The organism is Mucilaginibacter rubeus, from assembly GCF_003286415.2.
In the GTDB taxonomy this organism is placed as follows: Bacteria; Bacteroidota; Bacteroidia; order Sphingobacteriales; family Sphingobacteriaceae; genus Mucilaginibacter; species Mucilaginibacter rubeus_A.
This window is the reverse complement of sequence record NZ_CP043450.1, coordinates 2883573-2941243: the sequence shown is the minus strand read 5'-3', so window position 1 is coordinate 2941243 and position 57671 is coordinate 2883573. Positions and strand designations below refer to the sequence as shown.

The 57671-nt window shown below is 42.7% G+C and carries 42 protein-coding genes and 2 riboswitches (2 of these 44 cut by a window edge); of the genes, 33 read left to right on the top strand and 9 right to left on the bottom strand.

Annotated elements, in window-relative coordinates:
- The 5 genes in view from DEO27_RS11775 to DEO27_RS11760 are tightly spaced (at most 10 nt apart) and all read left to right on the top strand, a layout consistent with a single transcriptional unit that may run on beyond the window.
- On the top strand, positions 1-1747 hold the 3' portion of the coding sequence (locus tag DEO27_RS11775; RefSeq protein ID WP_112566024.1) for a glycoside hydrolase family 127 protein. It extends 230 nt beyond the left edge of the window; 1747 of the gene's 1977 nt are visible here — the last part of the coding sequence; its start codon lies off the left edge, out of view; its stop codon occupies positions 1745-1747.
- A 4-nt stretch (positions 1748-1751) separates the two neighbouring features.
- Entirely contained in the window at positions 1752-3578 is a 1827-nt protein-coding gene (locus DEO27_RS11770) for a hypothetical protein (protein ID WP_146749947.1), read from the top strand.
- The gene (locus tag DEO27_RS11765; protein WP_112566030.1) at positions 3575-3958 is read left to right on the top strand and encodes an SxtJ family membrane protein; all 384 of its coding nucleotides are present in this window, start codon (positions 3575-3577) and stop codon (positions 3956-3958) included. The genes DEO27_RS11770 and DEO27_RS11765 overlap by 4 nt, the downstream gene beginning before the upstream one ends.
- 10 nt (positions 3959-3968) lie before the next feature.
- Positions 3969-4118, top strand: a complete 150-nt coding sequence (locus DEO27_RS31725) for a DUF5989 family protein (RefSeq protein WP_223818227.1) — start codon at positions 3969-3971, stop codon at positions 4116-4118.
- Between the two features lie 4 nt (positions 4119-4122).
- Positions 4123-5910 carry a carbamoyltransferase gene (locus DEO27_RS11760; RefSeq protein WP_112566033.1) on the top strand — a complete coding sequence of 596 codons (1788 nt, stop codon included), beginning with the start codon at positions 4123-4125 and terminating at the stop codon, positions 5908-5910.
- Positions 5911-5935: 25 nt separating this feature from the next.
- Here the strand turns inward: DEO27_RS11760 and DEO27_RS11755 are convergent, their stop codons facing one another.
- The 3 genes from DEO27_RS11755 to DEO27_RS11745 form a co-directional block, all read right to left on the bottom strand.
- Entirely contained in the window at positions 5936-7624 is a 1689-nt protein-coding gene (locus DEO27_RS11755; protein WP_112566036.1) for a hypothetical protein, read from the bottom strand.
- A gap of 7 nt (positions 7625-7631) precedes the next feature.
- Positions 7632-10379: a glycosyltransferase family 2 protein gene (locus tag DEO27_RS11750; RefSeq protein WP_223818226.1), complete on the bottom strand. Its 2748-nt coding sequence runs from the start codon at positions 10377-10379 to the stop codon at positions 7632-7634.
- A gap of 146 nt (positions 10380-10525) precedes the next feature.
- Positions 10526-11845, bottom strand: a complete 1320-nt coding sequence (locus DEO27_RS11745; RefSeq protein WP_112566041.1) for a glycoside hydrolase family 2 TIM barrel-domain containing protein — start codon at positions 11843-11845, stop codon at positions 10526-10528.
- A gap of 392 nt (positions 11846-12237) precedes the next feature.
- Here DEO27_RS11745 and adhP point away from each other — a divergent pair, with 392 nt between their 5' ends.
- Positions 12238-13272, top strand: a complete 1035-nt coding sequence (adhP, locus tag DEO27_RS11740; RefSeq protein ID WP_112566044.1) for an alcohol dehydrogenase AdhP — start codon at positions 12238-12240, stop codon at positions 13270-13272.
- 135 nt (positions 13273-13407) lie between these two features.
- Here the strand turns inward: adhP and DEO27_RS11735 are convergent, their stop codons facing one another.
- Genes DEO27_RS11735 through DEO27_RS11720 form a run of 4 tightly spaced genes read right to left on the bottom strand, consistent with a single transcriptional unit; the run spans position 13408 to position 18387 of the window.
- Entirely contained in the window at positions 13408-14709 is a 1302-nt protein-coding gene (locus DEO27_RS11735) for a cation:proton antiporter (protein ID WP_112566047.1), read from the bottom strand.
- Positions 14710-14720: 11 nt separating this feature from the next.
- Entirely contained in the window at positions 14721-15539 is an 819-nt protein-coding gene (locus DEO27_RS11730) for a serine O-acetyltransferase (RefSeq protein ID WP_112566050.1), read from the bottom strand.
- Positions 15540-15557: 18 nt separating this feature from the next.
- Positions 15558-17483 (bottom strand): family 2A encapsulin nanocompartment cargo protein cysteine desulfurase, encoded by a 1926-nt coding sequence (locus DEO27_RS11725; RefSeq protein ID WP_112566053.1) that lies wholly within the window; start codon positions 17481-17483, stop codon positions 15558-15560.
- Positions 17467-18387: a family 2A encapsulin nanocompartment shell protein gene (locus DEO27_RS11720; RefSeq protein WP_112566056.1), complete on the bottom strand. Its 921-nt coding sequence runs from the start codon at positions 18385-18387 to the stop codon at positions 17467-17469. Before DEO27_RS11720 ends, DEO27_RS11725 begins: the two co-directional genes overlap by 17 nt.
- A 145-nt stretch (positions 18388-18532) precedes the next feature.
- Positions 18533-18655: riboswitch (SAM riboswitch) on the top strand.
- Positions 18656-18751: 96 nt separating this feature from the next.
- On the opposite strand from DEO27_RS11720, the gene DEO27_RS11715 reads away from it, so the two are divergent.
- The 23 genes from DEO27_RS11715 to DEO27_RS11605 all read left to right on the top strand — a co-directional run bounded on the left by DEO27_RS11715 (position 18752) and on the right by DEO27_RS11605 (position 53582).
- A complete protein-coding gene (locus DEO27_RS11715; protein WP_112566059.1) occupies positions 18752-19198 on the top strand; it encodes a protein-disulfide reductase DsbD domain-containing protein in 447 nt (148 codons plus the stop codon).
- A gap of 435 nt (positions 19199-19633) precedes the next feature.
- Positions 19634-19746: riboswitch (SAM riboswitch) on the top strand.
- Positions 19747-19956: 210 nt separating this feature from the next.
- Entirely contained in the window at positions 19957-21270 is a 1314-nt protein-coding gene (locus tag DEO27_RS11710) for a peroxiredoxin family protein (RefSeq protein ID WP_112566061.1), read from the top strand.
- Positions 21271-21299: 29 nt separating this feature from the next.
- On the top strand, positions 21300-22625 hold the full coding sequence (locus tag DEO27_RS11705; protein WP_112566064.1) for a peroxiredoxin family protein: 1326 nt from the start codon (positions 21300-21302) through the stop codon (positions 22623-22625).
- Positions 22626-22705: 80 nt separating this feature from the next.
- Positions 22706-23374: a YceI family protein gene (locus DEO27_RS11700; RefSeq protein ID WP_112566067.1), complete on the top strand. Its 669-nt coding sequence runs from the start codon at positions 22706-22708 to the stop codon at positions 23372-23374.
- A 194-nt stretch (positions 23375-23568) separates the two neighbouring features.
- Positions 23569-24531, top strand: a complete 963-nt coding sequence (locus DEO27_RS11695) for a cytochrome-c peroxidase (protein ID WP_223818225.1) — start codon at positions 23569-23571, stop codon at positions 24529-24531.
- Between the two features lie 104 nt (positions 24532-24635).
- Complete coding sequence (locus DEO27_RS11690; protein WP_112566070.1) at positions 24636-27404, top strand: TonB-dependent receptor; 2769 nt, start codon at positions 24636-24638, stop codon at positions 27402-27404.
- Between the two features lie 10 nt (positions 27405-27414).
- The gene (locus tag DEO27_RS11685) at positions 27415-28257 is read left to right on the top strand and encodes a DUF4397 domain-containing protein (protein ID WP_112566073.1); all 843 of its coding nucleotides are present in this window, start codon (positions 27415-27417) and stop codon (positions 28255-28257) included.
- A gap of 103 nt (positions 28258-28360) precedes the next feature.
- On the top strand, positions 28361-29101 hold the full coding sequence (locus DEO27_RS11680; protein ID WP_112566076.1) for a superoxide dismutase: 741 nt from the start codon (positions 28361-28363) through the stop codon (positions 29099-29101).
- Between the two features lies 1 nt (position 29102).
- On the top strand, positions 29103-30455 hold the full coding sequence (locus DEO27_RS11675; protein ID WP_112566079.1) for a hypothetical protein: 1353 nt from the start codon (positions 29103-29105) through the stop codon (positions 30453-30455).
- 311 nt (positions 30456-30766) lie between these two features.
- Entirely contained in the window at positions 30767-31240 is a 474-nt protein-coding gene (locus tag DEO27_RS11670; RefSeq protein WP_112566082.1) for a GNAT family N-acetyltransferase, read from the top strand.
- Positions 31241-31449: 209 nt separating this feature from the next.
- Positions 31450-32811, top strand: coding sequence for a hypothetical protein (locus DEO27_RS11665; protein WP_112566085.1), 1362 nt, complete (start codon positions 31450-31452; stop codon positions 32809-32811).
- An 18-nt stretch (positions 32812-32829) separates the two neighbouring features.
- Positions 32830-34077 carry a glutamyl-tRNA reductase gene (gene hemA / locus DEO27_RS11660; RefSeq protein ID WP_112566088.1) on the top strand — a complete coding sequence of 416 codons (1248 nt, stop codon included), beginning with the start codon at positions 32830-32832 and terminating at the stop codon, positions 34075-34077.
- 583 nt (positions 34078-34660) lie between these two features.
- A complete protein-coding gene (locus DEO27_RS11655) occupies positions 34661-37849 on the top strand; it encodes a SusC/RagA family TonB-linked outer membrane protein (protein ID WP_112566091.1) in 3189 nt (1062 codons plus the stop codon).
- A gap of 69 nt (positions 37850-37918) precedes the next feature.
- A complete protein-coding gene (locus DEO27_RS11650) occupies positions 37919-39421 on the top strand; it encodes a RagB/SusD family nutrient uptake outer membrane protein (RefSeq protein WP_112566094.1) in 1503 nt (500 codons plus the stop codon).
- A gap of 28 nt (positions 39422-39449) precedes the next feature.
- A complete protein-coding gene (locus DEO27_RS11645; RefSeq protein WP_112566097.1) occupies positions 39450-40106 on the top strand; it encodes a hypothetical protein in 657 nt (218 codons plus the stop codon).
- Positions 40107-40139: 33 nt separating this feature from the next.
- On the top strand, positions 40140-41120 hold the full coding sequence (locus DEO27_RS11640; protein ID WP_112566100.1) for a hypothetical protein: 981 nt from the start codon (positions 40140-40142) through the stop codon (positions 41118-41120).
- Positions 41121-41447: 327 nt separating this feature from the next.
- Positions 41448-42431, top strand: a complete 984-nt coding sequence (locus DEO27_RS11635) for an AraC family transcriptional regulator (RefSeq protein WP_112566103.1) — start codon at positions 41448-41450, stop codon at positions 42429-42431.
- A 239-nt stretch (positions 42432-42670) separates the two neighbouring features.
- Entirely contained in the window at positions 42671-43240 is a 570-nt protein-coding gene (locus tag DEO27_RS11630) for an RNA polymerase sigma-70 factor (RefSeq protein ID WP_112566106.1), read from the top strand.
- 64 nt (positions 43241-43304) lie between these two features.
- The gene (locus DEO27_RS11625) at positions 43305-44444 is read left to right on the top strand and encodes a FecR family protein (protein ID WP_112566109.1); all 1140 of its coding nucleotides are present in this window, start codon (positions 43305-43307) and stop codon (positions 44442-44444) included.
- 214 nt (positions 44445-44658) lie between these two features.
- The gene (locus tag DEO27_RS11620; RefSeq protein ID WP_112566112.1) at positions 44659-48006 is read left to right on the top strand and encodes a TonB-dependent receptor; all 3348 of its coding nucleotides are present in this window, start codon (positions 44659-44661) and stop codon (positions 48004-48006) included.
- 10 nt (positions 48007-48016) lie between these two features.
- Positions 48017-49603 (top strand): RagB/SusD family nutrient uptake outer membrane protein, encoded by a 1587-nt coding sequence (locus DEO27_RS11615; RefSeq protein WP_112566935.1) that lies wholly within the window; start codon positions 48017-48019, stop codon positions 49601-49603.
- Positions 49604-49682: 79 nt separating this feature from the next.
- Positions 49683-51485: a glycoside hydrolase family 35 protein gene (locus DEO27_RS11610; RefSeq protein ID WP_190295387.1), complete on the top strand. Its 1803-nt coding sequence runs from the start codon at positions 49683-49685 to the stop codon at positions 51483-51485.
- Positions 51486-51590: 105 nt separating this feature from the next.
- Positions 51591-53582 (top strand): beta-N-acetylhexosaminidase family protein, encoded by a 1992-nt coding sequence (locus DEO27_RS11605; protein WP_112566118.1) that lies wholly within the window; start codon positions 51591-51593, stop codon positions 53580-53582.
- 337 nt (positions 53583-53919) lie between these two features.
- Here the strand turns inward: DEO27_RS11605 and DEO27_RS11600 are convergent, their stop codons facing one another.
- A complete protein-coding gene (locus DEO27_RS11600) occupies positions 53920-54123 on the bottom strand; it encodes a hypothetical protein (RefSeq protein ID WP_112566121.1) in 204 nt (67 codons plus the stop codon).
- 162 nt (positions 54124-54285) lie between these two features.
- Here DEO27_RS11600 and DEO27_RS11595 point away from each other — a divergent pair, with 162 nt between their 5' ends.
- The 4 genes from DEO27_RS11595 to DEO27_RS11580 are packed head-to-tail and all read left to right on the top strand — an operon-like array spanning position 54286 to position 57227.
- Positions 54286-55218: an FAD:protein FMN transferase gene (locus tag DEO27_RS11595; RefSeq protein ID WP_112566124.1), complete on the top strand. Its 933-nt coding sequence runs from the start codon at positions 54286-54288 to the stop codon at positions 55216-55218.
- A 25-nt stretch (positions 55219-55243) separates the two neighbouring features.
- Entirely contained in the window at positions 55244-55465 is a 222-nt protein-coding gene (locus tag DEO27_RS11590) for a DUF4266 domain-containing protein (RefSeq protein ID WP_112566127.1), read from the top strand.
- Between the two features lie 11 nt (positions 55466-55476).
- The gene (locus DEO27_RS11585) at positions 55477-56793 is read left to right on the top strand and encodes a DUF3570 domain-containing protein (protein ID WP_112566130.1); all 1317 of its coding nucleotides are present in this window, start codon (positions 55477-55479) and stop codon (positions 56791-56793) included.
- An 8-nt stretch (positions 56794-56801) separates the two neighbouring features.
- Positions 56802-57227: a thioredoxin family protein gene (locus tag DEO27_RS11580; RefSeq protein WP_112566133.1), complete on the top strand. Its 426-nt coding sequence runs from the start codon at positions 56802-56804 to the stop codon at positions 57225-57227.
- On the opposite strand, the gene DEO27_RS11575 is transcribed toward DEO27_RS11580, so the two are convergent.
- Positions 57228-57671 carry the 3' portion of a sensor histidine kinase gene (locus tag DEO27_RS11575; protein WP_112566137.1) on the bottom strand. 807 nt of this gene lie beyond the right edge of the window, so only the last 444 of its 1251 coding nucleotides appear in the window; the start codon falls outside the window, past its right edge; it ends in the stop codon at positions 57228-57230. It abuts the gene before it with no gap.

Below are 57671 nucleotides of genomic sequence, written 5' to 3'. Positions count from 1 at the left end.
TTGCACCAAGTTCCCTTTTGATGATACCGATATTTATAAAACGATTGAAGGGGCATCTTACTCCATGGCAGTTCATCCGGATGCCAAACTTGATGCTTATGTTGATTCGCTGATCACTATTGTTGGCAAAGCCCAGGAGCCGGACGGATACCTGTATACAGCCCGTACTATTGATCCGCTGCATCCGCATGCCTGGTCGGGCCCGGAGCGCTGGGTAAAGGAGAACGAATTGAGCCATGAGCTGTATAACTCTGGTCATATGTTTGAAGCGGCCGCGGCTCATTACGTGGCTACCAATAAACGCAACTTTTTAGATATCGCCCTTAAAAACGCCGATCTGCTGGTTAAAACCTTCGGCCCCGGTAAAAGGCACGTAGCGCCGGGACATGAAATTGTGGAGATGGGACTGGTACGCTTGTACCGTATCACCGGAAAAAAAGAATACCTGGACCTGGCTAAGTTTTTTATTGACGAAAGAGGGCATCGCACCTACGACAAAACCAGTACCGACGAATGGAAAAACGGAATGTACTGGCAGGATAACGAACCCGTTATAGCACAAGAAGATGCCGAAGGGCATGCTGTAAGGGCAATGTACCTGTACTCGGGCATGGCCGATGTAGCCGCTTTAACCGGCGACAAGGAATACATTACAGCCATTGATAAAATATGGAACAATATGATTGGTAAAAAGATCTATGTACAGGGTGGCATTGGTGCTGTTCCCGGTGGCGAGCGTTTTGGTGCAGATTATGAGCTGCCAAACACTACAGCCTATAACGAAACCTGCGCCGCAATAGGTGATGTTTTCTGGAACCAGAGGATGTTCCTGCTGCACGGTGAATCAAAATATATTGATGTGCTGGAAAAGGTTTTATACAACGGGTTAATTTCGGGCGTTGGGTTGGATGGTAAAACATTCTTCTACACCAATGCTATGCAGGTAACCAATGGCGTTTCGCACCATGAACTTGAGCCCGAACGTTCCGGCTGGTTTGAATGTTCATGCTGCCCAACCAATATGGCGCGTTTTCTACCTTCATTATCGGGTTATATGTATGCCCAAAAAGGAAATAGTGTTTTTGTTAACCTGTTTATCGCGGGCACGGCAAATATAGAGGTAGGCGGTAAAAAAGTAAATATCGCGCAAAGCAACAGCTACCCCTGGAATGGAGCTTTATCTTTTGCTGTGGCTCCGGAAGCACCAACCAATTTTGCGCTACGCATCCGGATCCCGGGTTGGGTAAGGGCAGAGGCTATCCCTTCTGATCTGTATGCTTTTCAGAATAAATCAGCAGCGAAGATCAGTCTTAAATTAAATGGCAAAGTAGTTCCTTACAAAGTTGAAAACGGTTATGCTGTAATTAGCAGGCAATGGAAAAAAGGTGATAACATCGAGCTAAACTTGCCAATGGAGGTTAAAAAAGTTGTTGCCAACAAGGCATTGGTTGATGATAAAGGCAAAACGGCCTTACAGCGTGGACCGATCATGTATTGTGCCGAATGGAAAGATAATGGCGGCACAGTAAGCAATCTGGAAATCCCGGCAAACGCCGCGTTTAAACCTGTTGCCGAACCAGGTTTACTGAACGGTGTAACTGTTTTAAAAGGACAGGCTTTAAGCAAAACCAATGGTGAAGCTGTTAAGAAAGTAGAACTCACCGCGATACCATATTATTCGTGGGCTAATCGTGGTAAAGGCGAAATGACTGTTTGGTTCCCGGAAGTAAATGCCGCCGCAAAATAAACACATGAAGCCTCAGCAATTGTCACGGAAAAAATTAAGGTGGTTCAGAGTAATAGCTTTAAGCATCCCTGTACTGATTTTATTACTTGCCGAAGTATTGCTGAGGCTTTTTAATTACGGACACGATACCAGTTTATTTATCAGATACCCCGACGATAATAGCTATTGGGTGATTAACAAATACGCGTCTGAAAAGTATTTCACCGACACCGCCAACGCTACCAAAGGCAACATTGAACCCTTCAAGGTTGTAAAAGCAAAAAACACATTCAGGATTTTTGTGCTTGGCGAATCCACGACGGCTGGCTATCCGTACCTGCATAACGGCTCATTTCACCGTTGGCTGCAATACCGCTTAATGCATACGTACCCAGATGTTAATTTCGAGGTGATCAACGTATCCTTAACCGCGGTAAACTCTTATACTGTGTTGGATTTTGGCAAGCAGGTAGTTAATTATCAGCCCAATGCTGTATTAGTTTATACCGGTCACAATGAATATTACGGTGCCTTGGGGATCGGTTCAACCAGTCATATCGCCAATAACAGGTTTTTAGTGCAAACTGTACTATCGCTTAAGGACTTGAGGTTGGTGCAGCTGGCCAACAATATCATAGACAGTTTTAAACCGGTATCATCCAAGCCCGACCAGCGTGATAACCTGATGGAACGAATGGCTAAACAGCAGTCTATCTCTTATCACTCTGAAGCATATAGGGCGGGAGTAACACAGTTTAAGGATAATATGACGGAACTTTGCCGGTTTATGCAGGACAAAAAAATCCCTGTTTTTTTAAGCACATTGGTTAGTAATGAAAAAGATCTGAAGCCCTTTATCAGCGATACTTCTGATACATCGGCCAATATGCTATATGCACAGGCCAATGATTCTTACCAGGCGGCTAAATGCCAACAGGCTAAACAGGAATTTATCAGGGCTAAAGAATTGGATCTCTTGCGCTTTCGCGCGCCGGAGGCTATGAATGGTATCATTATCGGTCTTGCCAAACAGTTCAGTAATATTCATTTGGTAAATGCCCGGGCCGTTTTTGAACAACATTCGCCAAATGGTATCCTGGGCAACGAAACCCTGCTTGAGCATGTGCATCCCAATTTATATGGCTATGCGTTGCTTTCGGACGCCTTTTATCAGTCATTGGAAAATGCTAAACTCATTAAAGCCCAGGCCGATCATGAAATGAGTTTAACAGAGTTACTTAGCCGGATGCCGATTACCAGCGTTGATTCATTATATGGTGCTTATACCATCATGATGCTGAAGGCCGGCTGGCCTTTCAATGAGCCAATCCGTGCAGGCTTTAAAAGAGGAGATGATATCTCCGCACAACTGGCCGGAGCTTTATCCGTAAACCGTATCAGTTGGTTGGATGCTATGGATCAGTTATTTAAATACAGTATGAAAACCGGTGATAAAAAAAAGGCGCTGAAAGCTGTTGAAGCCGTAATGCTGGAGAAACCTCAAAATGCAACCTATCCCATTTACGCGGGAAGGTTAAGTTTTGAGCTGGGCGACAGCGACGGTGCTGCTTTTTACTTTAAAAAAGCCTATCAGCTTGACCCTTCCTTTGCCAACACGCAAACCATGTACCTGGTGTTTTTGAAAAGCGACCAGCCCGCTAAGGCCACACCGTATATCGATTCGGCCATAAGGCAGCATCCCTCGGATATCGAACTTGTGAATTTAAAAGCTATAGTAGGAGAGATCATCAGGCTAAAAAACACAACCGACAAAAAAGCCTACATGCAAATAGCAGCCGACTACCATGCCGTTGGCGCGGATGAAGCTGCTGTAAAATATAAACAACAATGAATAGCAAGGAAGTAAACCGGAAATTCGGCCTCGTTGTAGGCGGCGTATGTTTATTGATATCGATATGGCGATATATAACCCATCATCACTTGATAATCTGGTTATCTGCAATAGGAATTTTGCTTGTATTTTTAGCGCTAATTATTCCGCTGCTTTTAAATCCCTTACGATTGCTTTGGGACATCATTGGCAACTTTTTGGGATCGATCAATACCACTATCATTTTGTTTGTTTTGTATTTCCTGGTGATCACGTCAATTGGCCTGATGATGCGCTTGTTCAAAAAAAGCAAACTCGAGTTGAGGTTCGATCCGCAGGCTCTCAGCTACTGGAAACCGGTAAAGTCGGAAGATCATCAATCTATGAAACATCAATTTTAATCATACAGCAATGGAAGTTATAGCCGAATTTTTTATGTTCCTGAAATCGAGAAAGCGTTTGTGGTTATGGCCGCTGTTTATCCTGCTTTTTTTGTTAAGCCTGTTGCTTGTTTTGGCACAGGGCTCCGTGCTCGCGCCTTTTATTTATTCCTTGTTTTAGGTCGATGTATATTTTGGGGGTTTCGGCTTATTTTCATGACAGCGCGGCCTGTTTACTCCGGGATGAACATATTGTTGCTGCAGCGCAGGAGGAGCGTTTCACCCGCAAAAAAAATGACGAAGGCTTCCCGGTTAATGCTGTAAAATACTGTTTGTTGGAAGCCAGAATCTCTTTGAATGAGGTTGATCACATCGTTTTTTACGAAAAACCATTCCTGAAATTTGAACGGCTTTTGGAAACCTATTTGGCTTTCGCTCCGTCGGGTTTTATTTCGTTTATGAAGGCGATGCCTGTATGGCTTAAGGATAAGCTATTTCTGAAAGGGAATATCATTAAACAGCTGAAAATAATTGACGGTAATTGGGATACAAAAAAAGCCAGCTTGCTGTTCTCTTCGCATCACCAATCGCATGCTGCTTCAGCATTTTATCCATCGCCATTTAATAAAGCAGTTATCCTTACTGCCGATGGTGTAGGGGAGTGGACAACTACATCTGTAGCTATTGGTGAGGGTAATAAAATAGAACAGCTTAAGGAGATCAGTTTCCCGCATTCCATAGGTCTGTTGTATTCGGCATTTACCTATTATCTTGGTTTTAAGGTTAATTGCGATGAATATAAAGTGATGGGCCTGGCGCCTTATGGCAAACCTGTTTATGTGGATCTGATATTTAAGCATATTGTGGACTTAAAAACCGATGATTCATTCCGGTTGGATATGCGGTATTTTAATTATTGCCAGGGGCTCACCATGACCTCTACATGTTTTAATGAATTATTTAGCCATGCAGCCCGTAAGCCCCAATCAACTATTACCCCCTTTCATATGGATGTGGCCGCATCCATACAAACAGCAGCCGAACGGATTATGCTTACCTTAACTAAAGCATTACACCAGGAATACCAGATTGATGACCTTTGTATGGCTGGCGGCGTAGCGCTCAACTGCGTAGTTAACGGTAAAATATTAAAGCAATCGGGCTTTAAGCGCTTGTGGATCCAACCGGCTGCGGGTGATGCGGGCGGAGCTTTAGGAGCAGCTTATGCCGTATATTATGAACATTTAGGTAATGGGCGTGAAGATACTCAAGGTGAAGACAAAATGCAGAACGCTTTGCTTGGGCCCTCATTTAGCTCCGCTGCTATAAGTAAATGTTTAATTGATAACCACTTTCGGTTTAACGAATTAGAAACCTCCGATCTGCATGGTAAAATCGCGCAGCACCTTAGTGAAGGTAAAGTAGTAGGTTATTTTAAGGGTCGGGCCGAATTCGGCCCGCGGGCATTAGGCGCAAGAAGCATACTGGCAGATCCACGGAGAGCTGATATGCAAACCGTTTTAAATCAAAAGATCAAGTTCCGGGAATCATTCCGGCCATTTGCGCCTGCGGTATTAGAAGAACACGCCGCTGCCTACTTTGGTTTGGAAACCCAAAGCCCTTATATGCTATTGGTTAGCGCAATCAACCAGGAATTACGCATTGCTTCAACCAGCGAAGACCAGCTAAGCGCATTTGATCAGTTAAAGATTAAAAGATCAATAATTCCGGCGGTAACGCATGTTGATTATACTGCCAGGGTACAAACCGTCAACGCAGATCGTCATCCCGATTTTTATAAGCTTATCAAAGCTTTTTACGATTTAACTGGTTGTCCGTGCGTAATTAATACTTCATTTAACAGGATGGATGAACCTATTGTGAACACGCCACAAGAGGCCATTGACTGTTTTCTTCAAACCGATATGGATGTTTTGATAATTGAAAATTTCCTCGTAGAAAAGAGAGTATAAGCTATAAAACCCGAACCTTCCCGGTCTACCTTTTAAGAAGCTTGCAAAATTTAATCATAGATTGTTTGCTGATACTCCAATCCGGAGCTTTAATATTGCCCCAGGCTTTGGGATTGTCATATAGGTTAAAATAGCAAACGCCAAATACGTGCGGATTGGCATTTATTGTTTTTGCTGCATCAATAAGCCATTTGTCCTGAAAGTTTTCTGGCCCTTTTACACCAAATTCAGTTATAAATAGTGGTTTATCAAGAAATCTCATCCTGAAATATTTTCTGTTGAATATGGTACTAAGGGCTTCCTGTTTCTCCGGGTCGGTAATGTTTTTGTCCGGCAAACCATAAATGGCTATACTTATAAAATCCACAACATCGCTGCCTGGCCAAAAATCAGCAGAGCCGCGATCACCGGCAGGGCCCCATACTTTTTTAACGTTTTTACCCGGCCCACCATTAAACTGCATAAAATATCTAAAGGCGTTGATATAAGTAACAGGTTCCTGACTTTGCCACGCGTAACGGTGTATCGGGATTTCCATTTCGTGCATCCATCGCAGGTAAACGGTGGTATCGGTTGCAGAAATTATGGCAAATAGTTTTTTGATCTGTTCGTTATAGCGCCCTTTCAATATGCTCTCCAAAACAGCGGTGTCAGGTTTACCGGTTATATCCCGCCATGGCTCCATGGTTACAATTACCTCGTGGTGGCGATTAATAGCCTCTGTGAATTTTTTCTCAAAATCGCCCCGTTCCAGTTCGCCCCAATCGGTAAAAATATGCTCTACGTTAATCTCAGGTTGGTTAACCAGCCGTTTGTTAGGGTCAAACACACCGATCTTTAATGAAGTTCGATTGGGTTTTGCTTTAATGCTGTCTGTATAATTGCTTTTACTATAAATAGTATTGCTGTAAGTTGTAACTAAATTCTTTTGTTCATTTAGCCAACTGTACTGTAAATCCGTTTTGCCCTTATCACTACCCATGATCAATACTGGTTTGCCAATAAACCTCAGGCGATGCAGCTTGTGCTTTAACATTGCAACAGTTGTTTGGTCTTGCGGATAAAAGTGAGTCGTGAGTTCAGACCAGCTGCCAAGTGTTATGCTTGCATAATCAACTGTTTTATTTCCCGGCCAATATTCAGTATCACCGGGATATCCTGACGGCCCCCAAACGATTTGTACATTGGGAGCATAGGTTTTTATCTTTCTTGAAAAATAGTTGAATGAACTAATATAGTCATTAGGAGATTTAAATTGCCAAGGATAAACGCCGGCAGGTACTTCCATATCGGGGTTCCAGCGAATAAATACTTGATGGCTGCTCTTTGCAACTATGGCAGCCAATTTATTGAACTGCTTATTAAATCGGCCTTTAAGTACTTCCGTTAAAACATTGTTTGTGTAATCAGAGCCTTTAAGCCAGGTTTCTAAAGTGATCAATACATCTCCCTTAGTTAATGCTGTTTCTAAATCTCCATAGTTTGACCATAACGCCGTGTTTGTTAATACGCCTCTGTAACATGAAATAGTTTTAACAGGTTGGGACTTGTTTAAGTTGGTTGGATCAAATACAGCTAATACCTGCTCATTGGTGGGGTAGTAACGATTCATCAAATAACTCTTAAAAGAAAAGCGCATGTTTAGTAGCAAGATACCTGCCAATAATATACCCAGGCCAACTGCTATATAAACTTTAGAGGATGTTTTTTTCACTTAACAATTAATTTTGAAGAGGTGTATTTAAAGTGGTATAGTCATCAGTCATGTTATCGCCTTTGGCAGCAACGAGATATATTCTGTACCTGTCGTCGTTTTGTGGAATTGTAACATTTATACTTGGTCCATCACCCAATTTTTTCATATCGGTGGCATTGCCCCAGTTGTCTGTTTTGATCAGGTACCATTCAAATTTTAAGTCGTTTTTCAAATAGCCTGCTATATTCCATTTGTTGTATGCATAAATCAGGGCGTTGTAAGACAACGAGGTGCCAGGAGTTGTTGTTAAGGCCGGTTTTAATATTTTAATATGAGGCAAGTTGTAGCTGGCTACGGAGCCATTCCAGCGTTTGCTTATATTATACAGATATGGCTTATTTCGGCCCCAAATATCTTTTAAACCATCAAGTGTAATAGCTACGCCACTTTGCTGATCCTGCCAGTTGGCATAAAAAGCCCCGCCGGAAGGTTCTTTGCCCGCAAGCGCCATGGGATCGGCACTGCTAAAGAAAAAAGGAGCTTTAAGATCTGATTTTACAAATTTTAATACATGCTTGTTATTAATGATCAATCCAAATGCATCAATTTGAGGCATCTGCTCATGTAATAAACTCATAGTAGTGCCAAGTGAAGGGGACGACAGTAGATCCATTGTTAATGACCTGGTAGGGTCTGCCTGTTTGATTGCCTTTACCAGGAGCTTTAAAAAACTGATATAATGCTCTTGGGCTTGCTGCAATTCTGCCTCTTTATAATATTGAGTCAGTTGCTGGTAACTATTGTTGCCCAGGTTCCATGCACTAATTTGAGGATTTGATTTGTTCTTGTTTATTATATTAAGAATAATAGCGGTTTGATCCCTTAAATAGCTGGTGTCATTTAAAAAGTTTGTCGGATCCGGCATCCAAAAACTGTAGTGTATTTTTAAGTTTTTTTTATCCGCAGCATCAAAAATAGAGCGGTCGTAGATATTAGGCCCATATATTTTGATAGTATTTACTCCTGCTTTGCGCATCTCATCAAAGTCGTCCATAATGATCTTTTTTGTGAGCGGAGTTATGTTTTTGTACCAGTAGTTCCCTTTTGAGTAGATCACACCTTTAACGGACGTGAAAAATGAAGGGTTTGCCAATATTTGTTCCTGATCTTTTACCTCATCTTCCGCGCTGGTTAATGTATCGGTTAAAGGATCTTTTTGAGCAGTATGAAAAGATACGAGAGAAGGACCTTTACTCATGCTGCCCGAATCATCATCTGAATTCCGGGAGGCATATATGCTTAAACAGACTGCTAACACTGTAAGAATAAGGCTCAATTTTCTTACGCCGCCATATATTCTTCTTCGCAGCAACCAAAAATGCTTTTTAACATGCTGCACTTGCGAAACCATACTAAATAGGGTAGCGTGCTTACCTACGTATCCCTGGAACTTTAGCTCCGAACTTGCTATCAGCATAAAAATCATGAACATGCAATTGAGACTGACTATACCGGCCATGAAAAGCGTAAACGGACTCCAGTCGTCATGAAGGCCGTAAGCGATGGCGGCAATGGAAACTGCCAATACCACGATATTAGGAAGATTGTACCTTAAGTTTTTTTCATCCTTAATATCCTTGGGGGTCGCAATATAAGGAACATCCTTTCTAATAAGGGTGTAGATAAAACCTAAAATGAACACCCACCATGTACCAATAAGTAATAATCCTCCAACTACGTGAAATCCCCGCTCGTTGTCTTCCATTACCCACTGTTGCACAAAATGCCTGATAAGGACAACGGCGGTTATAAAAGGGATGCTAATAACCAAAAACTCCGAAAAATCCATTCTTAATGGAAATACATCCATAAAAAGGGATATAACGGGAATCAGGAAATTAATAAGAAATACAAAGCCCGATAAGTAAAACAAAGGTAAAAGACCGTAGTGTAGCTTTTGCCGCCAGGTGAATTTAGTAAATAGCTGAACATAAGAAGTAACCAGGAGCTCAAAAACACCCCTCGACCATTTTAATTGCTGCTTATAATAGGCAGATAATGTAGCCGGAACAAGGCCTCTCGTCAATACTGCCGGTACATAAATGGATTTCCACTTGCGTGCGTGCAGTTGCATTGCAGTATGCATATCTTCTGCCAGCCCGGCGGCGTGGCCACCAATCGACTCCAACGCCGTTCGCCTGAAAGTACAATTGGCGCCTATGGCCTGAACGGTTCCATAGCTGTTCATGCACATCATCATTGGGCCATAAAACTGGTAGGTTTGTTGTGCCGCGCCTTTCGCTATCCATCCGATGCCCTGGTTGTAGTAAGCCTGTACAATTTGCACATACCCAATTTCAGGATTGTCAAAATGTGCAACTATCGGATCGAGAAAATCGGGTGTAGGCACGTGATCCGGGTCAAGGACAACACACAGTTCGCCTGACGATTGAGCCAATGCATTGTTGATATTACCGGCTTTTGCATTTATCTTTTTAGTTCGGGTAATATGGTGAACTCCAAGTTTCTGGCACACTGATTTTAAATACGGATCATCGGCCTCATCACACAGGTATGCCTGATGCGGATAATGTATAGCCTGAATAGCAGTAAGCGTTTCAACAATCATTTCATATGGCTCACCCGCGCAAAAGGTAGTAAATATATCTACCGAATATTGTTTTGTTAATGGTGGGGTGGTGGGAACGCTTATTGACCAGTAATGATACCACTCATATAATATTTTGAAAAACGTATATATAAAGGTCGACATTAACAGCCAGTAAAGGGGCTGATAGCCGATAACCGATTTTTTGAACAGGCTGTATGTGAAAAAAAGCATGCAGAACACGCCGATGAGAATCATCAATCTCAAATAAAGCAGCTGTAACTTGCTGGGCGGTTTAATTAAATTGTTCTTCATGGATTTTTTAATACATAAAAAGGTGTACTGGAAGTAGCGAAAGCTCCCTTTTGATTATATACATAAACCAATATGCGATAAGGCCCTTCTTTATCGGGTACCTTAAAGCTTAAATCGGATCCATGCTGATTGACGATTAAATTCTGAATTTCCTTTGGCTTCTTTTCATTAAAAGTACCATTGGGTTTAAACCAGTCCTCGTGAAATATTTTCCATTTAAATGTTAAGCCGGTTGTATCTGCGTTTTCAAAATATACTTTGCTGTTAACGGTTATAGCAGGTTGAAACAAGATATTGTCTCTGGCACCCTTTCCATCTAACAACATATATTTAAGTGAAGGGGCGCTGTTTGTTGTTTTTTTGCCGGTCCAGATGTAACGCATAACCTGAACGGCTCCGGTTTCGGCGCCGTTTTCGTCAAACATACTGAACCAGGTAGGAGTTAGCTCCTGTTTTTGTCCCCAATAAAATACCATTGAGCCCAAAAACCCCGGATCATTTACCGGCATGTACTTTTGGTAATTAGTAAGGTATTGTTCTGCTTTTTTTGTACTTGTGCTTTCGATATAGGCACCCCATGCATTTCTGTTTTCTGCAAGCCAGGGCCCTTCAATGCCCCATTCTGTAATTAAGAACGGTCCGCTCCAAAACCACTTGAATTTTACAAGATCTTCTTTCAATGTTTGAATAGAGCCGAAAATGTTGAATGAAATAAAGTCGATTTTTGTGCGCAGCTTGATGTTAACGATGTTTTTCTTTTGAAAACTCATGATTGTCGTCGTCACCGGATGATTAGGGTCCTTTTGGTGAATCATATCGACGATACCATTGAACGTTGCATAAAACTTGTTGTATTTCGGCTTGTTAGGAAATGCAAGTTCGTTACCGAGGCACCAGCTCAATAATGCAGGGTGATCTTTGAAGCGCTCAACTAAACCGGCAATTTTATCTGCATAAACATTAGCATTAGGGGTATTATAAAAATTTTCAAGGCTTTCGCTTGAAGGTATTGGCAAACCCACTACTACTGCTAAATGATTGGCTTGAGCCGAATCCAGGACACTGGCTAAGTGTAATGTGTCCCAAACCCTGATGGTATTGCCCCCCGCCGCTGCCAACTGTTTCAGGTTTGTAAAGCCCGAGGCCCCTTTTACGAAAAACGGTTCGCCATTACGGTATAATAGGTATTTCCCATTTATATTTTGAATGCAAACCGTAACTTTTTTGGCATTAACCTGAGGCGACTGAAAGCATGATGACAGTAAAAAACAAAATATGGAAAGGAGAAGGATTTGCGTAAAGAATGTAGATTTCATAAATGATAATTCGGCAGCACTTGAAAACGGATAAAAGCTCCGTGTTTGTCTATTTAAACCGCATAATGCGGATTCCCGGGCTGCATTAGTTTTTTCATATTAAATCCAGGTGAAATTTCATTGTATCCTGTATACGCTGAATATTGACAATAGTTGGATTATAGAATAGAGAACCGGGATATTTTTAGCCAGTTACGTTCAAAATATAAAAAATACACTTTGAGCTTGCATTAACTTCTCAACAAGTGCATATGGTGTTGGCATTCCTCATACAGGCCGTAGCCAGATCATTAGTTCGTTTTTCAGGTGATTAATGTCATTTTATATAGTGCTAAAGGCTATATTTTATAAGCGACTAAAATGATATTTTTGAGATAACAAATCCTTTTATCATGATACCAAAAACAATGAAGGCAGCGGTTCTGCATGCTTTTGGCCAACCACTGGCCATAGAACAGGTTCCTGTAAAAGAACCCGGAAATGATCAGATATTAGTTAAAGTGATTACTTGCGGTGTATGTCATACAGATTTGCATGCCTGCGAAGGCGACTGGCCGGTAAAACCCAAATTACCGCTTATCCCCGGCCATGAGGCAATAGGTTATGTTGCCGCGCTGGGGGCAAATGTCAAAAATTTGAAAGAGGGTGACATTGTTGGTGTGCCCTGGTTATTTAGTGCCTGCGGTTGTTGCGAATATTGTTTTACCGGTTGGGAAACGCTTTGCGAAAGCCAGAAAAACGGGGGCTACAGCGTTGATGGTGGGTATGCAGAATATGTAGTTGCTGACGCCCGTTACGTAGCACGATTTCCTGCCAATATTAATTTTCTTGAAGTTGCACCTGTAATTTGTGCCGGTGTTACCGTTTACAAAGGTATAAAGGAAACTGATACCAAACCGGGAGACTGGATCGCGATTTCGGGGATCGGCGGTTTGGGGCATATGGCCGTACAATATGCAAAGGCTATGGGGTTACATGTGGCTGCAATTGACGTTGCTAATGATAAATTGCAGCTCGCACAAGAACTTGGGGCTGATATCGTTGTGAATGCGCTCGAAGAAGATCCTGGTGCTTATATAAAAAAACATACCGGGGGCATGCACGGGGTACTGGTAACTGCAGTATCACCCATTGCCTTTAACCAGGCATTAACTGCATTACGACGTAAGGGGACTATATCATTAACCGGCCTGCCGCCTGGTAACTTTGACCTTTCCATATTTAACACCGTGCTTAATCGTTATACCATCCGCGGTTCAATTGTTGGTACCAGGATAGATATGCAGGAAGCTATAGCCTTTGCGATAGAAGGAAAAGTTAAAGCTACCGTCAGGGCCGAAAAACTCGAAAATATTAACGAGGTTTTTAACGAAATGAAACGAGGCGAAATAAACGGAAGGATAGTTCTGGAAATAGCAAAACCTTAGGTTTCTTTTCGAGTTATTGATAGTTTAATTGTAGTAAACGATACCGTAATTGATGATGGGCTGCCTCTATAGGGAGGCCGCCCATTTTGCTTTGACAATTGTACTGTATATTCATGCAATTAATTCTTCTTGAAGTCACAACAAATCCTGGATAGTTTTAGCATGTATGGGTTGCGCTAAAGCCTCCTGAGCCGACTGCTTTTTTTGTTCTTTCAGAAAATAATGTTTCATGATCGGTCCCGAGATGATCATGGTGGCTACGGTCATTACTACCAAGCCCTCAAACACTGGCCCGCTGATGATTTTGGCCTGTAAAGCCAGCAATCCTAAAACTATTTCCTGCGAACCCCTGGCATTCATCCCAAAGGCTACAGCTATCGATTCGTTTTTACTCATGCCGCTCATCGCACTTCCAATTCCGGCACCTACTAATTTAGCCAGGCAGGCTATAACCAGAATGATCACTACAACTTCCATGTCGAAATTGGCTATGAAGTTTAGCCTTAAACCAACTGAAGCAAAAAATAATGGAGCCAATACATTAATGGTAAACTGGTGTAAAACGTGCTTATGTTTCTCGGTAAAATATGGGGAATCATTAATGCCGATACCTACCAAAAAGGCGCCGAAGATGCCACGTACACCAAGCCCTTCGGTAACGCATGCGCTGATCAAGCACAAGCAAACAGACATAGTAAGCACCCGCCCTGGTTTCTCGCCTTTGCCGGCCAAGGCTAATAGTTTATGAATAAGCCAACGCCCGCCGGTAAGCATGAAAACCGCGTAAAGTACAACTATGCTCACTGCCCAAAATGAAGCGTCGCCTTTGCCTACGTTCATCAGTTGAATGATTACCGAAAACAAGATCCAACCCAGAAAATCATCCACCATAGCCGATGTAAGCACAATATTGCCTATCCGCGTGTTGAGCAGGTCCAGATCGAGCAATATTTTGGTGATCACCGATAGCGCGGTGATAGAAAGCGCTGTGCCAAAAAATAGTGAAGTTACCAGTTGGTTATTAAAGCCATTGGCAAAATGACTCTGATATAAAAACCAAACAGAGCCAAAGCCGATGGCAAACGGGAATAAGATACCGGTAAGGCTGATACTGATAGCCTGCTTTCCGTTCTGTCTGATCTGCTTCAGATCTACCTCAAAGCCTGCAATGAACATCAGTAAAATAATACCTATGTTGGCAATGCCGTCAAATGCCTGGAAGGCATGAGGCGTTGATAGAAACACACCATTAAAAAGACCGGGAGCCAAGGCCCCAACTACGGTAGGGCCTACAATAATCCCGGCGAAAATCTCGCCAATGATGGCAGGTAGTTTGTACCTGCGGCATAGCTCACCCAATAGCCTTGCAGGTATCAGGATGATAAGCAGGATAAGCAAAAAGTGTATTATCTCTGATGAGCTAAGTTTAGAAACCATATTGAAAAAATTTATTGTAGGTTTTCCTTTACCTCAATTCGTAATTGATGGGTATTGAAAACATGGGAAAAGGGCTGAACACTTTTTGTTAAAAACACACTGCCTCCAATTACGCTATGATGACCGAGAACAGTACGTCCACCTAAAATGGTACTGCGGGCATAAATCACTACGTTATCCTCAACTGTTGGGTGCCTTTTGGTTTCGGATAATTCTTTGCTTACTTGTGCCGCCCCTAATGTTACACCTTGATAAATCGTAACATACTTTCCAATAATGCTTGTTGCACCAATTACTATACCTGTGCCATGATCTATGCAGAACGGTACTCCAATTTCTGCTTTGGGATGGATATCTACACCGGTTTGGCCATGCGCGTGCTCAGATAATATCCTGGGTAAAATAGGGATGTTTAGCCGTGTAAGCTGATGCGCTATGCGATAAACAGCTATAGCGTAAAAGCCAGGGTATGAAACAATAACCTCATGTACACTGGTCGCTGCCGGGTCTTTTTCATAGATCATGGAGGCATCCTTCCGCAGACGGTCGTAAATTTCGTTCAATGAATCGTAAAACGAAGCTACGGCAGCCTCAATATCAAGATCCTTTGGATCGAGGTAGCTAAGTAATATGTTTTCAAGATCTATCTGGTTCTTTTTCAGGTGCCCGCCGTATATCGATAGTTTGTTGGCATGGTTGTTCGGGAATAGAAACTCAAACAGATCAGACAGCCAGCCAACGCACTGTCTGATCTTTGGAGTAGCTTCCCACTCGGCTTTATGAGTTTCATAAAGCAACTGTATAAAACTGTCAAGCTTATCGTCTTTCATTGTGGTGGTTTTGGTGGTTTATCTTTTAAGACTGTGAAGAGTATTTACCAACAGGTCAATTTCGGCACAAGTATTATAGAATGCCAGTGAGGGCCGCACTGTGGCTTCAACACCAAAGCGCCTTAAGATAGGCTGGGCGCAATGGTGACCTGAACGTACGGCGATGCCTTGTTCATTTAAAGCATGACCAACTTCTTCGGTTTTGTAGCCCACAAGCACAAATGATAATACGCTGGCTTTTTCTTTTGCGGTACCAATCAACCGGATCCCTTTTACTTCTTTTAGCAGATGAGTAGCATATTCAAGCAGGTAATGTTCATACTGGGCGATAGCAGGCATGCCCAGCCGGGTAACATAGTCAATAGCCGCACCAAGACCAACCGCGTCTGCAATGTTACCGGTTCCGGCCTCGAAGCGTCCGGGTGCATCATGGTATTGGGTGTATTCAAAAGTAACATCCTTGATCATGTTACCTCCGCCTTGCCAGGGTTGGGTTTGATTGAGCAGCTCTTCTTTGCCGTAAAGCACACCTATACCTGTAGGGCCGAACACTTTATGTCCCGAAAATACAAACCAATCGGCATTTAAAGCCTGTACATCAACCGGCATGTGCGATACAGACTGTGCGCCGTCAACCAATACTTTGGCCCCGGCCAGATGTGCGAGATGAACAATTTGAGCGGCTGGCGTGACCGTACCTAAGGCATTTGATACCTGTGTAAATGAAACCAGTTTGGTTTTAGGGCCAAGTATTTTTACATATTCGTCAAGGATGATCTGGCCATCGTCATCAACGGGGATCACTTTAATTTTTACACCCTTTTTAGCCGCCAGCTGCTGCCACGGAACTATATTAGCGTGGTGTTCAAGCTGGCTAACAACAATTTCATCACCTGCAACCAAATTTTGCTCTCCCCACGTTTTGGCTACAAGGTTGATGGCTTCGGTTGCGCCACGTACAAAAATGATCTCGTTAATTGATCCCGCGTTCAGGAAGGTTTGCACTTTTTTGCGTGCGCCCTCGTAAGCATCCGTTGCCCTTGCCGCCAGTTCATGGGCGGCGCGGTGGATATTTGAATTTTCGTGCTCGTAAAAATAGGTAATGCGCTCAATCACCTGCCGGGGCTTTTGGGTAGTGGCTGCATTGTCAAGCCATACCAATTGTTTCCCGTTCACCTGTTCTTGTAAAATCGGAAAATCGCGCCTTACAATGTTTACATCAAACGGCGGACTGATAATGCTACTGATACCAACCTGCTTAACCCTTTTCTCGTCGGATTTTACTGCCGGTAATCCATGGCTATCCGATAAAAAATAAAAAGGGATTTCGGTAGCGGAAGGTGCACCGTTAAATGGTAGCACTTTTGAAGGTCCTGACGTACTAATATTGCTTAATATCTTCTTCAGGTCCGCTTCAAAACCCTGGTCTTGTTGATAAGGCAAGTGGAGCAGATTTTGGGGAGCGGTTGAAAGCTGCTCAACCTCGAAATTTTGCTTTAAAGCCACATTAGGTATCAGATCTGTTTTTACCAAATATGAGTCGTAACCAAAGCTGGGTTTTGAGGGCAATTGCGCTCCAAAAGTGTTAACCGGGCTATGCCGGACAGGCTCCGAAGCATTAGTATGTGCGCTTAAATTAGGATCCGCGAAACTGGTTTGCGGATCCTTCAGGTTAATGGCATTATTCTGATTAATAGCCGATGGCGAAACACCGCCACCGCCAATAGTACTTGATGGTATTGACGTAGCTGGTACGTTGGCCTGGTGTTGCGGCCCCAATAAATCAGCATCACCTATACTGCCCGGCAATGGAAATACTTCCGGCGTTTGCTGAGCTGGCAATTGATTTACAATGCCGCCCGGCCCGGCCTTAAAAAACTGGTTGGCCAGTTGTTCCAGTTCCTGCAGACTGGGCAGGTTATCCGGATTAATATTTGTACTCATAATAGTTACCTAAATCAACATCTTCCAAAACAGCTATAGCATCATCAACTAAAACAGCTAATGAGCAGTAAAGCGATACCAGGTATGAAGCAATGGCCTTATTGTTAATGCCCATAAAGCGCACCGATAATCCTGGTGACTGTTCGCCCGGCAAACCAGGCTGAAACAGACCTACCACGCCCTGGCGGCTTTCGCCTGTACGCAAAAGGATGATCTTTGATTTGTTATTTACTATAGGTAGTTTATCGGATGGGATAAGCGGGATCCCTCGCCAGGTAATAAATTGTGACCCAAATAAGGATACTGTTGGCGGCGGCACACCACGGCGGGTACATTCGCGGCCGAAAGCGGCTATCGCTAATGGATGCAGCAGGAAAAATCCGGGTTCTTTCCAAACTTTAGTGATCAGTTCGTCAAAGTCATCCGGAGTAGGGGGGCCGAGCCTTGTTTTTATCTTTTGCGATGAGGCTACGCTGCTCAATAAGCCATATTCAGGATTGTTGATCAGCTCGCTTTCCTGGCGTTCTTTAACAATCTCGATAGTAAGGCGTAACTGCTCGCTGATCTGGTTATAGGGTTTACTGTACAAATCAGATACCCTGGTATGCACATCTAATACTGTATTTACTGCGCTCAGGTTATACTCCCGCGGGTTTTCTTCATAATCAACATAGGTAGATGGCAGCTCACGCTCATCACGGTTAGAGCAATCAACTTCTACATTATTAGCATCAACAACTTTGTTTAAACGATAAACGCCTGATTCAACAGGGATCCAGTTTAATAAATGTGTTAACCAGCGAGGGGTAATGGTTGATAACTGCGGAACGGTACGGGTGGCTACTGCTAACTGTCTGGCGGCTACGTCGCCGAGAGCGGTTTGTTTTTGTTTTTGATCGGGCATTTTTTAATAAATGAAATAAGTGTTTAAAGCTGATTTGGTGGTGCTTTCAATGTTTAACACCTGCTTTGCAATGATATAAAATAAATTATATAAAATCTATAGGAATTATAGATTTTATTGTATGTTTGCATCATCAGTTCTTTAACACTTATCCAGAAAAGACGGAGGGAAAGGCCCCATGAAGTCTTGGCAACCTGTACAATACCTTATATTGTAATATTGTAAAAGGTGCTAATTCCTGCTCCCGGCAAGGGGAGAAAGATAAGATGCTACAGGTTTATACAAATATCTCCACAGCTCTTTTCCTGGTAAGTTTACTGAACCCCAAAAAAGAAGAGAATAAACCACATCATCACTATACCGAATGAAGAAATTCATACTTACCGCTTTAACTTCTGTTATTGGCACTGTGGCTTACTCGCAGATACTTGCTCCGGTAAAATGGTCGTACGCGGCAAAAAAGATTGACAAAGAGCAAGCCATCGTTTTTATAAAGGCCGATATTGAAAAAGGCTGGCATATCTATTCGCAGCGTGTTGCTGATGGCGGCCCGGTAAAAACTTCGTTTACGTTTGATAAAAGCGATGACTATACATTGAGCGGAAACACTTCAGAACCTAAGGCTGTCAGTAAGTATGAAAAGGCGTTCAGTATGAATGTGCAGTACTTTGAGCAATCGGTAATTTTTCAGCAAAAAATAAAACTTAAAAACGGGCAAACTTCGGTTAAAGGCACACTAAATTATATGGTGTGCAGCGACAAGCAATGCCTGCCTCCTGAGGATGTAGAATTCAGCGTCCCTGTAAAATAAATAGCACATAATAATAGTGTTTAACAGATCAATAGCCACCAACTGAACTGTTAAACGGATGTTGAAGCGGTACAAAAACCGCTTTAAAAACTAATACCATGAAACCGAAAACGAATATTATCACTAACGCCTTTAAACAGAATGGTGGCGCCCTTTTCTGTTGTTACCAGTATTGTTAATTAGCGCAGTTTGTGTCACGGAAAATTGATCCTGAAATAAGATCAACATCCTGGCTGTACTAAGTGCGTTGCTTTGCTATGGTGGTAAAACAGGCGTGTGCTGTACAGACCAGGATGTTTATTGTTTACAATATAAGATTTTAATGAAATTCAATTCTAAATAAAAAATATTCTACTAAATCTATAGATTTTATTGTATTTATCATATTTATTACTATCTTTACAGCATTCTAATTAACCCCACCATTAATTAGTTGATTTATAAAGAATAAGGGAGAGGAAGTCTCGATGATCTTATAGCAACTTTTCAGCAATGAAATAAGTGCTCAAACTTTTTTGCAGGGCGATGTTGCTGTGCAAATATAAATTAACTAAACACCATGAACACTAAACATGACTATCCGCAGCAGCAGGCAATTGCCATAAGGCGATGTTGTTGTTTTGCACAGCGCCTTTTCTGGTTTTAACAACCGGTTCCTGAAATTTTATTGCTCCATTTTTTAGGGCCTCACAGGGTCACGTGGCATTGCTATGTCTAATTTTTAATCAAATCAATAACAATAAACTAAAACTGATAACATGAAAACAACAAATTACTTAACTAAAGCAAAAGTGTTGAGCATCGCGCTTTTGCTCGGTACTGCGGGCGTATCGCATGCCGATCCTAAGCCTAAATTTATTAAAGAAGGCAAATGGCGTGGCGAATTTACCGTAAGCGAATCAAAAGTACCCTTCAATTTTGAGCTGAAAGGAAAAGATGCTGAACATGCGGTATTTACGCTTATCAATGGCTCCCGTCGTGATGATTTTCATGTAAAATCTATCGGCCAGGATTCGGTTTACATCAAAATGAACACCTATGATGCAGCCTTGGTTGCCAAAGTTGAAGACGACGGATCTTTAACCGGCGAGTATCGCAGCCTGGTTCCGGGCTTCAGGGGGAATTCGCTGCCATTTAAAGCAGAATATGGTAAAACTTACCGCTTTGTTGAACCGGGAAAAGACGTTGCCCCTACGGCAGACCTGAGCGGCAAATGGGAAATCAAAACCTACAGCAAAGAAGCCGTTCCTGCATCCATCGCCCTGTTGAAACAAAAAGGTAATAAGCTTACCGGCGTGGTAATGACCGTAGTAGGTGATACGCGCGAGTTGGAAGGCACTGTACAGGGCGATGAATTTGCGTTGAGCGGTTTCACAGGCCCAAGCCCATTCATTATTAAAGGTAAGATCAATGCTGATGGTACATTGAGCGGTGAACAGGGTTTCGGGATCTATAAAAACCTGAAGTTTGACGCCGCCAAAAAAGCCGAAGTTGAATTGCCGGATCCTTATAAATTAACTTTCCTGAAAGAGGGTTATAAAAAGCTTGACTTTTCGTTTCCGGGGATTGATGGTAAACAGGTATCGTTGAGCGATAACAAGTATAAGGGTAAGGTGGTGATCGTGGAGATCATTGGTACCTGGTGCCCCAACTGTACAGATCAAACCGTGTTCCTATCGCCATGGTTTAACAAAAATCATAACCGTGGGGTAGAGGCCATTGCTTTAGGCTTCGAGCAAAAAGATAGCCTGGAATATGCTAAATACACGCTGGGCAAGCTGCGCGATAAATATGCTATTAACTACGATATCGCTTTTGGTGGATTAGCCGATAAGAAGCTGGTATCGCAAAAACTACCTGCATTGAACAAGTTTATCGCTTTCCCCACTACGATCATTATCGACAGAAAAGGTGACGTAAGGGAGATCTATACAGGCTACACCGGCACCGTAACCGGCAAATATCATGAAGATTACGAAAAGAAATTCAACAAGCTTTTAGACGAGCTTATCGCGGAGCCGGCGCCAGAAACTGCTGCCGTTGTTGATCAGCCGGCACGTCAAGGTAAGTAAACAACTATTAACTATCTATAATTTATCAAATGAAAACACTCAATTTAATTACTTCATTCAAATGCCTGACAGTAGGGTTGCTGTTGAGCAGTACAGTGTTTGCGGCCGATAAAAATCCGCCGGTAAAATTTATCAAAGAAGGTGTATGGCGCGGCGTGTTTACTGTAGCCGAAACAAAAGTTCCTTTTAATTTTGAATTGAAAGGTAAGGATGCGGAACATGCTACCTTCACGCTCATCAATGGTACCCGTCGCGATAACTTTCATGTTAAGCAGGTAGGCAAAGATTCGGTATTTATTAAAATGAATACGTATGATGCCGCACTGGTTGCCAAAGTAGAAGATGACGGAACCTTAAGTGGCGAATACCGCAGCCTGGTGCCGGGTTTCAGAGGGAATTCACTACCCTTCACCGCCGAATACGGCAAAAGCTACCGTTTTGTTGAGCCTGGTAAGGATATTGCACCAGCCGCCAACTTAACCGGTAAATGGGAGCTGAAAGTTTACTCGAAAGAGCAGGTACCTAACAAGATAGCTGTCCTGAAACAGACTGGTAATAAATTAACTGGTGTAATTATGCAGGTAACCGGCGACAGCCGCGAGCTGGAGGGTACTGTACAAGGCGATGAATTTGAGCTGAGTGGCTTTACCGGTCCGAGCCCTAAAATTTACAAGGGGAAGATCAATCCGGATGGTACGCTGAGTGGTGAGATAGGCCAAGGCATTTATGATAACACCAAGTTTGATGCCGTAAAAGACGATAAAGCCGAACTACCTGATCCGTACAAATTAACTTACCTGAAAGAAGGTTACAAAAAATTGGATTTCACTTTCCCTGACCTGAACGGTAACCCGGTTTCATTAAGCGATGCCAAGTATAAAGGTAAGGTTACTATCATAGAGATTGTGGGTACCTGGTGCCCTAACTGTACCGATCAAACCGTGTTCCTTTCGCCATGGTTTAATAAAAACCATAACCGTGGGGTTGAGGCGATAGCTATAGGCTTTGAGCAGAAAGACAGTTTAAAATATGCACAGTATACTTTGGGCAAGTTGAAGGAAAAGTACGATATCAAGTATGATATTTTATTCGGTGGCTTGGCCGATAAAAAGTTAGTATCGCAAAAACTGCCCGCTTTGAATAAGTTCATAGCATTCCCGACTACTATTATCATCGACAGGAAAGGCGACGTAAGGGAGATCTATACGGGGTATACGGGTACAGTTACCGGTAAATATTACCAGGATTACGAAAAGAAGTTTAATAAACTGCTTGATGAACTGATAGCCGAACCCGCACCGGCCAACCATGCAAATGTTGTTGAAAGCAATAACGAAACCTTAAAAGGAAAATAAACAATAAACTGACACCTGACCCGGCTAAGGGTAAAAGCTTTGCCGGGTTTATTAAAACAACTTATTAACGATAACCCACCATGACAAAATTTACTGGCGCTGTATTATTTACAGCATTTATATCTCTTACTTCGTTCACATCTCCTGCGATAAAAACGGTTAAACTTACCAAAGGGAAATCAGGTATTATCAAAACTGCCGATACAAAAAGGAAAATTAAAATAGCATCGTTCAAAGTAGATAATGAAAGCAGCAAGCTTACCTGGGCAGCCAAGAAAGCCACCGGCGATCATAATGGCGAAGTGAAGATCAGTAACGGTAATTTCTCGATAGAAAACAACACGCTTAAAGGCGGTAGCTTCGATATCGACCTGAATACCATTACTGACGCTGACCTAACCGATCAGGCACAAAATGAAAAGTTAGTTAGCACCTTGAAAAGCGAGACTTTTTTCAATACTGAAAAATTTCCGAAAGCGAATCTGGTGATTAATTCGGCTACCAAAACCAGCGGTAACCAATATGATGTTAAAGGCAAACTAACCATCAAGGGTATCACTAATGACGTAAGCTTCCCGGCTACCGTTGCTGTTAATGGCAAAAAACTTACCGCAAGCGCCAAAATAACTGTAGATCGTACCAAATATGATATCAAATTCAGGTCGAAGAACTTTTTTGAAAACCTGGGCGATAAGGTGATCTATGATGATTTTGATCTGAATGTTAACCTTACCGCTAATGCGCAGTAACAAACTGTAAAGCAAGACACAGATAATCTTATTTTGATGATAAAAGCCGACCCGTTTTGGGTTGGATGGCCACAGCCATGACTAATAAAAGCATTTAAAAGCTCAGGTAAAGTTGGAACAGCTCCGGAGCCGGTGGAATTGGATACACCGGCAATGGGCTGAACTTCGAAGCAGCTAATTAGATGTGGAACAATATGAAAAAAGGAAAAATATTACTGGTTTTAGGAGCAATCATGGTATTGATCGGCTTCATGAGTTTTGTAGGCTCCAAAGACGATGTACAAACCAGGGAGCAACTGGGCGAAAAATTATTTTTTGACCCCATATTATCGGGTGATAACACCATCAGCTGCGCTTCTTGCCATAAACCAGCATTTGCTTTTGCCGATACTGCCGTGTTTAGTAAGGGAATAAAAGGTCAGCTCACTGCGCGTAACTCGCCGGGGTTGACCAACCTTTCGGGCAGGCCGCATCTTTTTTGGGATGGCCGGGCTTCATCGTTGGAAGAGCAGGCTTTAGGCCCCATCACATCGGCCGCAGAAATGGGGCTTCCGATAGAAGATGCCATAAAAAAATTAAACGACAATAAATTTTATGCCGATGCTTTTCAAAAAATATTTAAATCAGCACCCACCAAAGATAATCTGTTGAAGGCCATAGCCTCATTTGAGCGTACGCTTGAAACATCAAACAGCCCTTACGACAGGTATGTAAACGGCGATGACCACGCCATATCAGAATCTGCTGCGCGCGGCAGGTTATTGTTTATTGGTAAGGCCGCTTGTAATAACTGCCATTCGGGAGAGGATTTTACAGCCGACAGGTTTAAAAGTATAGGCCTGTATAACGGTAAAGACCTGAATGATCCGGGTCGCTCGGCTATCACAAAAAGCAAAACGGAAGAGGGGGAGTTTAAAATTCCGGGACTGCGTAATGTGGCTGTAACGGCTCCGTATATGCACAACGGTAAATTTAAGACCCTCAAGGAAGTGGTTGAATATTACAATAATCCCTCGTTAGTGGTTAAAGATGGTATTAATCGTGATCTTGCGCTTGATAAGCCGCTTAACCTTACCAATGCCGAAATTGATGATATCGTGGAGTTTTTAAAATCCCTCACCGATGATCGTTTCAAGCAGAAATTAGCCTCAAATTAACATACCCCAATAAAATAATTAATTAAAACAACCGGGCAAACATTTGCCGGTAGGTCAGTTTTTGCCCTGCCGTAGCCACCGCTTTGCCCCAGAACTATTGTAACATGAAGAAAATTGTACTCTTGCTTATGTTCTTCGCCCTTATTGTGGGGCACAACGCATATGCACAAAAACGAACGGTAACCGGGGTTGTAACCTCTGCCGATGATAAAGCGCCATTGCCCGGCGTATCTGTAACAGTAAAAGGATTAAATGAAGGTGCAGTAACCAAGGCAGATGGTAGCTTCAGTATCGTGATCCGTAACGGTAAATACCTGGTGTTTTCGTTTGTAGGTTTTGAAAGCCAGGAAGTGGAAATTGATGGTATCAAGCAATTTCAGATCAGCTTGAAGCCATCAAAAAATAACGCGCTGAATGAAGTGCAGATTGTTGGATCGCGCAATGCCAATCGCACCAAGCTCAACTCGCCGGTAGCGGTGGATGTTATTGATGTTAAGCCGCTATTGGAATCCGCCCCGCAGGTTAGCGTAACCCAGATACTCCAATACATTTCGCCATCTTTCCACTCGGTTAATGGCAGTAATGCAGGTGATGCCGGTTCGGCATTAAGCCTGGCCCAACTCCGGGGCTTGGGGCCCGACCAGGTTTTGGTGTTGGTGAACGGAAAACGCAGGCATAAAAGCTCCAACGTTAATTACGGCGGTTTGGGTAACGGATCAACCGGTTATGATCTCAACGCTATTCCTACAGGTGCTATCGACCGGATAGAAATTTTGAGGGACGGTGCCGCGGCTCAATATGGTTCGGATGCTATCGCTGGGGTGATCAATATCGTATTAAAGAAAAAAACGGACGATTTTGCGGTTAATACTTCTGGAAGTGTACGCAGGCGTGGAGATGGAGCGGTTACCCGTTCCAGTGCTAATTACGGTGTTGGTATAGGAAACAATGGCGGTTACGTAAATGTGACCACCGAATACGCTACACAAGCCATTTCTTTACCGGCTGGCCGAAAAGATGCAGGCTTATATAATGGCCCTATTTACGGAGGTGGAGCAAATACACGTGGTTATGATGCGATATACACCAAAGATATTGACGACGCTATTTTAGCAAGTCGTGGCATCGACCGCCATTTTTTTGATCAGCGTGCCAGTGGTTCCAATGCCGGGCAGGACGCTTTGCTGTTTTTCAATGCCGGTTTACCTCTAAAAAACTCGACCGAGCTGTATGCCTTTGGCGGTATCAGCAGCCGTAATTCACAATTTACGGCTACCTACCGATTACCCGGCTGGACATCACGTAACAATAACTTCATTTATCCTGATGGTTTTTTACCGGCAATGGAAAATAATATAGTTGATGAATCGATAGCCGTAGGAATCAGGGGTAAAGTTGGCGACTGGAACGTAGATTTCTCAAACGTGTATGGAAAAAATATATTCGGTAACCGGGTTGATAATTCGCTTAACGCAAGTCTCGGTTTAAAAAGCCCAACCAGTTTTGATGCAGGTAGTTACAATGCCAGTCAAAACACAACAGCGCTTGACTTTACCCGTTATTTTGACAAGGTATTAAAAGGCTTAAACGTAGCTTTTGGCGCCCAGCATCGTGTAGAAGGTTTCCAGATTATTGCAGGTGAAGAAGCCTCTTATTCCAAAGCAGATCAGCGTACCATTGTTGATATTGACACAACCGCAGGCGGAATACCATACCTATCCAATGCGGGTGTAACATCCCTGAACGGTCTTTCCGCTGGCTCGCAGATCCATTTGGGTTTCAGGCCGGAGAATGCGGTTAACGTTAGCCGTTCGGTAACTGCAGGTTATGCTGATGTGGAATTGAATGTTACTAAGCAGTGGCTTGTTTCCGGTGCCGGCCGTGCCGAGTATTTTTCGGATTTTGGTAATGTGTTTACCTGGAAAGCGGCTACCCGCTACAGTTTCGCCAGATGGTTAAGTATCAGAGGATCGGCGAATACAGGTTTCCGTGCGCCGGATTTGGCACAATCTTATTATACCTCGGTATCCACAACGTTCCAGCAGGGCAGGGGCGTTGACATCCTTACGGCATCCAATCAAAGCGCAGCGGCAAGGGCATTGGGAATACCTAAGTTATCGCCCGAAAAATCAAAAGGATATACTTTGGGCTTAACCTCGGCCCCGGGCAGCAATGTGGAATTAACGGTTGATGCATACCTGATCAATATTGATAACAGGGTAGGCAATACAGGCAACTTTACGGCGACAGACACCAACCTGCCTACGGATGTTAAAAATTTGTTCCAGCAAACCGGTGCTGCCCAGGCCAACTTTTTTTACAATGAATTCAGTACCCGCACAAAAGGCATCGAGTTTACAGGCAGCTACAAACTGCTATTGGACAGGGGGAATATCAACTTCCTGTTTGGCGGCAACTTTGAAAAAAATGAGGTGACCAAAGTTAATACACCTAAAGGTCTTGAAAAATATAAAAACGTGATCCTGAGCCCCGGCGAAAGGGCGAGGGTAACCACCAATATCCCAGCGCAGAAAGTAAATCTGCAGGGCATTTACAGTTTAGATAAATTCACTTTCCTTGCCCGTACGGTATACTTCGGCAAGGTAACTACGGCAACGCTGCTTAGCGCCTCAGATCCGCTTAACCCGGTTTACTTTTATCAAAACCTGAAACCTATCTGGGTAACCGACCTGTCGGTTGGGTATAAGTTTACCAGCCGCATCCAGGGTACGGCAGGTGTTAATAACGTATTTAACGTTTTGGGCGATTATACCGATCCATCTATTGCCGGTTTACGCAATCCTACGGTTGTAGGTATCCAGAACGGCAGCGCCGGTATCCAGCCGTTTATCAAACTATCAGCTCATTTATAATTGCTTAATCATGAAAAGTATTTTGAAATCCATATATAAACAAAATTTGAAAACGGCAAAGCTTTCAAGATCAGCAAGGCTATCGATACTTGCCGCGATCACTATGCTTTTTGCCTCATCCTGCAAAAAGACATATTATTTAGATATTAACGCGGCCGACAGACCCGCCCTCGCCGCGCACATCAGCTTTGTAAACGCCCGCCCGGTAAATACCGGTATACAGTTTTGGGTGTACACTACGCAGGTAACCAAAACAGCTTTGGCTATCAATACGAAGAGCGATTACATCGATACCCAGTTTGGCGACGTACAGATCAATTTTACCGAAGGAACCAATACATCCTACAAAGCCTCAAGGCAATTTGGTAACAGCGCCACCTTTACATCAACCGGAGGCCCTAATGGTCCGATAGCTAATTATTATCATACGGTATTCGCTGTAAAAAACAACAAGGCTACGGCCGATTCACTGATCCTTTTTTACGACGATCTAAGCGCGCCTGCTGCAGGTAAAGCCAAGGTCAGGTTTGTAAACCTTGCGCCGGGTACCTCTAATGTCGATTTTGGTATTGCCGGTCAAACCGCGCTTTTTACCAATACAGCTTACGGCAGGGCAGGAGGCTCGGTGTTGTCTGGGACGGGCTTGAGCACATGGTCGTTAGGGCCGTTTGCTACGGTTGATGCCGGTATAGTTAATTTCTCGGTTACACAAACTTCAGATCATACGGCAGTTGATATCGCTAATGATAAATTAATAAATGTAACGCTTACTGCCGGCAAGATCTATACCATTTATATCAACGGCACGCCCGGCTCATCGGCTATAGGGGCAACTATACTTACACATAACTAACTAAATTAAAGATAAAGCACAGCATGGTGGAATAAGTTGTGCCAGCAAGCTGTCCCGGTTTTAATACCGGGCAGCTTCTTTGATAATCATCAAATCATATACTATGAAAACTAACAGCAGAAGACAATTTATAGAGAATACGCTAAAGGCAACAGCGGCCGTAGCGCTAACCGGGCCATTGATTCTAAGTTCAGATAAAGCCCTGGCTGCTTACCAAAAAAATGAGTTCCCTTTACAAACCGGCGACGTTTTAAAATTCACCCAGGTACCGCTGGGTTTTGATTATAAAGCTTTGGAACCTCATATAGACGGATTAACCAATGAGATCCATTACACCAAACACCATACCGCATACGTCAAAAATGTAAATGATGCTATCGTTGCCGAAAAGTTGACGTTTGCCACAGAAAAAGAGTTTTTTGATCATGCATCACAGCTTTCGCCTAAGGCTCGTAACAACGGCGGCGGCGCATGGAACCATAATTTTTTCTGGGAGAGTTTGACTCCTGATGTTAAAGGTCCGGACGGGAAAATAAAAGATGCTATTGCGGCAACATTTGGCTCGGTGGATCAATTTAAGGAGCAGTTTACACAGGCTGCGCTTGGCCGCTTTGGATCGGGTTGGGTTTGGCTGATTAATCAAAACGGTAAGCTGGTAATTGCTTCAACCGCCAATCAGGATAATCCGCTTTTTGATAATGCGGCGGTAAAAGGCACACCACTGCTGGCTTTAGATGTTTGGGAACACGCTTATTATCTCAAATATCAAAACCGGCGAAACGAATATGTTGCCGGTTGGTGGAATGTAGTAAACTGGAATGCTGTAAACAAAAGATTATCCTGATATGACGCATCCCTCAAATTATACAGGCCCCGCTTCCGGACTATTGCAAAAAACACTATTAAGATCGGGCATTGTATATGCTGCTACTACAGTAATACCATTTGTTCCCGCGTTTTATCAGCAGGATTTTGATGCAGGCTTTTCAGTTAAAGGATACCCTTACCGGTGGCTTGATGTGATCAGCCAGAATAATCCCTGGTTTTTTAGTAGCCAGGGCGGTAAAAATTATGAAGGCTGGTTAATTACTTTACTGGTATGCCTGGTTATTGGGATTATATGGGCATTGGTAGAAAAGCAGGTTAATAAAGACCGGAACGCATTAGCTCAAAATAGTGTTGATGATCGTCTTTATAACTTGTTTTTTATTTTGGTAAGATACCAGATTGCGCTACGAATGTCGTGGTTTGCCATCGCCAAGGTGTTTCCGGTACAAATGCCTTTCCCAACACTAAGTCAGCTAAATACCAGCCTTGGCAATTTTACCCCCGGCAAGCTTTATTGGCTAACTACTGGTGTTTCGCCTTTTTTTGAAGTATTTGCAGGGATATTTGAACTTATAGCAACTGTTTTGATCCTGTTCCGGCGCACAGCAACTTTAGGTGCTTTGATGATGATAGCTATTTTACTACCCATCTGGTTTGTAAATATCGGTTATGATGCAGGAGTTGAATTGGCGAGCCTGCACTTGCTTTTTCTTTCGGTAGCTCTTTTGCTTAAAGATGCTGATAACTTTTACGCCATCCTGATCAGGCACCGGCAAGGGGTGATCAATTATATTCAGCTTCCTGGTTTTCGTGAGCAATGGAAAAAAGTGGCGCGAATTGTATTGAAAACGGGCTTTATTTTTCTGTTCCTGTTTTACAGAGGTTATCATTACGAACAGTTGTATGCCGCAGGCAAAACTTTCAAACTACCCTTGGATGACGGGGTTAAGAGTTTTACAGGCTTATACAAAGTAACTTACTTCAGGATTAACAACAAGCTGCTGCCTTATTCGCCGGATGATACTGTTAGATGGCAGAATGTGGTGTTTGAAAAGTTTAATACCATCAGCATAGGGAGCGCCGGGGCATTTAAATTAAAAACAGATAACAAGATCAGGACAACGGAATACTATGGTAATATTGGCAGGCTATATTATGGATATGAAGCCGATACAATTAAGCATATACTCAGTTTAAAAAACCGGGTGGATACGAGTGATAGTATAGCTTTTCATTATGTTTTACCGTCAACCGGCAGGTTCATTATAAAGGGAGTGAATAATAAAAATGATTCGTTACATATAGAGCTTGAACGGGTAGAAAAACACTATCCACTGAGTTTAAAAAGGAATACGGAGGTCCGCGAGTAATAGTAATGAAAGTTGTATAAAGTATTTTTGAAAAGTCGTTTTCGAGTCCCTGCGAACGTCAATATTATTTCCGATGAAAGGGTTAACTTAAGCCGTAAAAAGGAATTTTGCCGGAAGGTGGGGGAATGAGTCTGAAGTCGAGGCATTAAGAAAAAGATTTTGTGACTGTTTATAATGAGGATTATTCCTTTTCAGGATTTAGTATCATTGTATCAACAGACTAAATACCTGGTTTTACTCTCAGAGCAGAGGCACCAATTCCACTCAGCGGGATATAAATTAGAAAATAAAGGTTAAGTAAACTACTAAATGTGAAAATATTAGTTCAGGAATCTCTTAGTGCTAAACAGATTGAAGCAGCTTTTCGGCTATGGAATAATGAATATCCTGAAAAATTAAAGTTTGACAAAATCGAAGGCTTTAATGACTATCTTAACAATTTAGATGCGAAAAAACACTTTTTGCTAATTGATGCACAGGATGTTATTGTTGGTTGGTCAGCTACCTTCTTGCGTGATAACGAGAGATGGTTTGCGATCATATTAAACAGTGATGTTCAAGGAAAGAGTTATGGGACGAGCATACTTAATGAAATAAAGAAGCACGAAAATCGGCTTGCCGGCTGGGCAATTGATAGAGACGGCGTTCTGCGGGCTGATGGACACATGTACAAGTCGCCTTTGCAGTTTTATATAAAAAATGGCTTTAACGTACAGGCCGACAATAGAATTGAGTCGGAGAGAATATCCGCTGTGAAAATTACGTGGCAGCTCAACGCCCACTGATTACTAATTGGCCGGCTGTAGCTAAATTGCCATATACCCATAACTTAGATTGCGAACAAACGTGGCTGCCCTTTTGAGGCGGCCACGTTTGTTTTACGGGCCGTGCGTGGTTGTAGCCACATCGGGTGTTTACAATCAGCTAGATAAGTGACCGTGATCACTATTTCAACCTGGGAAGCATTGCAACTTTACTTCATAAAAATGATGTTATGGAAATAGTTGGAACAGGTAATTCATTTGGTAAACAAATTGTCATTCTGCTCTTTGTTTCATGCATTTTGGTGATGTCGGCAGTCGCAAAAGCCAAATCGTTAGTTCCCGATAAAACTATTGATCGCAAAAAAACAGATACCTCAGTTATCGCGGAAATTAACGCGCAATTGAATGATAAGTCTTTAAATAAAGGTTTGTGTTTTCCTTTGTCAACAAAACGTTTTTACCAGAAGCGCGCTTTTACTCCAGTATGGACCGTGGAACAAAAAGATCAAAATAAAACATGGGCAGCCATGCTCCTGATTGATTGTGTGTTGCAATTTGGGTTACGTCATGAAGATTATCATCCCGGAGAATTGCAGTATACAACTCTGCATACCATACTTGAGCAACCTGGTAAAATAAGCAATAAAAAGAAGGCCCGGTTTGAGATCGTACTAACCGACGCTTTGCTCAGCTTCATGAATAATCTGCATTTCGGCAAACTCAATCCATATTATCCGGCATCTAAGATTGACCGGGAAACGATCAATGGATTTAATACGGAAGAGACTTTAACTAATGCCCTTAAACAATCTGCTTTTATGGATGCGATAGTAAAAGTACAGCCTGCAAACAGAGATTATACAGTCTTTCAATACCAGCTGCATCTAATTAAAGGGGTTTACGAAGGAGATTGTTATGAAACTCCGGAGGCTGATATAAGGAAAATCGCCGTAAACATGGAGCGCCTTCGCTGGGCAGCAATAAACGATAGTGCCTATATCCAAATAAATATCCCAACCTATACTTTAAAATTGGTACTACCTGATACAACTTTTAATTTCAAAATTATTGTAGGTGCCCCTGCTACGCCAACACCTTTAACCGCAATCTTGCTTACCGGTTTTACAACTTCCCAATCCACTCAAAAGGTTAACGCCGGCAATGGGGATAGATCAGTTGCCGGAAGCCTTTCATCGAAGCAGGCACCAATAAACCAGCGAAAAAACGATAATATATACTTTATAGGAAGTAGCACGGCAGTAGCGTTACAAGGCACATCAGATAAAAGTTTATTCAGGAAGCAAAAAAGGGCGTCAAGTAACGGGGGCATAATAGTTGAACGGGGAGGGGAGCTTGCAAAATTATTATTAAAAATTGCAGGCAATGAGAGCGATGTGAAATCCATGAGCCGCGCTTTATTGAACAGGGAAATTAAGTTTATTCAATTTAAGAGCCCGGTGCCTGTAAAGGTTACTTACATTACAGCTGCCATTGGCGATGGCGGAATTGTAAAATATAACGATATCTATAATCTTGACAGCAAGGTTGAAAATCTGCTTTATCAGCTTAAACCCAGGCATAGAACTAAGTAACCTGGTTTAACTTTTAATATGTTAACGATCGCGAATAATAAGAATATGGTTGAGGTAGGTAGCTTTTATGTAGTAGGCATAAATTATAAAAAATCCGATTCTCGGCTCAGAGGGCGTTTTGCAATTTCAACAGGCCAGTATGGGGCTTTATTAAAAAGTGCTGGGATTAATGGGGTTAGTTCATTGTTTGTTCTGTCAACCTGTAATCGCACAGAAATATATGGTATCGCTAATGAACCTGAGGCCTTGGTTAATCTGTTGTGCAGCGTTACCGAAGGCGACATAAAAGAGTTTGGGTCGATTTGTTATGTAAAGCAGGCTATTGATGCAGTTGAACATCTGTTTACTGTTGCCGCCGGCTTAGATTCGCAAATACTTGGCGATTATGAAATTATTGGGCAGGTTAAACAGGCCGTTAAATTTGCTAAAGAACATGGCTTTATCAATACCTTCTTAGAAAAATTATATAACACGGTTTTACAGGCTTCAAAGCAAATCAAGAATCAAACAAGTCTCAGCAAAGGAACAACTTCCATATCATTTGCAGCCCTGCAGACTATCAGGCAATATTTTGCTGATGCCGCTAATATATTAATTGTAGGGGCTGGGAAAATGAGTGTACGTGTTTGCGAAAATATTAAAGATTATCTGGGGCAACAGGTTAATGTAACATTAGTTAACCGGACAATAGATAAAGCGAAAGGCATCGCAAACGAGTTCAATATCGCGTATAGCGATATTGCAGCTTTGCCAAAGCTTGTTGCTGTAGCAGATGTTGTTATAGTAGCTACGGCTTCTGCTACTCCCATTATATATAAAGTTGATCTTGAAAATAGCAGTAAAAAGCTGATCATAGATTTATCAATGCCCAACAATGTTGAGCCTGCCGCAGCAGATTTAACGCACGTTCAATTGGTTAATATTGATCAATTGTCGCTGGCTAATATGAATACATTTCAGAACAGGCAAAGCCAGATACTTGCTGCAGAAAAGATTAATAAGGATTTTATAAGAGGATTTGCAGAATGGTGCGAGTTAAGGAAAAAATTCCTGTTGGTGAATATCATTAAACAACAATTAACCTCAATTAGCTTAAATCAATCAATATTCGCCGATAAGGATATCAAATACATGCCGGTTGACGAAGAGCAAAGGATCCAGAAGATTTTAAACTGGACTGTTGGGAAAATGAAATGTGCCGATAAGCCCGGTTGCCACTACCTTGAAGCTATAAACGAATATATGTTACCTCTGACGGCCAATTAAAGGCGGGAAATTTAATAAACAAAAGCACTTGCCATTTTACTTGAATATAATCAGTTGTCTTTACATATAGTTAGATATTGTGCGATAATCCAAGAATAATGCTCATTGATATAATTTCTTCAAGTTCTATAAATTCATTCAATAGTTATCATATCCCGCTGTACCCATCGATCCCCTGCCCCAACAGGGCGACAAAATGGCTATCCCTAAAAAGCCCAATTTTAAATATCTGCGAAAATCGGCTTATACTAAGATAATTTATAAAAAAGAGGGGAGACCTCAAAAATTAAATTTGCAGTACAGATGAATTACAGGTGTTTAGCGCGCTTATTCACTTTATAAGACAGCAGCTCACAAAAGACTTTTTTTGACTCAAGTAACCGATAGCACGGATTGGATAGGCTATGCCCTTTGTGTTCACAACGCCCTGTATTGTCATCTGTTTTAAAACCTGAAAACATTAAAAAAAACAATACATGGCATAAACAAAACAAACAGCCCTACCCCGCAACCAACCCAATCGTGCATCTGCACACATCACTAATATTTAGCAAATATTCAACTTACAACAAACCCCAAACACATGAGAAAACTTATACTATACCTTACTCTGTGCTGTATATTCTGTAGTTTCCTTAATCCCCTTTACGCTCAAACCAATGGTACTACAGTGCAGGGAAAGGTAAAAGATACAGAAGGAAAAGCAATAATAGGCGCCACAGTATCGGAAAAAGGAATGCCGGCTAATGGCACGGTAACAAATATGGAAGGCGCGTTTCAGCTTAAACTTAAAGGCAATACAAATACCATCGTAATCAGCCTGATAGGTTACAAAAGGCTTGAAGTTAAAGCCAGCGATAAAAATATATCATATACCCTGCAGGTAGACGAGCAATCATTAAACGACGTGGTTGTAGTTGGTTATCAAAGCCAAAACCGACGCGAGGTTACAGCGGCTGTATCGTCAATTAAAGGCAAGGATATTGCCAATATACCACAAGCCAGTTTTGATCAGATGCTGCAGGGGCGTTTGCCAGGCGTAAGCGTACTTTCAAGTACCGGCGAACTTGGAGCGAAAACAAATATCGTGATCCGCGGATCAACCAACGTTGACTTTGGTAATGCCAATGGTGGCAATTCGGGCCCGTTATACATTATTGACGGAGTTATTTTTGATGTAAACGCAATTGGAACGGCATACGGCAATAATAACCCGCTGGCGTTAATCAACCCTGCAGATATCGAATCGATAGATGTGTTAAAAGATGCTTCGGCAGCGGCTATTTATGGTGCAAGAGGTGGTAATGGTGTTATCATCGTAAAAACAAAGCAAGCTAAACGAGGCAAACCGCAGGTGTCAATTTCGGCATTTGCAGGAGTAACAACAGCTCCTAATTTAATTAAGGTTACCACCGGCGCGGCAGAACGTGCTTTGAAATTAAAGTTGCTGGAGGGGCAGCTTGGTTACAACAACATTCAGCAGGGCGTTATCCCCCGGGCGTTAACCGATAGCTTAAATCCGGCTTTTAATAACGATGTTGACTGGCAGGGATTGCTGATCAGGAAAACCACGGTAGTAAATAGTCAGAGCGCCGCTGTTGCAGGTTATGCAGGTACAACATCGTACCGTTTATCGGTAAACCATTACAATGAACAGGGGATACTGAACGGCTATGGGCTTGAGAAAATTACGCCGCATTTAAACCTGACAATTCAGCCGCTCAAAAAAATGTCTGTTGCGGTTGACCTGTTGATGAGCTCGCAAAGGCAAAGCCACGGGGTAGGCGGAGCGGGCGCTTATTTGTTTACAGCCTGGAACTTTCCGAGTTCGTTTTTGCAGCTTAGTCCGGAGCAGGTTGCCGTCTATAGCGGAAAGAATCATTATTACGACGACAACCGAACATTTACCATTGTTGGCTCTGTTCATCTAACGGATACCTTAGCAAAAAACCTCACTTTCAACAGTACCTATGGGGCAACAAATTATACCGATAAATACGACTATTTTTCTCCGCAGATCCTTAACGGTACATTGAATACTGCTTATAGTACTATCAGTAGCAGCCCTTCATGGTCGTTCGAAAATCTATTGCAGTACAATAAAGAGTTTGGAAAACATCGTTTCATTTTTGCGGTTGGCGCATCGCTGTACAGCTACGAAAATAACTATAACTATTCATCAGCCGCGGGTATAAATATTTCAGGAATATACACGGTGCAAACCGTACCGGCAGGTACTAATCTTAATACAAATTCAAGCTACTCGCGCAAAACTACCGAGTCATATTATGGCAGGCTTAATTATGATTACGCGGGCAAATACCTGTTTACCGCAAGTTTCCGCCGCGATGCCACGTCTATTTATAGCCCGCAGTACCGCTGGGGAACCTTCCCTGCTATGGCAGGCGGCTGGATAGTATCTGATGAGTCGTTTTTTGCCCCGATAAAAAAAGTAGTTAACTTTTTAAAATTCAGGGCAAGTTATGGTATCGATGGTAAAGATCCGGGCCAGTGGTATTCAAAATATCAAACCTTGAGCACAGATGCCAGCAGCTATGTGGGCACCAACGGAACCATCACACCTAATGGTTATTTGGGCGGGTATCCAAGTACATACAATGGCACCACCATCATTTCTCCTTTTCCGTATTATAATAACTATTCCAGTTTCGGCGTAAAATCAAGCAATAGCGTGCGCTGGGAAAAAGATCATCAGGTTGATTTTGGCGCTGATATGGAGCTATTTAACAGCCGCGTGAATATTACGGTTGACTGGTACCAGAAAGATGCAAAAGACGTATTCTTTTACAACGTGCCCGCGCAGGCAACAAGCGGTTACCAATTTTACTCAGGTAACTATGTAGATATCCGTAATCAAGGGCTTGAGTTTGCTACAAACATCAATGTTCTGGGGCCAAAATCGCCATTTAAATGGAATTTTAACTTCAATATATCTATCAATAAAAACCTTGTTACTAAACTGCCAAATAATAACCGGGACTTCCTTTTTGGCGACTCATGGTTTTATAAAACGCTTACCCTTGGCGAACCCTTATTTAGCTACAGGGTATTTCATACCAACGGCGTTTACGCAACTAATGCCGATGTGCCTACAGATCCTACTACCGGTAAAAAGGAAACCTACTATGGTGTACCACTGCAAGCCGGCGATCCCAAATATGTTGACGTAAACGGCGACTACAATATCACCAACGATGATAAATACATTGCCGGTAACCCCAATCCTAAATATACAGGCGGATTTGGCAGTTCCTTTAATTACAAACGCGTTACTCTAAGCTTTTTTGCCTCATTTGTTGCGGGTCGTAAAATATTGAACGGCGCTTTATCGGATGCGCTTAATGGCACCCGTAACCTTGGTGGCTGGGGAACAGTTGCCGGGGTAGCAACCTATACCAATACACTCAATCAGTTTTGGCAGGTTCCTGGCGATCAGACTACCTATGCCCGCCTTGTTTATCCAAATGGTTCGCAGACAGATCCCTGGAATATCGGTACCGACTATTTTATCAGAGATGGCAGCTTTATCAAATTAAAGAACGTAACACTGGGTTATGACCTGCCCGACAGGTGGCTTAAATCGCTGGGACTTAAACGTGTTAACGTGTACGTAATGGGCGACAATCTGGCCATTTGGAAGAAGGCAAAAGATATTGCCGATCCTGAATTGGTTGATGCTACAACAGGTTCGTCAAATGTGATCTATCCAACAGCGGCAAAATATACATTGGGTTTAAACATCGATCTGTAAACCGGATTGAATCGGGGATTGCCCGTTAATCTCTTTAAGCCAAATCACTTAAATTAAAATAACGTGAAAATGAAAGCTAAAAATAAAATATTATATATGACAGTGGTCGTGCTGTTGTTTGCTTCTTGTAAAAAGTTTCTTGATCAAACCCCGGTGAGCACGCCGACAGATCAAACCACCTGGAAAACAGAGGGAGATGCCAATGCAGGTGTAGCCGCCTGTTATTCGTTGCTAAGATCGGCCTTTAACGCCTCAATTGCCTACTACAGCTACGGCGACCTTACTTCGGGGGAGTTTTTAACGGCCGAAGACGCGTCGTTTAGTAACGTACTTAATATGCGCTGGGGAACTGCTGTGCAAAGTTCCTTTACTTACGATCCGTTGTTAAAACTTAGGATCTACACGCCTTTTTATACGGCTGTAGCGCAAAGCAACAGGAGCCTTGCTTACATCGATGCTATGCCTTTAACAGCGTTTACTGGTGATAATACGGCGTCGCAGACGGTATCAAAAAACAAGTACCTGGGCGAGGCTTATTTTACCAGGGCGTTTGCGTATTTTATTATGTGCCGTGTTTGGGGCGATGTGCCGCTGGTGCTGGAAAATACAGATGAAACGGTTTCTAAACAATATGGAAGAACATCGCAGGCAACAGTATTAAAACAAGCCATCGCCGATGCAACCAAAGCTACACAGTATTTAAACTTAAGAGATAATTCATCGGTAGACCGGGGAGTTCGTGCGGATAGGGGCGCGGCCTTTGCCTTGCTGGCCCACATTTATGCCTGGATTGGAGATTATGATAACTGCAATACAGCCTGTGATGCGGTAATTAATTCCGGATCATATAGTTTAATGAGTGCGGCAAACTTTATGGATATCTATAAAGGACAATCGCAGGAGAGTATTTTTGAAATAGCGCAGAATAATATATCTGAAAGCAGCGACGCGAATGCATATTATACTCTTGCCGGTTCAACCCTTACCGCTCCATATACAAAGCGTACCGTACCGGCCTGGGTTATTGATGATAGTAAGGTTAACGCGCTTTATACCGATACCAACGATGTTCGTTTGAAAAAAGGGTTCCTGCGTTTATCAAGCGGTACAACCTCTTTTTACGAGTGCATCAAATATGTTAATGTTCAAAATGTAAACGGTAACGCTAATTACCAGGTTTCATTAAATAATATCGTCATTTTCAGGCTTGCAGATATTGAATTATTAAAAGCCGAGGCGCTCTGCGCTAAATCCTCTCCGGATTATGGCACTGCCTTATCATTGGTAAATAAGGTTCGTGCCGCCCGTAATGCAGCTTCTGTTACAGGTGTGGCAGGCGCCGATGTTTTACAAACAGTAAGTGATGAGCGCGGACGGGAATTGTTTTTGGAGGGGCACCGCTTTTATGACCTCGTGCGTCTTGAACGAATAAACCACTTACAGCAATTCGACAACATTTCAACCGGTGAGTTTGCCGCGGGGAAATATTACTGGCCACTTGATCCAACATTGTTTATTAACAACTCCCAGCTTACGCAAACTGCATTTTGGGTGGGTAAAGTGATGAATTGATAACGTGCTTAATTAAAGAACAGAAAACATGAAACATAGTATAAAAAATAATATCCTGATCATACTTGGGCTTTTCATGGCCTGTAGCATGGTTGCCTGCAAAAAAAACGGGTATCTCACAGATGGGGGCGTAAGCAAAGCCTACACCTCGTACTCTACCTACGATTATTTGAAAAATAACCAGTATCATCAATTTGATACAGTTATCATGCTCATTGATCATTACAAGCTGAAAGACGCTGTTAATAATGCCAAAACATTTTTCGCATTTACAGATATGTCGGTAAACGGGCTTATGAAAACATTGAAAGTTACCAGCATTGATCAGCTTACAGACTCGGTAAGCTCTAAACTCTTTAGTCAGTACATGTTCAACAAAACCATAACGCTTGATGATGCTACCTTAAATTCTGTGCTGTATACCAATGAGGTTGGTACAGCAGCGCCATCAGCCATTAAAAAGATAAGCACAGGCGTACCGGTTTATCTGGCTAATAGCGCCCCTACGTTTAATTACTTCACCCTGGAGTATGTGAAGGTAAATGGTGTGGTTGATGGTTCGCCGGGTGCACCTGCCGATGATCCTGTCGACTTAGTTTTGCAATGTCAAACCACAGGCGTACAAACAAGTACCGGAACCACATTGCATGTGCTGGTAAATAACGCGGCTCTTAATAAACTATAGTATTGATGTATTTTATATTAAAATCATAACAACATGCTCAAAAATAAAAAATCGGGGTTTGCGTCACTTTTATTGGCGATTACCTTGCTGATCATATATGGCTGTCAAAAGGTACCTAAGGGCTTTATAAGCGATAATATTTTTTATAACATTAACCCTTTCACCGTTTCGCAGGGGATAACTACGGTTTCTACCGGTCTGGTTATTGATGGTTCCACAACACCACTGAATGTTAAGTTATTAGCTGTAAGGGACATGGCTACCGGTAAAGATGCCTCCGGCGTTTTGCTGAAGCTGGATACCATCAGGGTATTTAAGGGGACTGTTGATTATAACGACTCAACCGAGGCGTTATTGAACCTTAAATTAAAGGACAGTACACTTGCTCCGTTTAGTATCAATGGGATAGGTGGCCGGCTTCAATTTACGCAGGCCACTAAATTTGTTCCGTTAGGCAACTATAACTTTGATATCCAGGTTTCCAACATCCGCGGAACAAAAATCATCAATAACGCTTGTAAAATAATAGTTCAGGGAGCCTCGCCAGATACGCTTACTTATTTGGCCTACAATCAATCTGATAGTAAGTTTACAACCTTTGTAACCAAAGCAGCATCGTTGCTGGATGTTAAAATAACCCATAATGCCGCGGGCCCTAATAAGATTATTTATGTATGGAAGGATAAAAATGGCAATCCCTTTAATCCGTCAAAGGGCGAAGTGATCGGGAGACCGGCACGTCCCATCTGGTCGGACTGGGACCCATACTATCCGCAGTTGAAGACGGATACTTCTTTAGAATATGGCTATCCGGCAGGCGTGCCGCAAATGCCGGTTTTTAGCGCCGCGAAAAAGTACCCGGGATTTGGTACCGCAATTACTTATTATAGCATAGCCGGAACACACAATGATTCGGGCTCCAATGCAAACACCACATTCACCATAAATTACAACCTTACAAAAGGCACTTTTGTTGTGGTTGTTACAGTGAAAGACATTGTAAGGGTTCCATAGTATTTGTTTAATTTATTGCAAAAAGCTGATCGTTTGGTAACGGTTGGCTTTTTGTTGTTATAAGCTATTTTGAAGGTTTTAGGTGTGTAAATAGTAATTTTAAATGTTTGTTTTTTATTAGTGTTTAAAAAACAATAATAAAAGTATTTTTATTCGAAATTATTCAAATATGGCTTTATTTTTTATTTTTTAATGTTCAAAACACACTTAATAAATTCTGCCATTTGCAACAAATTAACTACTATTGGTTGGATATTATCTGATAAGGGTGTTGAATTAGCTTTTCAATTTTAGCACATGTAAATTCATGATTAATCAAACCAAATCATGAAAGTTTTACAGTTTACTATCCCCGTCCCACACGATAGAAGTATTATTGTTGAGAGAGTTAGTTTACCTCATCATTACCCTTATTTGCACAGACATAAGGAAATACAATTAACCTGGATCAGGAGCGGGCACGGCACCTTGATTGTTGGCAACAACGTTCATGATTATTGTGCTGGCGACGTATTTTTAATAGGAGCTAATCTGCCACATGTTTTTAAAAGCAGCGCCGAGTTTTTTGATCGCAGCTCTGAAAAAAAGGTGGAAGCGCTTACTTTTTTCTTTAATCCCGAAGAAACTTTGTTTTCCCTTTTAACCATGCCGGAAATGAAGTCATCATTAGCTTTTCTTCAACAAAACAAGAACGGTTTCAAAGTTCCTAACAGGATTGCCGATAAGGTAATTTATACCATGATAGCTCTTGATGGTACATCAGGCCTTGATCAGGTTATCCAGTTTGTTAACCTCATGGAATGTTTTTTAACGCCCGGATGTAAATATAATTCCCTGTCCTCTCAAAGCAGCCTCCCGTCTATCAAAGAGAGTGAGGGTTTAAGGATCGGTAAAATTTATAACTACATTATGCAGCATTATAACACAGCCATCGCGCTTGAAGATGTGGCCGATATTGCTTACATGACACCCGGCTCATTTTGCCGTTATTTCAAGAAACACACGGGCTACACTTTTATCTCATTTTTAAACGAGGTTAGGATAAATGAAGCCTGTAAAAAGCTCATTGCCCATAAATTCGAGAGCATTAACCATGTGGCTTACAAATGTGGTTTTGCGAGTATTACCAACTTTAACCGTGTTTTTAAATGCCTGGTTGGAATTACTCCCAAAAATTATATCGATAGGTACAATAACAATATATTTAGTATCAATAGGGATAATGATTATGAAAACCTGCACAAAGATCATCTGGACTTTCCCGCTTTTAACAAATCGCGCAAGCTGATGACTTCAGTTTTGAGTAAATAAATTATGGTAAGCCAGGTGTACAGTGGCGTAAAAAGCACTTATAATTTTATTCAAAATGAAGCTATTCCCCGGGTTTTTCGCGACGTTGACAACCATGCTTAGCATCCTGTAACAATGTTGTAGATTTTTACGGTAACACTGGGATTAATTGTTAAAACGACACATTGAGGTTAACAAATTGCTAATCTTAAGAAATAATTCCTTAATATTGAAAAATTGAATCTCCGTTTTAATTGTTAATGAGTGTTTTTAGGTCTCTTACTGATGCAGAGTTATTGGCAAAGCTACAACAAGGCGATGCTGGCGCTTTCACCGAAATACACTCCCGATATTATGCTGTGCTTTACAGGCACGCGCTGCAAAGATTAGATGACAGCGCTGAGGTTCAGGACTTGTTACAGGAGCTTTTTTCTTACCTGTGGGATAACAGGGAAACCATTCAATTTACCGTTAGCTTACAGGCTTATCTTTATGCAGCGGTCCGTAATCGCGTTATTAACGTTTATAAACGCAATCGATTGAAATATGATTATTTTGATTCGCTTCAGTCATTTATAGATAACGGTACTCCGGAAGCAGATCAAAACATCAGGCTAAAGCAACTTACCGAACTCATAGAAACAGAGGTTGAAAAATTACCATCACAAATGCGTTTGGTTTTTGAAATGAGCCGTAAGCAACATCTTTCGCACCAACAAATTGCCAATGAGCTTGATATCAGCGTGCTTACAGTGCGCAAACAAGTTCAAAATTCGCTTAAAATATTAAGGGTAAAACTGGGCACCTATCTTTTTTCAATTTTTTTATAATTCTTCTACTCCATAGCACCTTTTGAGTTGTCATTGGCATAATTAAAAGGAATTCCCCCTGCTTATGGACAAAAATTACCTTCAAGATTTATTGAAACGATATGATGAAGGCAATGCCTCCGAACAGGAAAAGGCTGTTGTTGAATCATGGTACCTATCATTCCGGTCCGAGAAACCGTCGCCGGAAATTGATGAGGAGTTTTTGCGCCAGCTACAGCAACAAAGCATAACCAGTTTGACCGAGCATGTACGCGGCGATAATAAAGTCCGCAAGATGCATCGCGGCCGGTTTTTGATCGCCGCCGCGTCGGTTACTATCGCACTTGTTGTTGGTGCTTACAAGTTTGTTAATTTCAATAATGAAAAGCGCAGTACTGCTGTCGCGCAAACGGCATCCGCCGAACTATTACCGGGCAGCAATAAAGTTACGCTCACCTTATCCAACGGAAACAAGGTGGTACTATCCGGTGCAAAAAATGGCCAGGTGGCCCGCGACGCCGGTACTGCCATTGATAAAACAGCGGATGGTAGCATTGCTTATTCATCTGAAGCCGGCGGCCATCAATCTGATGAGCCTCTGTTTAACACAGCCACTACACCCCGGGGCGGGCAATACCAGTTTACTTTATCAGATGGTACTAAAGTATGGCTCAACGCTGCTACCACCTTTAAATTTCCTGTGCAGTTTAATGGCACGGAAAGGAGAGTGGAACTTACAGGTGAGGCATATTTTGAGGTTGCCCATGATAAGAACAAGCCTTTTCGGGTAGTATCCAACGGGCAGGTTATTGAAGTTTTAGGAACTCATTTTAACGTTAATTCCTACGCGGATGAACGCGTGATCAGTACGACACTTTTAGAGGGAAGCGTAAAAATATCTCATAACGGCGCTAGCAAGGTGATTAAACCCGGCGAACAGGCCCGTCTTAGTGCTGATAAGCTTGATGTGGTTAAAGTAAACACGGATCAGGCCATAGCATGGAAAAACGGAATGTTTTATTTCCACGACGCGAATATGTATGATGTGATGCGCCAGCTTAGCCGCTGGTACGATGTTGATGTGAAATTTGACGGCAGCATCCCGGACAGGAAGTTTTCGGGAGGGATTTCGCGAAACGTAAACGCGGCACAACTGCTTGATTTGCTAACGTTTAAAAAGATCAATTACAAGATACAAGGCCGCACTATAGTTATTACTCCCTGAAAAATAATATCTATCCAATAATTTAAAACCCAACTAAACTTAAAATGAAAACAACATTACACCACAAGCCTTAGCGGCGCAATCAAAAAGGTGGTTAAATTAAAAAACGTACCCCGACGGCAATCAGGGTACGAAATACTTGAGTTAACCCCTTCCTTTTACGGAAATACGAATAATTGAACCTAATCGTGTATTAACCCAACTAATCAAAAGTATGAATTATAATGCTTTTTCTGTTGCCATGTCCAAAAAATGGCTGCCCAAAAAAATCCTCCTGGTTATGAAACTGACCACCATTTTTTTAATAGCCGGCCTGCTGCAGTGTAGTGCCAAAGCTTTTAGTCAGAAAATAAATCTTAACGAGCGCAATACCTCCCTGGCAAACGTGCTTGATAATATCAGCAAGCAAAGCGGATACGTGTTTTTTTATGATTCTAAAGATATCACCAATAAAACGGTTACCGTGAAACTCAACGGCGCTTCGCTGTCAGAAACTCTGGAAGAGTGCCTTCGTAATCTTTCGTTAAGCTACAAAGTAATTGATAAAACCATCATTCTGCAGGAAAAATCCGGCAGTGAAACGTTACGTGTAACACAAGTGGCTGTAACCATCACCGGACAGGTAAGTGATGATAAAAACCTCCCGTTGCCTGGAGTAACCGTAAAGGTAAAAGGAGGCACGGCAGTAGCAGTTACTGATGCCGATGGTAAATTTAAGATCGATGTACCAGGCAGCAACGCTGTGCTGGTGTTTTCATTCATCGGTTTTACTACCACGGAATTGCCGGCAACATCAGGCTCGCCAATGAACGTAAAGCTGGTGCCGGATATGGGTAAACTTAATGAAGTAGTTGTGGTTGGCTATGGTACACAGAAAAAGGTAAACTTAACCGGTTCAGTATCTTCAGTTAGCGGTAACGATCTTAACTGGAAACCCGTAGGCCAGGTATCAACCGCGTTACAGGGCGCGGCATCGGGTGTTACGGTAACCCAAAGCCAGGGTCAACCAGGCGCCGATCAGGGTACAATTCGCATCCGTGGTATAGGTACATTAAACAATAGCAATCCATTGGTATTGGTTGATGGTGTGCAAACCGATATTAATAATGTTGATGCCAATGATATCGCTTCCGTTTCGGTGCTGAAGGACGCTGCCGCCGCTTCAATTTACGGTGTAAGAGCTGCAAATGGCGTGGTATTGATCACTACCAAACGTGGTGCCTCAGGTAAAGCGGCAGTTAGCTATTCAGATTACTTCGGCTGGCAAAACCCAACCCGGATCTCAAAGTTTGTAGGTGCGCAGGAGTTTATGCGTCTGGCCAACCTGATGTATACAAATTCAGGTGCCGGCGCGGTATATTCAGATGCGCAGATAGCCGAATATAACAATCCTAATCGCGACCTCAACTTATACCCGGATAATTACTGGCTTAAAGATATCCTTACCGGCAGTGGTTTTCAACAGCAACACAGCCTGTCAGTGTCTGGCGGTGGCGAGAAAAATACTTATCGTTTCTCAACAAACTATTTTAACCAGGACGGTCTGATCAAACAAATGAACTATGACAGGCTCACCGTAAGGCTTAATACCGACACCAAGATCACCAAACGTTTGGATTTCAGCGCCGATATATCTGCCAATATTTCTAAACAGCAGGAGCCACAAGGCGTAGCCGGATCTGCATGGTTTCAATTCGGCCAGGCGGCTATTGCTAACCCTTTAAGTGTTAACCAGTATACTGATGGCACTTGGGCTACACTTCGTGGCGGCCAAAATCCGCTCAGGCTACAGGACGAAGGCGGACTTTACAGCTATAAAAAGAACCTGTTTATCGGCAACTTTAAATTAAACTACCAGGTTATAGATGGGCTTACCCTTACCGGTACGGCATCTGATAACTATCAAAGCTCATATAACAGCCTGCATAATAAGGCATTCGACTACGTACAGTATGATACCAAAAACACACTTACAGTAGGGCAGAATGATATTACGAAACAATACACCGGTTATTGGTTCCAGAACTACCAGGGTTTGATCAATTATAAGAAAACCTTTGGAAAACATAACCTGAGCGTTTTGGCGGGTGCTTCACGCTTGAGCGAAAATTATGATTACCTGACGGCTTTCAGAAAAGATATTCCGGATGGCGATCTGTCTGAGATCAATGCCGGTTCGGCAAGTACTTCTACCAACACGGGTACAGCTACCGAATACCTGCTTGTATCATATTTTGGAAGGTTAAATTATTCGTTTGACGATAAGTATTTGTTTGAAGCTAATATCCGTCGTGATGGTTCGTCCCGCTTTCCTAAGGGATCAAATTATGGATGGTTCCCATCATTCTCAGCAGGCTGGAACATTGCCCGCGAAGAATTCATGAAAGATTTTTCGGGCATACAGGATTTAAAGCTTAGGGCATCGTGGGGTAAATTAGGTAACGATAACCCGCTTTCAACAAGCAACGCGGTTGTTAACTATCCATACCAGTCAACTTTTAGCTATAACAACAGTTATCCGTTCGGTGGTACATTAAATACAGCTGCAAGCCAGACAGTTTATGTGAATAATGGCCTTACCTGGGAAACCACCAAAATGGCCGACATCGGTTTTGACTTGGGTGTTTTAGATAATAAGCTGACTTTTACTTTTGACTATTACAACAAAACCACCGATAACATTTTATATGCCCTTCCTATTCCATCTACAGTTGGTTTTACTGCCTCGTATCAAAATGCTGGCAGCATGAACAATAAAGGCTATGAGTTTAGTGTAAATTATAAAGGAACTATCGGTTCTGATTTCAAATATTCGGTTGGTGCGAACTTATCGGACGTGAAAAATAAGATCACTGATCTGAAAGGAACAGATTATCTGTCTACCGATAACAATAACAATACATTCGGATTTATAACCGGAAAGCCTTTCCATTCTTACTATGGTTATCAGGTTGAAGGTATTTTCCAATCTGCGGCACAAGTTGCAGGACACGCAACTCAAACTGCTGGCACCGCGGCCGGCGACCTGATGTATAAAGATCAGAATGGTGATGGGGTGATAGACTCCAAAGACCGTGTTTACCTGGGTAGCGATATCCCACGTTATACTTATGCATTTAACTTAAGTGCGAGCTATAAAGGTTTCGATTTTTCAACCTTGCTGCAAGGGGTTGGAAAGATTGATGTAAGCACCTTGGTAATGCAAAGGGCGCCAACAAGTACCGATGGTAATTTCAAAGCCGTTCAGCAGGATAGCTGGACACCAACAAACACCGATGCTACTTATCCAAGGTTAACTACTTCAACTCAAAACTACCAGGCTTCTTCATTCTGGATTAAGAGCGGCGCCTATTTAAGGGTGAAAAGCGCGCAGTTTGGCTACACGTTTAAGCCTGCTTTGATCAGCAAACTTGGCCTGTCTAAATTAAGGCTATATGTGTCAGGCCAAAACCTGTTCACCTTCAGCAGCCTGCCAAGCGATATCGATCCTGAATCGCCAAATGATAACCGCTACTATCCACAGGTTAAAACTTACACCTTTGGTATTAACGCAAATTTTTAAAGCAACAGAGATGAAAAAGATTCAACATATCATATTAATGCTGGCTGTTGTGGCAGTGGGTTTTTCGGCTTGTAAAAAAGACCTGCTTGACAAACAGCCATTAGATGCCTCATCAGGAGCAACCTACTGGAAAACCGAAACCAACGCCGTACAGGCAGTAAATAGCATTTATCTTTATTTGGGTGATTTTACCAACAGGATATTTTTGTCATGTGCCACCGACGATAGCTATTCATGGAGCAACTGGCCTTCAGATATACAATATGCAGGTAACGGAACCGGTACCGCGAGCAATGGTGTATTCAGCAGTTACTGGTCAAACTTTTATAAAATGATAGGAGCGGCCAATAATGTACTGGATAACATCAACAAAGTAACAGGCATGAGTGATGAAATGCACAAAAGGCTTGTTGGCGAATCGCGCTTTTTAAGGGCGTACGCTTATCAGCAATTGATAGGCATGTATGGCGATGTGCCTTTAATTACTCATGTACAGGCCATCAGCGAATTTAACGTTAGCAGAACGCCGAAAGCCAATGTGTCTAACTTTATAGTGGCCGAATTGGATACCGTTGCCAATTACCTGCCGCTTAGTTACGGCACTGCAGATCAGGGCAGGATAACCCGTGGCGCTGCTTTAGCTTTAAAAGCAAGGGTATTGCTTTATAACGCGCAATACACAGAGGCTGCTGCTGCTGCAAAAGCGGTAATGGATCTGAACCAGTACAGTATAGATGGCGATTACCTGAGCTTGTTTAACGGTACCAATAAAACCAGTCCGGAAATTATCCTTGCCGGGCAATATATTGCCAATACCTATGCCAACGGAACGGCTACCTGGGTTGGCGGACCTACAGTTGGCGGCTGGTCGCAGGTAGTGCCGCTGCAGAAGCTGGTTGATGATTATGAATGTACTGATGGTAATACCATTGATAATTCGCCATTATATAACGCCGCAAAACCATTTGACAACCGCGATCCAAGGCTTAAACTGACGGTTGTTGTGCCTGGTACTGTTGTGAATGGCAATACTATTGATATTACCAACCCAAATTCTATCGATGCATTGGGTAAAAACAATGCTTCCTTTACCGGTTACTATTATAAAAAATACATACCAACGGTAATTTCAGGAAATTATGATTCAAACTCATCAAATGATATTGTATTGATCCGCTATGCGGAAGTATTGTTGAACTACGCTGAAGCCAAAATAGAGGCTGGCACAATAGATCAGTCTGTTTACGATGCTATTAATAAAGTAAGGCAAAGGCCAGGTGTTAACATGCCTGCGTTAACAGCTGCCAAAGCTGCAACACAGGCACAACTCAGGGCCGCTGTAAGGCGCGAAAGACATGTTGAATTCCCGATGGAAGACAACCGTTTGTTTGATATTCGCAGGTGGAAAATAGCGGAAACTGTAATGCCTGGTAATGCTTACGGTATCCTTAACTATTTTAATTCATCAAGGGCAGATTACGGGCAGCATATTCTTGTTGAAAAAAGGCAATTTAATGTTAATCGCGATTACCTGTGGCCAATCCCTCAAAATGAGGTTGACCTGAACAAACAACTGGTTCAAAATCCGGGCTGGTAAATAATTCAATATAACCGGAAAGGTTTATAAATTTCCGGTTATATTACCCTAAATTAATCAATAACTATACCCCATAATAATGAAAAAGATACTCCTGTTTGTTCTTGTTATTTTAACATCGGGTATTGCTGAAGCTCAGCAAAAACATGTTTTTTCGTTAGGCAAAAGCGAATTTTTGCTTGATGGTAAACCCTTTCAAATCATTAGTGGCGAAATGCATCCGGCCAGGATACCTAAAATGTACTGGCGTCACCGTATTCAAATGGCCAAAGCTATGGGCTGTAATACCATAGCCGCCTACATTTTCTGGAACTATCATGAACAGGAAAAAGGTGTGTTCGACTTTAAAACGGAGAACAGAAACATAGCTGAATTTATAAACCTATGTAAGGAAGAAGGTATGTGGGTATTGCTTCGTCCAGGTCCTTACGTTTGTGCCGAATGGGATTTTGGCGGCCTTCCTCCATACCTGCTATCCATTCCTGATATCAAACTAAGATGTATGGATCCCCGGTATATGGCCGAAGTTACACGGTTTGTGGGCGTGTTGTCTGAGCAGGTAAAGGGTTTACAATGCACTAATGGCGGCCCTATATTAATGGTTCAGGTAGAGAACGAGTATGGCAGCTATGCCAATGACAGGGAGTATGTAAACGCGCTAAAAGAACTTTGGGTTAAAAACGGCATTAACGTGCCATTTTATACAGCCGATGGGCCAACCGCGTTTATGCTGGAAGCTGGCGGCGTTGATGGCGCGGCAATAGGTTTAGACAGCGGCTCAAGCGATGCCGATTTTGAGCAGGCTACCAAACAAAACCCCAACGTACCTTCGTTCAGTAGTGAAAGTTATCCGGGGTGGTTGACCCATTGGAAAGAGAAATGGCAAAAGCCAGGTAATGATGGCATTTTGAAAGATGTTACTTACCTGCTTGAGCATAAGAAATCTTTTAACTTATATGTTGTACACGGCGGTACCAATTTTGGCTTCAATGCGGGGGCTAACGCATTCACGCCAACGCAGTTTCAGCCTGATGTTACCAGCTATGATTATGACGCCCCGGTTAACGAGCGCGGCGAACCTACTTCAAAATACTATGCTTTGCGTAACCTCATTGCCAAATATGTAAAATACAAAATACCCAATGTGCCAAAGCCAACTCCTGTGACTGAAGTTGCAGCTTTTAACATGGAACCGGTAAATACAATCTGGAACGAATTACCAACGGTAGTAAAGTCAGCTCAGCCGGTGCCTATGGAGGCACTTGGTCAATACTACGGTTTTATTTTATATCGAACCAAGTTGGTAGGCCGCAAAAGCGGAACGCTTACCATTACCGAACCACATGATTATGCCCTTGTATTACTGAATGGCAAGCTTGTGGACACGGTTTATCGCGATGGTGGTAAATGGACCGTTAAGTTGCCGCCCTCAGATGTAAAAGATCCGCAACTTGATATCCTGGTGGAAAATATGGGCCATATCAATTTTGCACAATACATGGTTGATAGAAAGGGGATCACCGACAGGGTAACATTAGAAGGTATGACACTCACAAACTGGGAGATTTATAAACTCCCGATGAATGATCAGTTTATCGCCTCGCTTAAATCAACTGAAAATAAAGATTTTCATGATGGTACATTTTTTAAAGGGAAATTTGATCTGAAAACTGTAGCCGATACCTATCTCGATTTGAGTAATTTCAAAAAAGGTGTGATCTGGGTTAACGGACATAATCTTGGAAGGTATTGGAATGTGGGTCCGCAGTTTCATTTGTATTGCCCTGCAAACTGGTTAAACATAGGCGAGAATAATGTTACGATATTTGATTTGCACGAAGTAGCTGCAAAAACCATCAAAGGTGTTAAAACCCTTGAGTAATAAAGGTCAATATCGATGGCCTGCACCGGTATAATTTCGTAAATTGATAATAACTCATTAAATAGCGCTCCCAAAAGGAGCGCTATTGCTATAAATTTGAATTAGATGAAAAGAGTATATACTTGTTTAATTGCCCTGGCGCTTGGCAGCAACATTGTTGACGCGCAGGTCTCCAGCCAACAAATTAACGCCACCGGGCTTACGCAACCTGTAACGCTGCCGGCAATATTTCCCGCTCCTGTATCTGTGAATCTTGGGAAAGGCCTAATTTCTTTAACTAAAACAATAGTTTTGATTGAAGCTAAGGGTGCCGATCAGGAAAGTGTGATGCTGGTCCGCCGCATTCTTAGATCTTCGGGAGTTGAAACCATTAAAACCGCGCAGCAGTTACCAGCTAACTTAGATGGTCTCTACATTGTTATAGGTAATGGTGATGCTCCGATTTTACGCTCGGCACTCGCGCGATGTGCGGCACAACCCGATACTCAAGCCGAAGGTTACACTATTGCAAGCATGTTGGGTGGCTCTGGCGCGCTTATCACACTTGCCGGTAAGGACGCTGATGGTTTATTTCATGCCGCGCAAACTTTCCGTCAACTAATTCACCATTCGGCAGTACCTGCTCTTGTCATTCAGGACCACCCTGCAATGCCGATTAGGGGAACTATAGAAGGTTTTTATGGTGCTCCATGGTCAATGGAAGCGCGGAAAAAACATCTCGATTTCCTGGCCACTGTTAAGGCCAATACCTACGTTTACAGCCCTAAAGATGATCCCTATGCCCGTGATCGCTGGCGGGAAGCATATCCTAAAGCAGTTTTAGCCGAGCTTAGTAAACTGGTTTCGGTTGCCCGGGCTAACCATATCAATTTTGTGTACGCGATCTCTCCTGGGCCCTCTCTGTGTTTTTCAGATCCTGAGGATCTCCAGGCCATTGAACGTAAATTTGACGCCCTGCGTTCAATAGGTGTACATAATTTTTATGTAGCGCTCGATGATATTGAGTACACCAAATGGAATTGCGAAATCGACAAAACAAATTTGGGTACCCCCAGCGCGGAAGCGGCGGGGATAGCCCAATCCAAGTTTTTAAATCTTGTACAAGCCAGTCTTAATGCTCATGACCCGGAAGCTCGTCCGCTTATTATGGTGCCGACTGAATATTATGATGCCAAAGAAAGTCTATACAAAGCCGCGCTAAGGAAAAATCTTTATCCCAAAATAGTTGTGCAGTGGACCGGCACCGATGTAGTGCCGCCTGCTATTGCAATTTCTGATGCAAAGGCCGCTACTAAGGCATTCGGCCGTAAAACATTGTTGTGGGATAACTATCCTGTAAATGACTATGCCCAAACCACAGGTCGTCTGTTACTTGCTCCTTACACGCGACGGGAAGCCGGATTATCCGGAGAACTTACCGGAATCCTTTCCAATCCAATGAACCAGGAAGCCCCAAGCCGGGTTGCCGTGACTGGGGTGGCCGCTTTTGGCTGGAATGATAAGGCTTATGATGCCGAACGTACCTGGACTTACGCGGCACGTGTGCTTGCCGGTGGTGACGAGCAGGCGACAGCAGCATTGTTGACTTTTTTTGATACCCAACATATGGCTCCAACTTTCGGTAGTCAGCCATGGCAGCAACAGGCTCCCCGTTTAAAAATGGTGCTTGATGACGTACGCGATGCAATTGCTTTGGGTAATAATGAGGCCCGGCACCGTGCAATTACAGCGCTGGCCCAAAAAGCGACGGAGTTAGCCGCGGCTCCTGATCTTATCCGGTCGGGAACTATAGATACCGCGTTTGCCCGGGAGGCACGCCCATGGCTTGATGCCATGCAACTATGGGGTAGGGCACTTCAGTTAACAGCGGCAGGTCTTGACGCTGCCAATAGAGGAAGTTCAGTGGCAGACCGTTATTTTGATAATGCTAAACAACTGGCTGCTCAAGCGGCTGCCATCCGTACGTTGCCGGGTGTTACCAGAACTGAAGGACCGATCAAGATAGCTGATGGAGTGCTGGACACTTTTGTGAATGACGCGCCAACTCTGATCGCGTTTGGCTCTAAGAACGCCCCTGACGCATCCACAGGAAATTAAGGAGCGCTTCTCGGCCTTACCTGTATTTATACTTAATATGCAGGTTAGGCTGGGGATATTGATTTAACGTTTTACAGTAAACGCAAAGCCTGAACCTCGCGAATCCTTTACGTCGTAATATTTGAAATTCCGGCAAACAGAGGGAATGAATGCTGAACCTGTTTGCGATGTCCATTTTTCTATTTATCAAACAGCGGAGATCTGTCAGCGGAAAACCGTAGGGCGGATATTCCGTTGTTTCTTGAAGTAATTGGATAAATGGCTTCGCGATCATCCGGATGCAGACCTTCCAGGAAATTCCTTTCATAACTGATAAGCTACTGGTGTTCAACGCCAACTAAGCCGCGGCAACGCTGATCCATTCTAATTGATTATTAACCAGATCATATTTGAATAAGCCTAAGGATGCAGCCGCTTTCGACAAACGAATCTGCTCCAATGCCAGATGTAATTGCAGAGTGGTTATTACCTGTTCGATTACTTCAATGGCAACTACTATTATCCCCGGTGATTTTTCCGCCACTGTCACTGAAAGGTTCATTGACAAAGTTAAAATACCCCGTTTTCAGTTAGTGATTATATATCGTATCGCTTTAATAACCTTTAACTTACCGATACAAAAGCAGTATTCGTCGATACTCCGGTCATTTTCATCTTAACTACAAAATCTGCAGTTACTATTGTATAATTAAACACCCTGATTATGCATAAAGAGCAACTGGTAAAGCAGGAGCGCCAGCTCATGGGCAATCGTTTTCAACTGAGCGTAGTTACAGACGACACAATATGGGCAAATAACTGTATTTCCGCAGGCATCGAAGAAATCCGGAGGATTGAAAGGCTACTCACTACTTTCAGTGATGACAGCGAAACTGCACGCGTTAACGAAGCAGCCGGTATAGCTCCTGTTCAAGTTAGTCGTGAAACGTTTGAGCTGATCCACCGTTCAATCCGTATCTCTTCCATAACCCAGGGGGCATTTGACATTACCTATGGTTCGATAGATAAACGTCTTTGGAATTTTGACCAGGGGCTAACCTCATTACCTGACAGGCAAACGGCAGCGCAAATGGTCAGGCTTATCAATTATCGGAATATTGTGCTTGATGAAACCAACAGTACGGTTTTCCTGAAAGAAAAAGGTATGCGCATGGGCTTCGGCGGTATCGGGAAAGGCTACGCGGCCGACCGCGCTAAAGCCGTCATGCAGCAAATGGGCGTTCAAAGTGGGGTAGTAAATGCCTCCGGCGATCTGAGTGCCTGGGGTACTCAGGCTAATGGCCGTCCATGGACAGTAGGCATAGCCAACCCCGACTGGTCAAGCGAAGTTTTTTCTTATTTGGAAATGAGCAACCTGGCAGTTGCCACTTCTGGTAACTACGAAAAGTTTGCAATTATTGATGGTAAACGGTATTCCCATACTATTAATCCCCGTACAGGTCTGCCGGTAACGGGCATTAAAAGCGTAACCATTATTACTGCTCACGCCGAGCTTGCTGATGCCATGGCTACGCCGGTTATGGTAATGGGTATTAGCGCCGGCCTTAACCTGATCAATCAGCTGCAGGATATGGAGGCAATCATTATAGACGATTACAACTGCATTTACACTTCCCATAATATTCATTTGAATTAATCCCTTAATAATTTCAAGCACATATATGACCAAGCACCTAATTAAATTATTGATAGCACTACTGATATGCTCGCTAACGTCGGCATGCGTACACGTACGTGAATACCAAAAAAACAAACTGAATGATGCCGAAATGGCTTTGGCCAATCGTAAAGCCGAGAGAAATGAGCTAAACTTTCAATCCTATCGCGAAGGAGCCTCTGGTGCCAATGCAGGAAAAACAGGTGGCGGGTGTGGTTGTAACTAACGCGGAAAAATATGAAGAAGATATTTTTAACCGCGGCCGGTTTTGCCATGCTTTGCCGGATAAACGCTTATGCCCAGGTAATGAAAACGGATACCGCGAAAAAGGTATTCAGCCTTGCGGAACCTCCTTCCACTGCCGACAATTCGGGATATCAAACCAAGCCACTGCGCGTAGAGGAAGTAAACCTTGTTTCAAGTTATTATTTGCAGAATGGCAATCACTCTGCCGTAACCGGAGGCATTGGTACTGAGCATGTAACAGACCTTTCAAACGGGATCAACCTCAAGTTGGTTTGGACTGGTCCCGGCCAACATAAAAACACCATTGATGCCGGTTTGGGATTTGATCACCATACCTCGGCCTCGCAGGCATTTATCAACAAATCCGGAGCTTCAAGTACCGGTGGCAGCAGAATTTACCCTTCGGTGGATTGGACAAGCGAAAACGAAAAGAAAGGTACCAGTTTTGGGGTTGGGACATATATTTCTTCCGAATATAACTACAGATCAATAGGAGCCGATTTGCATTTTTCGGCAAAAACAGCTAATAAGATGGGCGAATTTGGTGTAAAGCTACAGGGATATTTTGATCAGGTAAGATTGATCTACCCATCGGAGTTTATCCCAACATCTACAACAACTACCACGGGCGGCGCTACTGTTATCACTACGGCCAGCGGGCGTACATCAACACTCAGTGCCGATGGCAGCGAGACTAAATCAAGTATACCATCTTCACCACGAAATACCTACAGCGCATCATTCTCCTATAGTCAGATCATCAATCCCCGGTTACAGATCATGTTTCTTGCAGATGTTGTTACCCAAAATGGCTACCTGAGCTTACCTTTTCACCGGGTTTACTTTAACACAGGTAGGGATACCATCGAACACCTTCCGTCGTCGAGATTTAAGTTGCCTTTAGGTTTCAGGGCAAATTATTTCCTGGGCGACCGAATTATCATTCGCACTTATTATCGCTTTTATACCGATAACTGGGGTACCCACTCTAATACTATCAATCTTGAGGTGCCGGTAAAGATTTCACCGTTCTTTTCTATCGCGCCATTTTACCGGTATTATGACCAAACGGCTGCAAAATATTTCGCGCCATATGAGGCCCATGCACCAACTGATACGTATTATACAAGCAATTACGAGTATGCCCAATTTCATGCCAATTTCTTCGGCGCAGGAATCAGGTTATCGCCTCCAAAAGGTGTAGCCGGTTGGCAAAGCCTGCATGAACTTGAATTGCGGTACGGACACTATCAGCAAACTACCGGGCTGGCATCCAATGTTGTTTCTTTAAGTCTTGGCTTTAAATAATTAAAACTATGAAACTATTATTTATTTATATCGCATTATTGTTTACGCCGGGTATGAGCTGGCTCGGTGATTTCAGCGCGGCAAAAAATCAAGCTACTCAACAGCACAAACGGATCCTTATTAATTTTTCAGGCTCCGACTGGTGTGGGCCATGTATCCGTTTACGTAGCGAGATACTGGAAACTGAAACATTTGAAGCTTACGCGAAAGATCACCTGGTGCTGGTAAGGGCCGACTTTCCACGGCAAAAGAAAAATCAACCCAGCAACGAACAAGTAAAATTGAACGAGGCCCTGGCTGATAAATATAATGCTGAAGGAAAATTCCCTTACACGCTGCTGGTTGATGAAACCGGTAAAGTTTTAAAGACTTGGGATGGCTTCCCGAATGAAACACCGGAGCAATTTGTTGACGACCTCAGTGCCGTTCGTTAATCAAAACCTGATGGTGAAAGTATGATATGGATTATCGAAACTATAATCAAGTTTCCAATTATAACCTTCACAGATATTACGAGCTATAGTTAAACCAAGCCCTGTACCTTCGGATGCAGGGCTTTTTTCAAATCGCTCAAATATTTTATCGGCATCAAGCTTGTCTGGTGCCCCGGTGTTGGCAAAGCTAAGCCGTTCTTTGTTCAGGTTGATTCTTATCTGGCCATAATTGTTGTTATGTCTTATAGCATTACCAAGCAGGTTATTCAATAAAATATCTATAAGGTAAGGACTGGCAGTTGCAATTACTGATTCGGTCTTTGAAGTCACGACAATGGATTTTTTAGAGGTGATCTCTGCAAACTGTCCAACCTTGTCGGCAAGAGCCGGCTCAAGGTGAACTTCTACGGCATCCTTGAAAAGCTGATGATCTATTTTCACCAA

Bases quoted from the DNA above. Each gene is read 5' to 3' on its own strand.
- DEO27_RS11605 (WP_112566118.1), top strand. From the start codon at position 51,591: ATGAAAAGAGTATATACTTGTTTAATTGCCCTGGCGCTTGGCAGCAAC.
- DEO27_RS11665 (WP_112566085.1), top strand. From the start codon at position 31,450: ATGGAAATAGTTGGAACAGGTAATTCATTTGGTAAACAAATTGTCATT.
- DEO27_RS11620 (WP_112566112.1), top strand. From the start codon at position 44,659: ATGAATTATAATGCTTTTTCTGTTGCCATGTCCAAAAAATGGCTGCCC.
- DEO27_RS11640 (WP_112566100.1), top strand. From the start codon at position 40,140: ATGCTCAAAAATAAAAAATCGGGGTTTGCGTCACTTTTATTGGCGATT.
- DEO27_RS11720 (WP_112566056.1), bottom strand. From the start codon at position 18,387: ATGCCCGATCAAAAACAAAAACAAACCGCTCTCGGCGACGTAGCCGCC.
- DEO27_RS11715 (WP_112566059.1), top strand. From the start codon at position 18,752: ATGAAGAAATTCATACTTACCGCTTTAACTTCTGTTATTGGCACTGTG.
- DEO27_RS11705 (WP_112566064.1), top strand. From the start codon at position 21,300: ATGAAAACACTCAATTTAATTACTTCATTCAAATGCCTGACAGTAGGG.
- DEO27_RS11610 (WP_190295387.1), top strand. From the start codon at position 49,683: ATGAAAAAGATACTCCTGTTTGTTCTTGTTATTTTAACATCGGGTATT.
- DEO27_RS11590 (WP_112566127.1), top strand. From the start codon at position 55,244: ATGACCAAGCACCTAATTAAATTATTGATAGCACTACTGATATGCTCG.
- DEO27_RS11600 (WP_112566121.1), bottom strand. From the start codon at position 54,123: ATGAACCTTTCAGTGACAGTGGCGGAAAAATCACCGGGGATAATAGTA.
- DEO27_RS11690 (WP_112566070.1), top strand. From the start codon at position 24,636: ATGAAGAAAATTGTACTCTTGCTTATGTTCTTCGCCCTTATTGTGGGG.
- DEO27_RS11760 (WP_112566033.1), top strand. From the start codon at position 4,123: ATGTATATTTTGGGGGTTTCGGCTTATTTTCATGACAGCGCGGCCTGT.
- DEO27_RS11580 (WP_112566133.1), top strand. From the start codon at position 56,802: ATGAAACTATTATTTATTTATATCGCATTATTGTTTACGCCGGGTATG.
- DEO27_RS11700 (WP_112566067.1), top strand. From the start codon at position 22,706: ATGACAAAATTTACTGGCGCTGTATTATTTACAGCATTTATATCTCTT.
- DEO27_RS11675 (WP_112566079.1), top strand. From the start codon at position 29,103: ATGACGCATCCCTCAAATTATACAGGCCCCGCTTCCGGACTATTGCAA.
- DEO27_RS11725 (WP_112566053.1), bottom strand. From the start codon at position 17,483: ATGAGTACAAATATTAATCCGGATAACCTGCCCAGTCTGCAGGAACTG.
- DEO27_RS11745 (WP_112566041.1), bottom strand. From the start codon at position 11,845: ATGAAATCTACATTCTTTACGCAAATCCTTCTCCTTTCCATATTTTGT.
- DEO27_RS11735 (WP_112566047.1), bottom strand. From the start codon at position 14,709: ATGGTTTCTAAACTTAGCTCATCAGAGATAATACACTTTTTGCTTATC.
- DEO27_RS11635 (WP_112566103.1), top strand. From the start codon at position 41,448: ATGAAAGTTTTACAGTTTACTATCCCCGTCCCACACGATAGAAGTATT.
- DEO27_RS11710 (WP_112566061.1), top strand. From the start codon at position 19,957: ATGAAAACAACAAATTACTTAACTAAAGCAAAAGTGTTGAGCATCGCG.
- DEO27_RS11695 (WP_223818225.1), top strand. From the start codon at position 23,569: ATGAAAAAAGGAAAAATATTACTGGTTTTAGGAGCAATCATGGTATTG.
- DEO27_RS11615 (WP_112566935.1), top strand. From the start codon at position 48,017: ATGAAAAAGATTCAACATATCATATTAATGCTGGCTGTTGTGGCAGTG.
- DEO27_RS11765 (WP_112566030.1), top strand. From the start codon at position 3,575: ATGAATAGCAAGGAAGTAAACCGGAAATTCGGCCTCGTTGTAGGCGGC.
- DEO27_RS11650 (WP_112566094.1), top strand. From the start codon at position 37,919: ATGAAAGCTAAAAATAAAATATTATATATGACAGTGGTCGTGCTGTTG.
- DEO27_RS11750 (WP_223818226.1), bottom strand. From the start codon at position 10,379: ATGTCGACCTTTATATATACGTTTTTCAAAATATTATATGAGTGGTAT.
- DEO27_RS31725 (WP_223818227.1), top strand. From the start codon at position 3,969: ATGGAAGTTATAGCCGAATTTTTTATGTTCCTGAAATCGAGAAAGCGT.
- DEO27_RS11685 (WP_112566073.1), top strand. From the start codon at position 27,415: ATGAAAAGTATTTTGAAATCCATATATAAACAAAATTTGAAAACGGCA.
- DEO27_RS11655 (WP_112566091.1), top strand. From the start codon at position 34,661: ATGAGAAAACTTATACTATACCTTACTCTGTGCTGTATATTCTGTAGT.
- hemA (WP_112566088.1), top strand. From the start codon at position 32,830: ATGTTAACGATCGCGAATAATAAGAATATGGTTGAGGTAGGTAGCTTT.
- DEO27_RS11625 (WP_112566109.1), top strand. From the start codon at position 43,305: ATGGACAAAAATTACCTTCAAGATTTATTGAAACGATATGATGAAGGC.
- DEO27_RS11645 (WP_112566097.1), top strand. From the start codon at position 39,450: ATGAAACATAGTATAAAAAATAATATCCTGATCATACTTGGGCTTTTC.
- DEO27_RS11595 (WP_112566124.1), top strand. From the start codon at position 54,286: ATGCATAAAGAGCAACTGGTAAAGCAGGAGCGCCAGCTCATGGGCAAT.
- DEO27_RS11680 (WP_112566076.1), top strand. From the start codon at position 28,361: ATGAAAACTAACAGCAGAAGACAATTTATAGAGAATACGCTAAAGGCA.
- adhP (WP_112566044.1), top strand. From the start codon at position 12,238: ATGATACCAAAAACAATGAAGGCAGCGGTTCTGCATGCTTTTGGCCAA.
- DEO27_RS11770 (WP_146749947.1), top strand. From the start codon at position 1,752: ATGAAGCCTCAGCAATTGTCACGGAAAAAATTAAGGTGGTTCAGAGTA.
- DEO27_RS11730 (WP_112566050.1), bottom strand. From the start codon at position 15,539: ATGAAAGACGATAAGCTTGACAGTTTTATACAGTTGCTTTATGAAACT.
- DEO27_RS11630 (WP_112566106.1), top strand. From the start codon at position 42,671: ATGAGTGTTTTTAGGTCTCTTACTGATGCAGAGTTATTGGCAAAGCTA.
- DEO27_RS11585 (WP_112566130.1), top strand. From the start codon at position 55,477: ATGAAGAAGATATTTTTAACCGCGGCCGGTTTTGCCATGCTTTGCCGG.